Genomic DNA, 54,857 nt, shown 5'->3' with positions numbered 1-54,857 from the left:
GCAGTCGAGCAACCGCGCCCTGAACCGCGGCGCGGCACTGTACATCTGGTTCTTCCGCAGCCTGCCGCTGCTGGTGCTGCTGATCTTCGTCTACAACCTGCCCCAGGTCTTCCCGAGTACCAGCGTGTTGCTGTCCAACCCCTACGCCGCCGGCCTGATCGCCTTGGTGCTGAGCGAATCGGCCTATATCGCCGAGATTCATCGCGGCGGCCTGCTGGCAGTGGCCAAGGGGCAACTCGAGGCCGGCAAGGCGCTGGGTATCCGCTACACCGGTGTGCAGCGCCTGATCGTGATTCCACAGGCGTTGCGGGTGGCATTGCCGACCCTGGCCAACGAGTACATCACCATCGTGAAGCTGACCTCGCTGGTGTCGGTGATTTCGCTGTCGGAGATCCTGCTGGTCGGCCAGCAGCTGTACACGCAGAACTTCCTGGTAATGGAGACCATGCTCGCGGTCGCCTTCTACTATGTGCTGATCGTCACGGTGTTCAGTTACCTGCTACGTCGCCTGGAGCAGCACCTTGACGTCACCCGGCGCCAGCCCAAGGCCATTGCCGATGGCCCGGCGCAACCGGCGCCTGCCCGGCGCGAGACCGCACCCAGGCAGGGCGACTTCGCCCTGCGGGTGTTCGGCGCGCGCAAGCACTATGGTCAGCTGGAAGTACTCAAGGGCATCGACCTGGACATCCGCTTCGGCGAAGTAGTGTCGATCATCGGGCCTTCGGGGTCGGGCAAGACTACGCTGATCCGTACCCTGAACGGCCTGGAGGGCCTGGATCGTGGCCAGGTCGAGCTGTGCGGCGCGCCGTTCCTGCGCGGGCGTGAAGAAGACGGCGGCAGCCTCGGCAATCGCTTGCACATGGAGGGCATCGTCCAGGTCGGCATGGTCTTCCAGGGTTTCAACCTGTTCCCGCACAAGACGGTGCTGGAGAACGTGATACTCGCCCCACGTCACCATGGCCATGCCAGCGACACCGACCTGCGCGCCTTGGGCTTGGCGCTGCTGAGCAAGGTGGGCCTGCGCGAGCATGCCGGCAAGTACCCGCACCAGCTCTCCGGCGGCCAGCAGCAAAGGGTGGCGATCGCCCGGGCACTGGCCATGCGCCCGCAGGTGATGCTGTTCGACGAGCCGACCTCGGCGCTCGATCCGGAACTGGTCGGCGATGTGCTCAAGGTGATCGAGGACCTCGCCCGCGAGGGCATGACCATGGTCATCGTCACCCATGAAATGAAATTCGCCTTCCAGGTCTCCGACCGCGTGGTGTTCATGGAGCGCGGAGAGATCATCCAGGCCGGTGCGCCGCGCGAGTTGCTCGACAACCGCAGCGAGCGCATGGGCCGCTTCCTCAAGGACGTGCAACTGGCATGAGCAGCAAAGTCCCGGAAAAGACCGGCGAAAGCCTGCCCCTGGCCGACCAGGTGGCCCTCGAACTGCGCGAAGACATCATCGGCGGCCGCCTGGTCTCAGGCATGCCGCTGGTCGAGGCAGAGCTCACCGGCCGCTATAACGCTTCGCGCAACACCGTACGCGAGGCCCTGCACCAGTTGGGTCACGAAGGCCTGACCACCTACGTGCGCAACAAGGGTGTGATGGTGCGCAGGCTGGGTGTCGCCGAGGTGCGCGATATCTTTCTGGTGCGCCGCACACTTGAGGTGCAGGCGATCCACGGCAGCAAGCCGCTGCGCGAATACCAGTCCGACCGCATGCTCGACGCCATCGAGGCGGCCGAACTTGCCCGTGATCGTGAAGACTGGCAGGCCTTCGGCACCCACAGCCTGCGCTTTCACCAGCACATCGTCGGCCTGCTGCGCAGCCCGCTGCTGGATGCCTTCTTCACCAATATCGCTGCGCAGATGCGTCTGGTGTTCGCCGTTGCGCCCGATGAAAAGAACTTCCAGAGCCCGTGGCTGGAGCGCGACCGAGAGATCCACGACCTGCTCGCCGACGGCTTGCGTCACGATGCCGCCGAAGCCATGACCCGTTACCTGGACGACTCCGAGCACGCCCTGCTCGACCTGTTCAGCCATCCACCCCGTTCCTGAAACCGGAGACCTACCCATGTACAAGGATTATCCCGCCGCCTACCAGGTCAGCAAAGGCGCTGCCCTGCAGGTCGACAAGCCTTTCTATGACCGCGTGCGCGAGCGCCAGGATGCACGCACGCTGATCGAGCAGTTCGAAGTGCCGATCCGCACCGGTCGCGCCTGGAAGGTGCCGGCCGGCCACGTGTTCCGCGTCACCACCCCAGTCGGCCCGCAGGTCGGCGACTTCAACATCTGGAACGCCAACGACCCGCGTGAGCGCCTGTGGGCGGCCCGTACCCGCCAGTTGCAGGGTGCCCACGTCACCACCTACGACCGACTGTGGTCGAACCTGCCATTCCTGCGCCCGCTGGTAACCATCACCGACGACAGCCTGGCCGACTACGGCATCGACGAACACGGCGGACGCCTGCACGACCTGCTCGGCACCCGTTGCGACCCCTACGTGAACAAGATGCTCACCGGCGAGGACTTCCATCACCACTGCCACTCCAACCTCACCCGCGCCGTGTTGCCCCATGGGCTGACCGAGTTCGACGTGCACGATGTGCTGAACATCTTCCAGTGCACCGGCCTGAACCATGACGACATGTACTTCATGAAGGCCTGCCCGGCCAAGCAGGGTGATTACCTGGAGTTCTTCGCCGAAATCGATGTGCTGTGTGCGCTGTCGACCTGCCCGGGCGGCGACCTCTCACTGCCGATGTGGGGGCCTGAGGCACAGGACCCGCTGTCGGTCTGCCGACCGCTGGGGGTGGAAATCTACAAGCTCGACGACAGCCTGCTGGAGGGCTGGACGCAGCCCAAGCGCGCCAGCTACAACGGCATGCACGGGCTGGCGATCGGCAAGGCCGAGTGGGAATGATCGGCTGAGCTGGAGGGCGGCGGTTCGCCGCCCCGACGTGCCCGTGAAAAGAACACCGCGGTGAAAGGCACCGGCTTCGCCGGTGATCGCGGGACTAGCCCGCTCCCACAGGTAACACCGCAGTATTCAGAAGTTGCGGAGCTCTTGTAGGGGTAACTTTCTTGTTGAAAATCTAAAGGTCAGCCCAATCCCTGTGGGGGCGGCGGTTCGGCGCCCCGACTGGTCCCGCGAACACGGGCGTAGCCCGTGCCAGGCAGCGCGGTGTCTTTTTCAACGATCAGAGACCTGCTCCAGAAAGATCAAGCGCAGCGGCTCGCCCAACAGCATTTCGCTCTGCGCCGCAAACCGCTGGAAATACGGTGCGGCGAAATGCGCATCAAGCGCGGCCTGGTCGACGAACGCCTCGCGCATGTAGAACGTCCCCGGCTCATCCTTGCCCTCGAACAGCACATAGTCCAGATTGCCTGGCTCCGCGCGGGTCGGTTCAATCAGTTCCAACAACGCCTGCTTCAGTGCCAGCGCCCTGCCCTCGCGGGCCTTGAGTACTGCAATCGATACCAGCGGATTGTTCGTTACCTGCGCACCCATCGTCACATCTCCAACACGTTTGAGTTGCGCACAGTATTGCCGGGGCGATGGCCGGCAAACAGCCGCGCCGCCCGATAACACTTTCAACGCGATGCGGAAAATCGCTCAGGCCAGCGTTTGCTGCACCTGGTCAACGGTTCTCGCCAGGCTCTCCAGGTGCAGCCCCAGCACCCGCTCTACCGGTGCCTGGTCCAGTGGCCAGTGCAAGGCGATGCTCCCCGCCAGCCGTCCTTGCGTGTGGACCGGCAAGGCGATGGCGCGGATCAGGAACGGTAGCCGCACCGGATACTCCCAGTAACCTTCCGTGCGCCGGGCAAAACCTTGCTGTGTCTCGTCCTCGATGCCGCGCAGCAGTGTGTCGTCCCCCAGGTGCGCATGCTCGGCCAGGCGCTCGACCTCATGCTGCTCCAGCTCGCCCAGGCAGGCGCGCCCCATCGCCGAGTGGAACAGGCTGGCGTGGTGGCCGACGATCTGGCAGTTGTTCGGGTAGCGCTTGCGCAACACCTGGGGAATCGCGCTCTCCATCACTTCCAGGCGCTGGCCGTCGAAGCATGACAAGTCGGCCACCAACCCGGTGCGCTCGCTGAGCTCCAGCAACAGGGGCGCGGCGCTTTCGACCATCTGCCGCTTGAACCGCAACTGGCCGTCGCCGAACAGGCGCCGCGCGCGCAGACGGTAGCGGCGGTCGCTCAGGCCCCGGTAGGTCCAGCCCTGCTCCTGCAAGGTGGCGAGCATGCGCGATACTGTGGCCTTGGGTAACGCCGTCAGGTAGTGCAGCTCCTCCAGCCCAAGGGCCTGGTGCTCACCCAGCAATTCGATGATCGTCAACGCCCGCTCAACCGATCGCACGCCACCGCCGTCTCCATTGCCGCTCATGTTCGCCTCCGTGTCTGCACCAGGATCGTCACATTGCCCAGCAAGATATGCGCCTGCAAGGGCTTCAGCGCGCCAGCAGGCTCGGCGGCGGGTAGCGCTCGACCCAGCGGGTCAGTTGCTCGTGGGCATAGGCCAGGCGCAGCACCGCCTGATCGGCCTGGGCCGGGCCGATGATCTGCATCCCCATCGGCAGGCCCTGTGCATTGAAACCGACCGGAACGCTGATGCTCGGCAACCCGGCCAGGGTCGGGCCGATCACCACCTCCATCCAGCGGTGATAGGTGTCCATCGCCCGCCCGCCAACGACCTGCGGCCAAGGTTGCTGTGCGTCGAAAGGAAACACCTGGGCCGAGGGCAACAGCAGAAAGTCGTAACGCTCGAACAGCCCTGCCATCGCCCGGTACCAGTCGCTGCGCGCCAGCGACGCCTGGTAAAGTGCAGCGGCGCTCAGTTGCAGGCCGCCCTCGACCTCCCACTGCGCCTCCGGCTTGAGCAATGCGCGCCGACTCGGGTCGGCGTAGGCCGCTGCGAGGTTGCCGTGCACCAGAAAGTGGCGATGGGTCAGCCAGCATTGCCAGAGGCGCTCCAGCGGGTAGTCCGGCTGACAGGCCTCGACCTTGCACCCCAGGTTCTCGAAGTCGCTCAATGCGGTTTCGCACAGGCTCAGCACGCCATCGTCCATGGGCAGGTAACCGTTGTAGTCGCCCAACCAGCCGACCCGCACATCGGTGAAGTCCTGTCGCAGGTCCGCAGCGAAATCCTGCATGCCATCGTTGATGGACAGCGGCACCCGCGCATCGAAGCCCGCTTGTACCGACAGCAGCCGGGCCAGGTCGGTGACGCTGCGCCCCATCGGGCCCTCGGTGGCGAGTTGCTGGACGAACATCTCCGGCGCCGGACCGTGCGGCACGCGGCCCTGGGACGGGCGCAGGCCAAACACATTGTTGAACGCCGCCGGGTTGCGCAACGAGCCCATCATGTCGCTGCCATCGGCCACGGGCAGCAGGCGCATGGCCAGTGCCGCAGCGGCCCCGCCGCTGCTGCCGCCGGCTACCCGGCTGGGGTCGTAGGCGTTGGTGGTGGTGCCGAACAGCGTGTTGTAGGTCTGCGAGCCGAGGCCGAATTCCGGCACGTTGCTCTTGCCGAGGATGATCGCGCCGTTGTGCCGAACCCGCGCCACGCTGATGGCGTCCTGCTGCGGCACCTGCTCGGCGAACAGCGGCGAGCCCAAGGTGGTACGAAGGTCAGCCGTGGCGGCCAGGTCCTTGATGGCCTGGGGCATGCCATGCATCCAGCCGCGGGACTGGCCGCGGTCGAGCTCGCGGTCGCGTGCGTCGGCCTCCCTGAGCAGTTGCTGTGCCGGACGCAGCGACACCAGGGCGTTGACCTGCGGATTGACCCGCTCGATGTGCGCAAGGTAGGCCTGCATCACCTCGCGGCAGGACACCTGGCGAGCATGGATCGCCCGGGACAGGTCGCTGGCATCCAGCGCGACGACAGGGTCGAGATCTAGCGGTTTCACGGTTTTACTCCAAGTTCGAGGACGGCAGGCGCGCGTAGCCGCACGGCGTCTTTCAGACAATAGGTGCCCAGCAGTGTCAGCACGCAGGCGAACAGCACGTAGAACGACGGCGCCACGGGCGTGTTCAAGACCTTGGTCAGCCAGGTGACGATCAGCGGCGCGAAGCCGCCGAACAGCATCACTGCCACGTTATACGCCACCGACACCCCCGTTGAGCGGACTGCGATGGGGAACTGCTCGGCCAGCGCCGTGGGTGCCGGCCCATAGAAACCACCGATCATGCTGCACAGCGCCAGTTGCATCACCAGCAGGCGCTCGACCGACGGTGCTGCGGCGACCCACAGGTGCAGCGGGTAGACCATCAGGAAAAAGCCCAGGGTGAAGGCCATCAGCACCGGCCTGCGGCCGATACGGTCGGACAGCGCGCCGGAGAACGGAATCACCACCGTCATCAGGCCCACCGCGAGCATCTGCACCAGCAGCACCTGGTCCAGTGGCAGCCCCAGACTCTTGTGGGCGAAAGTCGGCATGTTCACCAGCACCACATAGAAGGAAACGGTCGCGCCGCTGGCCAGGCCCATGGACACCAACAGCGCCCGGCGATGCGTACGCAGCACCTGCCACAGGCTTGGGGCCTGGTCCTTGGCTTGTTTGCGCGCCTCGAGAAACTCCTCGGGCTCCTGCATATGCTTGCGAATCCACAGCCCCACCGGGCCGATCAGCAAGCCGAACACGAAAGGAATCCGCCAGCCCCAGGCGTCCAGCGCCTCGGCTGAACACAGGTGGGTGACCAGCGCGACCATCGACGCCCCGGTGAAAACCGCCAGGCATTGCCCGACCAGTTGCCAGGAGCCGTACAGCCCCTTGCGGTGCGCCGGCGCGCTCTCCACCAGAAATGCCGTGGCACTGGCATATTCACCGCCCGTGGCGAAGCCCTGCAGCATGCGCGCGACCACGATCAGCAAGGGCGCGCCCATGCCGATGGCCAGGTAGTTGGGGGCGAAGGCGATCATCGCGATGGACAGGGTCATCAGGCGAATGATCAGTTGCATGGCCGCCTTGCGCCCTTTGCGGTCGGCGTAGATACCCAGCAACACGCCGCCCACCGGGCGCATGAAGAATCCAACGCCGAAGGTCGCCAGGGCCATCAGCAGCGAGGCGTAGTCATCGTCGGAGGGAAAGAACTGACGAGCGACGATGCTGGCCAGAAAGCCGTACACGATGAAGTCATACCATTCCAGCGCATTGCCGATGACGGCGGCGACCACTTGCCGGGTGCGCGATGCGCCTGCATTCGTAGCGTGCATGGGAAATTCTCCAGAAACCAGATGTGAGGAACGCCCGCAGGAATGCGGGCTCCAGCGGCAGTCAATGAAGAAGCGCTCAGGCCGGGGCGAGCCAACGCTCGGTGAGCGCGCTCCAATAGGCGGCCCCGGTCAGCAGGATGTCGTCGTTGAAGTCGTAGGCGGGGTTGTGCACCATCGGCCGATCCACGCCGTTGCCGATGAACAGGTAGGCGCCGGGGCAGCGTTGCAGCATCCAGGCGAAGTCCTCGCTGCCCATCAGCTTGCGGGTATTGCCATCGACGGCGGCCTCCCCGAGCAGCTCGATGCCGACCTGGCGGGCGAAGGCGTTTTCGGCGGCATGGTTGATCAGCACCGGATAAGCCGGGCGGTGTTCGATGCTCACGCTGCAGCCAAAGCTCTTGGCCTGGGCGCGGATGATCGCCTGTACGCGCTCCAGGGTCAGGCGCCTGACCTCGGCGTCGAGCGCACGCAGGCTCAAGCGCAACAGGGCCTGCTGTGGAATGACATTGGCCGCCTCGCCAGCCTGCAGCGCACCGACGGTAACCACTGCCGCCTCCTGGGCATCGATATTGCGCGCCACCACGGTCTGCAGCGCCATCACCACACTGGCGGCAGCAACCAACGGGTCGACTGTCAGGTGCGGCATCGAACCATGACCACCGACGCCCTCCAGGATGACGGTCAGCAGGTCCTGGGAAGCCATCATCGGTCCTTCGCGAAAGCCCAGGTGCCCGGCGGCCAGCCCCGGCATATTGTGCATGCCGAACAGCGCATCACAGGGGAAACGCTCCAGCAGGCCATCGGCGAGCATCGCCTCGGCCCCGCCCTGCCCCTCCTCGGCCGGCTGAAAGATCAGTGTCAGGGTGCCGTCGAAGCGCCGGGTCGCCGCCAGGTAGCGAGCAGCGCCGAGCAGCATCACGGTATGTCCGTCGTGTCCGCAGGCATGCATGCAGCCTGGGTGTCGGCTGCTGTAGGCCGCGCCCGTGGCCTCGACGATCGGCAACGCATCCATGTCGGCGCGCAGCCCCAGGCGGCGCGTGCTGCTGCCGTTGCGCAGCACAGCGACCACGCCGGTGCGGCCGATCCCGGTGTGGACCTCGTAACCCCACTCGCGCAGGGCCTGGGCGACCAGTGCCGAGGTGCGGTTTTCCTCGAAGCCCAGTTCCGGGTGGGCGTGGATATCCTGGCGCAGTGCATGAAGTTCGCCGGCAACGTCGGCGAGCCAGGCCAGGATGTGCGGGTGCTTGGATGGGTTCATCGGCATCTCCTCGCGCGGGTTGCAGTCCCGCTTTTGTTATTCGCTCGGGGATTGCGGCACGAGAGGCAGGCCGCACGTGCTGTCAGATAAACCCGACGGCGCGACGCCGACAATCGAATGTGGTTCCGCCCTGTGGAACCCAACCTGCAGCCTGGCTGAAAGCGGCCATGAGGTGCCTGCAGGGCTGGATGGATCAAGGGCTGATCGAACGCACTGCACCGGAGCACCTGCTGCTGTTCATCTGGTCGACGATCCTGGCCCACGTGCGCTTTGCCACCGTGCCGCAGCTGGGCAAGTGAACTGGCCGGTGGAAGATGCCAAGGGGCAGGCACTGGTGCAGATGCTCACGCGCATGGTGCTCGGAAGCGTTTGCCAGCCTGCCGGAATAGAAGCGCCTTTGAACCCGAAGACGCCACTGTGGCAACCCGCAGTCGGCGAATCGTTATAACCAATAATCTATAGCGAACCACCCTGCAGTACGTTCATTTCACGCTGCCCGACCCAGTCGTAGTGACCGCCTCGCTCTCCCACAGGCTGAGCTGAAACGCAGGGTCGATGAACGCCTCGCGGCTCATGTTCGCGATGTCGTTCATCCCGCTTAGCACGTTGTCGACCCATTGCTGATTGCCTTGTGTCGAGGCGACGTTTGCCAGCAGATCCTCGCAGATCCGTTTCAGTTGCTCGTTGTCTGTCAGGTCCCGTGACATGGCTACTCTCCTGGGCGGGGCATGGGGCACGAAGGCGATGGGGGCCGATAGTAGCTCATAGCCACTCTCGCGGCATCAGGGGCGGTCTACACTTCCCAGGCTTCGTAACACTCGCCAAGTCTCTGGAGGTGTCCCATGAGCAATCCCACCCAAACCACGTCATTCAGCGGCTGGGCCGCCACCGCGCCGGGAGCGCCGCTGCAGCGGCACAGCTATGATCCCGGCCCGCTGGCCGCTGACGAGGTACAAGTCGCTGTCGAGTACTGCGGCGTCTGCCATTCCGACCAGTCGATGATCGACAACGAGTGGGGGCTGACCCAGTACCCGTTCATTCCTGGCCACGAGGTGGTCGGGCGCATCGAGCAGGTCGGCGATCGGGTGACCGGGCTGCAGGTTGGCCAGCGGGTCGGGATCGGTTGGTACAAAGGCAGTTGCATGCACTGCGCGCCGTGCATGGAGGGCTCGCACAACCTGTGTGGTTCGGCCCGACCGACGATCATCGGCAGCAACGGCGGTTTCGCCGACCGCCTGCGAGCGCACTGGGCGTGGGCCATCCCGCTGCCGGACGGCCTCGACCCTGCCCTTGTCGGTCCCCTGTTCTGTGCCGGTTCGACGGTGTTCAACCCACTGCTGTCATTCGGCGTCAAACCCACCGATCGCGTCGGGGTGGTCGGCATCGGCGGGCTGGGGCACCTGGCGCTGAAGTTTCTCAATGCATGGGGCTGCGAGGTGACCGCGTTCACCTCATCCTTGAGCAAGCAGGATGAAGCCCGGCGCCTGGGTGCGCACAAGGTGGTGGCCTCCACCGACAGCCAGGCGCTCAAAGCCATTGCTGGCACCCTCGATTTCCTCCTGGTGACTGCCAATGCCGACCTGGACTGGACCGCCATGATCGGCACCCTCGGTACCCGAGGTCGGGTGAACTTCGTCGGTGTGGTACCCGGGGCTATCCCGGTGCACGTGTTCAACCTCATGCTCCAGCAGAAGAGCCTGTCTGCCTCGCCGGTCGGTTCCCCGGCGGCGATGGCGAAAATGCTCGAGTTCTGTGCACGCCACCAGATCGTGCCCCAGGTCGAACAGTTCGCGATGAGCCAGGTCAACGCGGCGATCGACCATCTGCGCAGCGGCAAGGCGCGCTACCGGGTAGTGCTCGACGCCAGTCGCTGAAACAAAGCGGTGTCATTGACGCAGAGGATGATCGACAATGTCGCGGCCGCAGGCTCAGCCCTGCGGCCAGACAAGAACAAACGGACCGCTTGCCGTCATGACGCTCTTCTACCTCAAGCTCGTTGTCACTCCCCTTCTGATGTGGGCTGTCTCCCTGGCCTCGCGGCGCTGGGGAGGGCTGCTCGGCGGCTTGCTCTCCGGCATGCCGATCACCTCGGCGCTGGTCATGATCTTCCTGTGCTTGGAACAAGGCACCGCCTTCTCCCTGAACGCCATACCGGGCGCACTCGGCGGGCTGGCAGCGGTCCAGGCCAGCTATGCCTGCTACCTGTTCGCCAGCCGCAGGCTTGGCGTGGCGCTCACGGCATTGGTGTCGCTCGCGCTGTACGGCGTGGCAGCCTATGTACTGACCCATTGGGGCAATCTGCCGGTTTCGATCGTTGTCGCCCTGTGCCTGGTGGTGCTGCTGGTCTGGGCCACGGCCCGCGAGCCACGCCCGGCGCAGCTTGCGCAGATCAGGCCGCGCTGGTGGGAAATCCCCATGCGCATGGTCGCTGCAACTAGTCTGCTGATGCTCACCACAGGCGCGGCGAGCTGGCTGGGGCCTGCCGTCAGCGGCATGCTCGCGCCGATTCCGGTGATCGCCTGGCCACTGGTGGTGTTCTCCCATGTCCAGGGTGGGCGTTTCTCCATGGCCGGGATGATCCGCGGCAACGCCATCGGTGCCGTCGGGGTGATTGCCTTCTACCTGAGCCTCGGCGCGCTGCTGCCGCACCTGGGTATCGCTCTGACCTTCCTGCTCGCCGTGGGGCTGGCGGTGGTGCTGACCGTGGGGTTGGCGACTGTGCTGCGCTCGCGCACGGCATCAACGGGCAAGTAAGGGCGTCTGGCCATGCAATTGAACAACCTCATCCGTCGTCTTGACCTGGTGACCTTGCAGTTGTTCGTCGCCATCCACGAGGAAGGTAGCCTGACCCGTGCCGCCGCGCGCGAAGCGATCGCATTGTCGGCGGCAAGCAAGCGCCTCAACGAGCTGGAAGCAGCGCTCGGCTCGCCACTGTTCGCCCGCCAGGCCCGAGGCATGAGCCTGACCCCGGCCGGGGAAACCCTGCTGCACCACGCCCGGCGCATGCTGTTCAACCTGGAGAAGATCGGCCTGGAACTGGGCGAGCACTTGCAGGGAGTGCGCGGCTACGTGCGCATGCTCGCCAACCTGTCGGCGATCATCCAGTTTCTGCCTGAAGACCTGGCGCTGTTCGCCGCAGAACACGAACGGATCAAGGTCGACCTGGAGGAGCGCCCCAGCAATGGCGTGATCCAGGGGTTGCTCGATGGCGTGGCGGACCTGGGTATCTGCTCCAGCGACAGCGACACCCGCGACCTGCTCAAGGTGCGCTACAGACGCGACCAGTTGGTGCTGGTGGTGCGTGAAGGGCATCCGTTGGCGCACCAGGCGCAGGTGGACTTCGCCGAAACCCTGGACAACGACTTTGTCGGCCTGCACTCGGCGAGCTCCATCAACATGCGTACCCACGAGGCCGCTCGCCGCGCCGGGCGGGTTTTGCGCCTGCGTATTCATGTACCCAGCTTCGATGCGGTGTGCCGCATGGTGCAGGCTGACATGGGTGTGGGGATCCTGCCGCGCAAGGCCTTCGAGTTGTTTGGCGGTGCGCTGGGGTTGCGTGCGGTGGCGTTGAGCGACGAATGGGCCGAGCGTGAGCTGCTGCTGGTGGCGCGGGACCTTGAGTCGCTGTCGCCGGTGAGCCGCTTGCTGTTCGAGCATTTGCGCGCGGCTGAGCCGGGCGGCTGAGGGGTGTCGCCCCTACCCTTCGCATTTGGCGAACGGTTGTTGCCGACACAGGATTGGTGCGTTCCCGGCCCCAGTCGTAGCCTCTGCCTCAAAGTCCAAGAACAAAGAGGTACGCACCATGCCTGCCCCGCTACAAGGCATCAGGGTCCTGGAAATAGGCACGCTGATCGCCGCCCCCTTCGCCGCTCGCCTGCTCGGTGAGTTCGGTGCCGAAGTCATCAAGATCGAAGCCCTGGGCCAGGGCGACCCGCTTCGCAAGTGGCGAAAGCTGCACGACGGCACCTCACTGTGGTGGTACCTGCAGTCACGCAACAAGAAGTCGCTGGCCCTCGACCTGAAGGCCGCTGAAGGCCTTTCCATCGTCAAGCGCCTGCTGGCCGACACCGACGTGCTGATCGAGAACCTGCGCCCCGGCGCGCTGGAAAAGCTCGGCCTTGGCTGGGATGTGCTGCACGCGCTCAATCCACGCCTGACCCTGGTGCGTATCTCCGGCTATGGCCAGAGCGGCCCATATCGCGACCGGCCTGGCTTCGGTGCAATCGGCGAGGCCATGGGCGGTATTCGCTACACCACGGGTGAACAGGGCTCGGCACCGGCGCGGGCAGGCGTCAGCCTGGGCGACTCGCTGGCGTCGCTGCACGCGGTGATGGGCGCCTTGCTCTCGCTGTTCAATGTACGTGCCAATGGCGGTGTCGGCCAGGTGGTCGATGTATCGCTGGTGGAAAGCGTGTTCAACCTAATGGAAAGCCTGGTGCCGGAGTACGACCTGCTGGGGCATGTGCGTGAACGCAGCGGTGGTGCCCTGCCCGGCATCGCGCCGTCGAACACCTACCGCACCGCCGACGGCGCGTTCGTGGTGATCGCCGGCAACAGCGACCCGATCTTCCGCCGCCTGATGCAGGCCATCGGCCGACCAGACCTGGGCGAGGCCGAGGCGTTTGCCCATAACGATGGTCGCGCCGCGCAATCGGCTCAGCTCGACGACGCCATCGAGGGCTGGACCCGCCGCCACCCGATCGACCAGGTACTGGCCACGCTGGAAGCCGCCGAGGTCCCGGCCGGGCGCATCTATTCGGTTGCCGACATCGTCAACGACCCGCACTACCAGGCCCGCGACATGCTGCTGGACAGCCAGTTGCCCGACGGCACCCCGGTGCGCATGCCGGGTATCGTGCCGAAGCTGTCGGCCACGCCTGGCCGTGTCGACTGGCAAGGCCCGGCGCTGGGCGAGCACACCGATGCACTGCTGGCCGGGCTGGGCTTGAGCCCCGATGAAGTCATCGGCCTGCGGGCCAAGGGGGTGGTGCAATGACCGATAACCACACAGACAGGCTGGTGGTGCAGGAAGTTGCCCCGCGTGACGGCCTTCAGATCGAACCGACCTGGGTGCCGACCGAAGACAAGATCCGCCTGATCGATGGCTTGTCCAAGCTCGGATTCAGCCGCATCGAAGCAGGCTCGTTCGTTTCGCCCAAGGCCATCCCAGCGTTGCGCGATGGTGACGAGGTGTTCCGTGGCATCCAGCGTCAGCCGGGTGTGGTCTATGTCGCCTTGATCCCCAATCTCAAAGGCGCAGAACGGGCAATGGCTGCTGGGGCCGACGAGCTGAACCTGGTGCTGTCGGCCAGTCAGTCGCACAACCTGGCCAACATGCGCATGCGCCGCGAACAGTCGCTGGCGGGCTTTGGCGATATCGTCCAGGCCGTGCAAGGTCAGGCGGTCAGCCTCAACGCCAGTGTCGCCACCGCGTTTGGCTGCCCGTTCGAAGGTCGCGTCGAGGAAGACCTGGTGCTGCGCCTGCTCGACGCCTACCTGGAGCTGGGGGTACAAGGCGTGACCCTGGCCGATACCACCGGCATGGCCAATCCGCGTCAGGTCGCGCGTCTGGTGCGGCGCAGCCTTGAGCGCCTGTCGGCGTCGATGCTCACGTTGCACTTTCACAACACCCGTGGCTTGGGCCTGTGCAATGTGCTGGCGGGCTACGAGGCCGGCGCGCGGCGCTTCGATGCCGCGCTCGGCGGGCTGGGCGGCTGCCCGTTCGCGCCGGGGGCATCGGGCAACATCTGCAGCGAGGACCTGGTCAACCTGTGCATCGAGATGGGCATCCCTACCAGCATCGACCTCGACGGCCTGCTGAAGATGTCGCGCACCCTGCCTGCGTTGCTCGGCCACGAGGTGCCGGGGCAACTGGTCAAGGCAGGACGCAATTGCGACCTGCACCCGCTGCCGGCCGGTCTGCCCGGCTGACTCTTCGTCACAACCAAGGGGCCGCGGCCCCGCCAGACAACAAGAACAACAAGGCCGCCCACAGGGCGGCCCGACTGGAGAACATCAATGAGTCTTTCCGCCCTGCCGCTGGGTGCCACCGATGGCGCCGACAGCGAAACAGCCCTGGTCCGCAAGGTTGCCTGGCGCCTCATGCCGTTGATCATGGTGTGTTACCTGTTCGCCTTCTTCGACCGCATCAACATCAGTTTCGCCAAGTTCCAGCTGCAGACCGACCTTGGTTTCAGCGACACCGCCTACGGCCTGGGGGCGAGCCTGTTCGTGGTCGGCTACGTGCTGTTCGAGGTGCCGAGCAACCTGATGCTGTACAAGGTCGGCGCCCGTCGCTGGATCGCACGGATCATGATTTCGTGGGGCCTGGCCACCGCTGCCATGGTGTTCGTCACCAGCGAATGGCAGTTCTACGCCCTGCGCTTCATCATCGGCGCCATGGAAGCCGGTTTCGCCCCCGGCGTGCTGTACTACCTGACGCTGTGGTTCCCGCAGCATTTCCGTGGCCGCATCACTTCGCTGCTGTTCCTGGCATCGGCCTTCGCCGGGCTGTTCGGTGCGCCGTTCTCGGGCCTGGTACTCGGTCATCTTGACGGCGTCATGCAGATGCGCGGCTGGCACTGGCTGTTCCTGCTTGGCGGCCTGCCCTGTGTGCTGCTTGGGTTGCTGGTGCTGACCCAGCTCAAGGACCGCATCGAAGACGCCGGCTGGCTCAGCGACGGGGAAAAACAGTTGCTGCGCTCACGCATCGAGCCGGCGCAGGCCGCCCATGGGCAGGGTTCGTTGCTGCAAGCGATCCGCATTCCTGGTTTTCTGATGCTCGGATTGATCTACTTCCTGATTCAGATCGCCTCCTACGGCCTGAATTTCTGGGCACCTCAGCTGATCCGCAGTGCAGGCACGGAAAACCCATCGATGATTGGCCTGCTGACGGCAGTGCCCTATATCTGCGGGGCAATCACCATGGTGGTGTGCGGCCGGTGGTCGGATGCGACCGGCGAGCGGCGTTGGTTTACCGCCGGGTTGATCAGTCTTGGCGCCATAGGGTTCCTGTGCGCTGGGCTGTTCGATGACCACACGCCCTTGTTGATCGTCTCCCTTGGTCTGCTGGGCGCGGGTGTAGTGGCGGCCATCCCGAGCTTCTGGGCGCTGCCGCCGAAGTTGCTGGCCGGCGCAGGCGCCGGGGCTGCCGGTGGCATCGCGCTGATCAACACACTGGGGCAATTGGGTGGGATCGTCAGCCCGGTACTGGTCGGGCGTATCCGCGATCTGTCGGGCAGCACCACGCCAGCGCTTTACCTGATCGCAGCCACGAGCCTGGTGACTGCTGTGCTGTTGCTGTTTGCCCTGCCGGAAAAACTGCGTACGCGGGACTTGCCGAAAAACTGAGGGCATTCGTTTGCCAGGCCCGCGGCCATCGCGTGCCCGGCAACCGAAGAAGCAGCAAAAGCAAGGCGACCAACGGTCAAACATCTGATTGTTGTTAATCCTGAGAAAATCCTGGCCCTCCATCCTCTTTCCATCGGCCTCTCTTGCAAGGCCCGGAAAGAATCAAACTACGATGGAGAGACAAACCATGAAATCCCTGCGCTATGCCCTGGCCCTGCTGGCCGCCACCGCCGTAACCTCCGCCTTCGCCGAAGGCGGCGCCGATCGCCTGCAGGAACACCATGCCCGCTGGGCCCTGCAACAGCAGCAGAGCAAAGCCATGGTGGCCAAGCGCGAAGCCGCCAAGGCCGCCCAACAAGACGCCCAGGTCAACAGCAACAGCGGCCAGGACGCAGCAGCCAAACCTTCGTCCTGATCAGCAGAGGGTGCGGCCTCCTGTCGCACCACCAGGGCTTTGGCAAGTGATGAGGCGCGGGCGTAGAATGCCGCGCCCTTTTCGCCCAGTCGCCTCGTACGGTGGCTACCGGCAGCAATGACAACGTCCGTGCCTCAGCCACATCGCGCATGTGCAACAGGCTCAACCGACCCCGCCCGATCTCGCGCTCCGAGTCTGCGGTTGAGTCTTGCCCTGGTTGCATCCCCGCCCTGGCACTTACGTGCAGCCCCGGCCCTTCGAGGTCTGGTCAGACGCGCGTGGTCGAAGAGGCTCATTCGCTGATCGATCACTTGAGGTACGTATGTCTCCGCGTTTGCTGGCGATGGCGCTGGCACCCCTGCTCGGGCTTTTCATCATTGCCCTGGGCAATGGCCTGCTGTATTCCCTGACCACCCTGCGCCTTGGCGAAGCCGGCGAATCGGCAACCATGATCGGTATCGTCTCGTCAGGCTTCTTCATCGGCCTCACCCTCGGTGCCATCTTCAACGACCGGTTGATCCTGCGCATCGGCCACATCCGTGCCTACAGCAGTTTCGCCTCGCTGATTGCCGCGACCATTCTGTTGCAAGGCCTGTTCGTCGACACCTGGGGCTGGTTCGCCCTGCGCCTGCTCAACGGCTGGGCAACGGTCGGCGTATTCCTGGTGATCGAAAGCTGGCTGCTGCTGGCCGGCGACGCGAAGATTCGTGGGCGCCTGCTGGCCCTGTACATGATCGCGCTGTACGGCGCGGGCGTGCTGGGTCAGGCAATGCTCGGCGAGCTGGTGAGCCTGGGGACCGGTGCACCGTTCACCGTTGCGGGCATGCTGGCGGCACTGTCGGTACTGCCGATCGTGATCCTGCCGCGGGTGTCGCCGCTGCTGGAGCAGGTCGAGCCGCTCAAGCCACGGCAATTGCTGGGCGTGACGCCAAGCGGCCTGGTGGGCTGTTTCGGTTCGGGTGTGGCGATTGCTGCGGTGTATGCCCTGCTGCCGTTGTATCTGCAGCGTATCGGCCTGGATGTGGGTGAAGTCGGGCGCATGATGGCCTGGGTGATCCTGGGCGCGATGCTGCTGCAGTACCCGGTCGGGCGCTGGTCCGACCGCAAGGATCGCCAGGATGTGTTGATCGCCCTGGGCACGCTGTGCGTCGTGCTGTCGCTGGTCATCCTGCTGTTGCCCCCGACCTCGGCCTGGCTGCCAGCCGCATTGTTTCTGCTGGGTGGTGGTGTGTTCGCGGTGTATCCGGTGGCGGTCAGCCACGCCGCCGACCGCGCGCCGATGGATGCGCTGGTGCCGATGATCCAGGGCCTGCTGCTGATCAACTCGCTGGGCTCGGCGATGAGCCCGCTGGCGATCTCGCCGGTGATGACCTCCTATGGCGAGGCCGGACTGTTCTGGGCCTTCGCCGTGATCAACCTGGCCATGGTCAGCTTCTTCGTCTGGCGACGTGGCAAGCGCCCCGCCCCACAACATCCGGCCCCCTTCGCGCCCACCGCGACCTTCTCGCCGACCGGCGCCGAGCTGCGCATGACCGAAGAACTGATCCATGCCGCGCAGGATCATCCGCCGATCGTCGATGCCGTCACGGGTGAAAGCGCTCCGCTCACACGCTCCGAGCCTGCCTGATCGAAGTGCCTGATCGAAGTGCCCGCGTGGGGCTGCGCCGCATCCCCACGACCGCCCGTCGCACACCGGGCACTCAGCTTCCCTGCGCGCAGCCGAACGAAGGACGATCATCCTCGTAGGAGATTTACCATGGTTCCCATGCGCCCGCTGTTTTTCTTCCTCGCCCTGGGGCTGGCTTCCAGTGCCAGCTTCGCCGCGTCCGACACCAACCATACCGATCACAAGGCACCCGCCACGCAGGGCCAGACCGCCGGAGACGGCAGCAGCGTCAACAGCCCTGGCGGCAGCAAGGGTAACGACAGCAGTGACACCGGCAGCAACGCCGACGCAGCCGACGGCAGCACTGGTGGCTCGAGCAGCACTGGCGAAGCTACCGGCAGTGGCGCCGGGGCGTCCGGTGGCACTGCCGAGGATCAGGATAGCCAGTAAGGTCTAGCGCCAGTAGCGTGGGTCATCCACCAGCCGTTCGTGCGCCTGGAACAGCACCGGCAACTGCTCCTTGAGAAAGTCCAGCCAGGTACGCACCTTGGCATCGAGATAGTGCCGCGACGGGTAGATCGCGTAGATCTCCCGTTGCCGCAACCGATACGGGGCCAGCAGCCGGCAAAGGCGGCCGTCCTCCAAGGCCTGGCTGGCCGAGTAATACGGCAACAGGCCAATCCCCATGCCAAGCTCGGTCGCCTTGACCATCGCATCGGCCACATTGGTGAGAAAGGTGTCCTGGGGCGAGATCACGCAGCTGTCGGGCGCGTCACCGAAGGGCCAGTCCTCCTCGAACAGGGGATCGACAGTGCGCAGGCAGACATGCTCGTGCAGGTCTTCAGGGCGCTTGGGGACGCCGTGGCGGGCCAGGTAGTCGGGGGATGCACACAGCACGCTGTAGATGCTGCCCAGCGGGATGGCGATCAGTTGCGAATCTGGCAGGCCCTGGCCGATGGCAATGACCACGTCATGACCCTCGGCGAGCAGGTCGGGGTTGCGCTGGGACAGGGTAAGCTCCATCACCACTTCACGGCATGAGGCGTTGTAGCGGGCTACCAACGGCATCATCAGAAGGCCCAGGCCATGGCTGCAATGCACGCGCAGCCGTCCACGGGGTGTGAGGTGGGCGCCGCGTGCTTCGTCAAAAGCCTCTTCGGTCAGCAGCATGATCTGGCGTGAGCGCTCGAGAAACCGCTCCCCCGCCTCGCTCATGCGCAGCCGCCGGGTGGTGCGATGCAGCAGGCGAGTCTGCAACTGATTTTCCAGTTCGGCGACGATCCGCGACACCTGCGCCGCCGAAATGTCCAGCGCATTGGCGGCTGCGGCGAAGCTGCCGCATTCCACTACCCGGGCGAAAGTGCGCATTGCGTGCAGCATGTCCATGACGTGACGCTCCAGCGTGATTCATACCTTGAAGGCATGAATCTATCACGGTCTAGCCCATTTATTGTGAAACACCAATGAATGGATCATGAGGGAAACCTCATCTGGAGTTCATCATGAAACGCTCGATCGCCGTACTTGCGCTGTGTAGCGCCCTGCTCCCCATGGCTGCCTTCGCCGAGCAGCCTCGCTCGCCGTCTGCCGAGGGCCAGGTTTACGAATACGGTATGCCGCTGGATATCGCCAAGGTGGTGTCGATCACCCCGGCCAGTAACGCTGCCGACTGCCAGGTCGGCACTGCGCACATGGTCTATGTCGACCACCAGGGCCAGACACACAAGGTCGCTTACAGTGAAATGGGCGACTGCTCGCAGCAATGAGCCTCAGGCCAGCAATTGGTCGATCCAGTCGATGTGCATCGCAAAGGCCCGAGCCTTGTCCTGGGGGACTTCCCTGGCCCGTTCGAAGTTGGCCAATGCCTGCTGGCGCTGGCGTCGCATGCGCTGCCACTTGTTGATGAACGCCGAGCTTTTCTCGCGCATCAGCAAGGGGCCGAACAACAGCTCCTGCGGGCTGTAGCGCACCGAGCCGGCCTGTTCGGCGACGATGATCTCGTAGTCGAAGCGGTTTTCCCGCAACACTTCTTCGCTGACAATCCGATAGCCGTTGTCCATCAACCACTGGCGCAGCGGTTGCTCGCCGCCGTTGGGTTGCAGCACCAGGCGTTGCCCATCCTGCAATCGCGCCTTGCCTGCCTCGAGGATCTCGACGATGGTTTCCCCGCCCATGCCCGAAAGGCTGATGGTGTCGATGCGATCGTCGCTTTCGATGGCAGCCAGACCGTTGGCCAGGCGCACGCTGATGCGCGCGTCCAGCCCATTGCGGTGTACGTTGCGCCGGGCTGACTCGCAAGGCCCTGCCGCTGCCTCGCCGGCCACTGCGGCCTCGATGGCGCCGCGCAATACCAGGACCACCGGCAGGAAGCCGTGGTCGGAACCGATATCGGCCAGGCGCGCCCCCGGCGGGATATGAGCCGCCACGCGTTCCAGCCGCTGCGACAATGTCTGTTCGTTCAACGCCAACCCCTTGCATGAGAATCGGCGCGATTCTGAAGGCCGGGGCGCGCCATTTCAATGCATTTGCGACGGGGGCCGCGGCTCGCGTAGGCTTGCGCTTTTCCTTCCGAAGCAAGGCAGAGTCGTTCATGGCCCAGACAGGTATCACTTTCACCCCCGATGCGGACGCCGCGTCCATCTCCTCCGATGTCGCCGAGTACAACGGTATCCTGGTCACCACACAGGTCCCGATTCGCGCCGATGGCGAACTTGAGCTGGGCGATATCGTCACCCAGAGCGAGTGCACCCTGCAGGCGCTCAAGGATGCGCTGGAGCGTGCCGGCAGCTCGATGGACCGCGTGCTGCACCTGACCATTTACCTGACCGACATGGCTGATCGTGCGGCATTCAACGAGGTGTACCAACGCTTCTTCACCAAGCCTTGGCCGGTGCGTGCGGCGGTGGGCGTGGCCTCGCTGGCGTTCGAAGGGATGAAAGTCGAAGTGACGGCGATGGCGGCCAAGGGCTGATATCAGCTACCGGCTTTTGGGCGGGTGTAGGCTTTTTTTGCGAACCACCCGCCCCCCATTGAGCACCGAGACCAGTCCATCTGTGGCAGCGAATGCCGCAGCGCCTAGATGTCCATCGCCAACAACGCGGCCCCCAGGCACTTGCCATGGGCATCCAGCGCCAACGAGCGGGTCACGCCACCGCGCAACAACCCCGGCAGCACGAAGTTTAGCGCCTTGAGCTGCGGCAGGTCATAGCGACGGACAGGCCCTGCGCTTTCATCGCGAAGATGGGCAAACCACGCCGCTACTCGTTCCGCTGTCAGCTCGCGCTCAAGCAGCGGGTAGTCCTCCTCCCGATACGCGATCAGCGAGATGTTCGAGGTGTCGCCCTTGTCCCCCGTGCGGGTGTGGGCAAGTTCGTGCAGTTGGCGGGTCATGGGCATTGCTCCAGGTGGACTTGGGGTTGCGCGAGCTCACGCGGTAGGTAAAGGCTGGCGACGGCCAACACCTCGCGGACCTGGCGAGTGGCCCCGCCACCGCCAGCCGGGCCATTGGTGTAGAGCGTCTCGACCTCGTTGGCGACCGCTTGCGCCGCCTCGCGGTTCAGGCAACGTGCCGCAACCCGCAGGCGTACCTCCCAGGGTTCGCCGCCCATGCCGAAATGGCTGGCGTGCAGCGAATCGACCCCCATCAGCTCGCAGCGCAGCTCTTCGACGGCGACGCCGGTCAACGCCAGGCGCTCTTCGACGATCCGTCCGGCCAGACGTGCCCGCGCCACGGCATTCGGGCCGCCGTAGGAAATCTGTCCTTCGCCAATCCAGCCATCCCGATAGCCCACGGTAACCTTGAGTTGTTGCGGGCGGGCCATGCCTTCGCCACCACTGACGCGTACCTGATCCTTGCCGCAGGCGTGCAGATGCACGCCCGAGAAGTCGGCCGTGACATCCGGCGTCAGGTAGCGACGCGGATCGTGTACCTCGTAGAGCAGTTGTTCGGTGCAGGTCGCGACATCGATGCGCCCCCCACTGCCGTCGACCTTGGCGAGCGTGGCCAGGCCTTCGATGTCGATATCGGCGAAGGGGAAGCCAAGCCGCGCCAGGTCGGCAACATCCTTCAGGCCGGGATCGGCAAAGTAGCCACCACTGACCTGCCCCGCACATTCAAGCAGATGCCCGGTCAGTGTCCCTCGGCCACGGCGACACCAATCGTCGTCAGGCCAGCCAAAGTGATGCACTTGCGGTGCAAGGAACAGCGACGGGTCGGCGACACGGCCGGTAATCACCACATCGGCGTCCAGGGCCAGTGCCTGGACGATCCCTTCGACCCCCAGATAGGCGTTGGCCGACACCAGTCGCCCACCCAGCCCGGCCACCGTCAGGCCGTTGTCCAGCGCCCAGTCCGGGTGCTGGCGCAGCACGTCGAGCACATCGTCACCGTCCACTGCCGCGACCTTCAGCCCCTGCAGCCCGAGTTCAGCCGCGATGGCCGACACTTGTCGCGCCGCGCCACGCGGGTTGGCTGCGCCCATGTTGGTGATGATACGCAGACGCCGCGCGCCGCCGCGTACATAGGGCAGCACCGCCCGCATGCGCTCGGTCAGCAACGGATCGAAGCCGGCCTGTGGGTCGGCCAGTCTGGCTTGCTGGGCCAGAGCGATGGTGCGTTCGGCCAGGCATTCGAACACCAGGTAATCCAGTTGCCCATCCCGGGCCAGTTCCACCGCAGGCTCCAGGCGATCGCCGGAATAGCCGGCGCCGGCGCCGATTCGCAAAGTGTTCATGTTCAGAAGACTCCAAGTGCCAGCGCGGTCAGGGTCATCAGCACCGACGCGGCGAACAGAAATGGCAGGGTGAAACGCTGGTGATCGGCAAGGTCGAGCTTGCACAGCCCCACCAGCAGGAAGGTCGCTGGGGTCAGCGGGCTGACCGGGAAGCCGGTGGTATGTACGCCAAGCAGCGACGCCTGGGCCACCCGCACCGGGTCCACGCCCAGCGAGCGGCCGACCTCGGCAATCACCGGCATGACCCCGAAGTAGAACGAGTCCGGGTCGAACAGCAAGCTGAGCGGCATCGACACGAAGCCCACCAGTGCGGGAATCAGTCGCCCGTGGCCCGGCGGAATCTGTTGCACCGCCACCTCGGCCATGGCCTTGAGCATGCCGGTGCCTTGCATGATGCCGGTGAACACACCGGCGGCAAGCAGGATGCTGGCCATGGTCAGGGCGGTCTTGGCGTGTGCATCGATGCGTTCGCGTTGCTGATCGACACGGGGATAATTCAGGCAAAGCGCGGCGACCGTGCCGAGCATGAACATCACTACCGGGTCGACCCAGCCTGCGATCATCACCGCCATCACCAGTACGGTGAGCAGCAGGTTCGGCCAGAACATGTGCGTACGGCGCAGGGCTTGTTCATCGGCGCTCAAGATACGCTGCGGTGCCGCGCCGGCATCGGCGCCGGCCATGAGCCCCAGGCGTTTCTCTTCGCGTCGGCCCAGCCAGTAGGCGCAGCCGAAGACGAACAACAGCCCCACCACCTGTACCGGAATCAGCGGTTGGAACAGGTCAGCCACCGGCACGTGCAGCGCCGCGGACGAGCGCAGCACAGGTCCCGTCCAGGGCAGGAAATTCACCCCCGCCGCCATCGCCGCAACGCAGGCCAGCACCCGTCGGTCGATGCCCAGGCGCGTATACAGCGGCAGCATCGCGGGCACCGTGACGAGGAATGTCACCGCACCCGACCCATCCAGGTGTACCAGCAACGCCAGCAACGCGGTGCCGCAGACGATACGGGTGGGGCGGGTGCCGACGGCGCGCAGGATGCGGTCGATGATCGGGTCGAGCATGCCGGCATCGGTCATCACGCCGAAGAACAGGATGGCGAAGATGAACATGCCGACCACCGGGGCGACATTCTTGATGCCAGTGAGAATGAAACCGCTGGTCTGCAGGCCGAAACCCGCGAGCAAGGCAGCCACGATGGGAAAGGCAATCAGCGCGACCAGGGGCGAGATGCGCTTGCTCATCACCGCGATCAGCAAGGACAGAATGGTAATGACGCCGTAGAGGGCGAGCATGGGGTTACTCCGGCTTGTTTTTGTTGTTGTCCCGAGTATCGGGAGAGGTTCGGTAGCGTGTAAATTGCAATTTAAAGCCACGCACATTCGAAAAAACAAAATGAAGAATGCCCTGCAGCATATTCGCGCCTTCATCACCGTTGCCCAGCGCGGCAACTTCGCTCGCGCCGCCAACGACCTGCACTTGTCGCCCTCGGCCCTGACCGTCCAGATCCGCCAACTCGAAAGCTGGCTGGGCGTTGCCCTGCTCGAACGCAGCCCTCGGCACGTCACCCTCACTGCTGCAGGGCGCGAGGCGTTGCCGGCGATGGAGAAGCTGCTGCTCGATCTGTCCAACATCGTCAGCGCCAGCCAAGGCTTGGCGGCGGTACGCCGCGGGGTGGTCACAGTGGCTGCCCTGCCCTCGTTGTGTGCCGGGGCGCTGGCGCAGCGGCTGGCGGTGTTCCGGCAGTCGCATCCAGGTGTCGAAGTGCGCCTGCGCGACCTGGTTGCCGAGCGCATTGTCGAGCGCGTGCGCGAAGGCGATGTGGATTTCGGGGTGGGTGTGCGCAGCCAGTTCGGGCACGGGCTGGACTTCACACCGTTACTGAGTGATCGGTTATGCCTGTTTGTGCCTGTCGGACACCCGCTGGCCACGGGCCCCGTCGATCTGCAAGCCCTGGACGGCCTGCCGATGATCCTCACCGGGCGCGACAGCAGTGTGCGGGCGCAGATCGAGGAGGTGTTCCGCGCACACGGGCTGGTGTTGCAAGCCGCCATGGAAGCCAATTACATGTCGACGGTATTGGCGCTGGTGCGCAATGGGTTGGGGGTTACGCTGCTGCCGGAATCGGCGGACGACGGTACACACAGGTTGCTGCGCAGGCCCTTGGAAGCGCGAGGTCTGGAGCGTGAAATCGGCATCATCACCCGCACAGAATGCAGCCTGTCACCAGCCACTTCGGCCTTGATCGATTGCCTGGGTGATCTGTCAGGCACAGACAAATGACCTATCATTTTTGCCAGTTGTCGGCGAGCGCGTAATCCCAGTAGGTTGGATCTTAACAATGTTGTCCGAGAGGGCGATGTCGTGTGTTGCCGTTCAAGGGATCGAACCCACCAGGGAGCAAAGACGATGACAAGTCGAGAGTCGACCTCAATTAATCTATTGGCTGCATTGTTTTTATTCTTTTATGCGCTTCCTTCTGCCTGGGCCGCCGAGGCCACTGATGAAGTAAACGCAATAAACGCCCAGGAAAAAGTAGAAACATTGGGGCAGGAATTGACTAAAGATCTTACCCCTGGCGTCCTGTATCAGCTGGACTGGGGCAACCCCCAGCATTATCAACTTTATAAGGCACAACAACTCCTGACAGGGCATACAAAAGCACAGGCGCCCGAAATGTTCAGGCGCCTGGAAGCTGCGCACAAACAGCGGGTGAAAGCGCTCGCTGTTTCCGGCGCAAAGCCTGACGCAGTAAAACCAGTTGTCTTCCCTGAGACGTCCAGTGATGCCGACGCTCCTTTGCAAGACCTTCAATTCATCTCGGAGCTTTCGCGCTCCAATGCTACTGCAACTAGTTCAGCGGTCACGTACAGCTCTGAAGCCATTTCGACCGTTGCGAACGGCAGCGAGAGAAACTCTGTCACGCTCATTATGTATAACGACCTCACGGGTGATTTCATTGCCTCGAAAAACGCCACTGATCTGACGAACCTTCCTGAACTACGCGTTAACGTGAGTGCCTCGGTGGATCCAACGATTCCCGTTCGCGCTGTCGCTTTCTTCAACATGATCCCCAAGGACAGTGACGACGAGTTCCCGCCGACGCTCGTCATGAAGGCAGTCAGTTCAACGGGTATCGTTGACGCTTGTATGACAGAGCCCAGACCTTGTACAAGAGACGCCAATGGCAAATGCGTCATTTCTGCTCCTGCCGCTACGGAAGTCTGCAGCAATAAACTCCCTGACAACGATACACCCATCAAGATGTGCTGGAACCGCCACAGCCGTGAAGAGTGCGATTATTGGGCAAGCCAGAACAAGCCTGCTAACTATCTGATTCCCGTTTCTGGCTACGCTCTCGCCGAAGGAAAAACCGAATCTACGGTAACTGGCGAAACGGCGATCTATCTAGTAAACCCGAGCGGTGGGGGCTGTCGGGTACACTCCAGAGCTGAAAGTATTGCTGACGAATGGACATCTGACGGTAATGGAAAGCTGAGCTTCAATTACGAGGCCGAAAAGTTCAAGCGCAACCCGTCATGCCTGACCAACAATAAAGACTCGCTCGTCAACTTCTACATGACCAACATGCTCTACCTTCCAGGAACGCCAGAAGATCCCATGCCACGAAACGTAACGCTTGTATTTACCAGCGATAAGCGATCCGCAGGAAACCCCGGCAGGGAGATCATCCCTCAACTCCGCATCATGGAAGGTTGTGTAGCAGGGGGCACATTGATCACCCTGGCGTCGGGCGAGACAAAAAAAATCGAAGAGATCGTCTCGGGAGACAAGGTCAAGACACCGCATGGCGTGCGCGTGGTCAGTGAAAGAACCACGGGTACAGAAAATGGCTCCATGCTTGAGATACGCACTACCGGCCAGACCCTGCATGTCACACCGACCCACCCCATCATGCGAGCGATTCAAATCGGGAGTGCCGTGAGAAACATGGAGGTGCAGGCACGGGAAATCCAGGTAGGCGACAAGTTGGCCGGTGACGGACCTCCGATCACGGTGACATTCGTCGGTTATGTCGAGGCTCAGGCCACCCCGGTATACAACTTGCAATTCAAAGGTGGCGTCGAAGGCAGTTATTACGCCAACGGCATTTTGTCGGGTAACCTCGCTACGCAAAATATGCTGGCAGATCTCAAAAGCAGAGCGCCACTTCGCAGCCCTGCGCAACTGCGAGCAACCGTCCATCCTGCGTTCTTGGCTGATTACGACAACCAGCAAAAACAAAAGGCGCAGCAGTCCTCTGACGTGAGCGGCACTTCACAGGAGGTCGGCAATGCAACGCGGTAACGATGCACTCAGGCTCTCCATCGTTCAGGCCGTTTACGAGACAGACTGCCTGCGTGTGGCATGGAGCCCTCTCGAATTGGACACGCCTGCAGGTTGGGTGATCACATTGGGTCATCAGGACACAGGCGGCTGGACGCCGTTGAAACACCAATTCATTCCAGACGGTGCAGCTACCGTTGGCGTATTACCTCTGTCCGAACCCCTGAGCGCGATACGTGAATATCGCGTCACCGTGATCGCCTTGCGGGAGAGTGGGGAAACAGAGAGCAGCGCTCCACTGCCCCTGCCAACCCTCCAGCCGATCCTGCACTCGGCGATATACGATGGCGAGACCCTGCGCGTTGGTTGGCAGCCTTCCAGCCAGGCTCTTCTGGGCTATGAGATCGTCGTGTCATCGACGATCAGCGGTACGACATTCGTCATTCCAATCAGTGGAGCGGGTAGCGCCAGTGCTGTCGTGGGCAATTCGCAACTGGGCGGGGGGCTGGGCAATGACCAAGGCTGGACAGTCGGCGTGGAGGCTGTGGTTCGCGAGAATACCCGCGCTCGATCGGAGCTGATTCATTTCCCGTCATGCATGACCCCGCCGAATCTGGAGCAGAGCCCGCTCTATCGTGGTGGAAACCGCATCGCAGTCGCATGGTTTTCCCTGGACCCCAGAGAGATCGTGCAATACCAGCTGAGCCTGCACAGTGCGCTTACCGGCACGCATTACGACATGGCCCTGCCCGCGGGATACGAGCTCGCCGACTTGCCACTGTCCTCGCCACTGCCGGAGTTTGATGCGTTCAGCTTTACCCTCACGGCCCTGACTGCAAAAGGCGCAGGCATCAGCACCAAGCCTTTGCGCGTCGTAGCAGACAGGCCCGACATCACCTCAGTGGTGTTGGACAACGAGGGCGTCGATGTGGCCTGGAACATGTCGAACAGTCTGGAGATCACTCACTACATCGTGCAGGTGTTTTCGCCAGAGACCGCCATGGTCGCCGCCTCTGCGCGCGTCGATGCCCCCCGGACCCACGAGCGCTTGTCGCTGAAAGCGCCGCTTAGGACCGACAAGAAGTGGGTGTGTCAGGTCATTGCCTATCCTGGGTCTGGGGTAGGAACGGAAGGCGATTGGGTGCCGATGGTTACTGGGACTCCATTGGTTACCTTGCTCCGACCGAGAGTAGGGGTCGTGGATGTCACCTGGTCGCCTCCGGAATCGGTAGTAGCGCCTGAAGGCACATGGGTGTCGATTACTCGCGCAGGTAATGTCATCAGTCAGGATCGGGTCGCTGGCTGCAGTGCCCAGATGATGATTCCAGTGTTTGATGCGAACCTGGATCAATCGCTGAGCGTACAGCTGACGCCTATCTGTGGCAAAGCGTCCAGCAGGACGCAATGGCAAGCGGAGCAAACTGCTCCGGCTCTCTGACACGTGGGCGGATGACGGGGCTGCGTCAAGGAGAGCAGGCCCGTCGCTGCCGAGTATGCCCGCCTGGAACGTCACGGGTGCCTGCGCGGCAATTCATCGCTACAATGCCGCCCTAAACCGTGACAGCACGAACCTATAACGACATGTCCCTTCCAAAGAATCACCTGGAACTGCTCAGCCCTGCCCGCGATGTGGCCATCGCCCGCGAGGCCATTCTGCATGGCGCCGACGCCATCTATATCGGCGGACCGAGCTTCGGCGCGCGGCACAACGCGTGCAACGAGGTCAGCGATATCGCCGAGTTGGTGGAGTTCGCCCGGCGCTACCACGCGCGGGTCTTCACCACGATCAATACCATCCTCCACGACAACGAGCTGGAGCCTGCACGCAAGCTGATCCACCAGCTGTACGACGCCGGTGTCGATGCATTGATCGTCCAGGACCTGGGGGTGATGGAGCTGGACATCCCACCGATCGAGTTGCACGCCAGTACACAGACCGACATTCGCACCCTAGAGCGCGCCAGATTCCTCGACCAGGCCGGCTTCTCCCAGTTGGTGCTGGCCCGTGAACTGAACCTGCAGCAGATCCGCGCCATCGCCGCCGAGACCGATGCTGCCATCGAGTTCTTCATCCACGGCGCGTTGTGCGTGGCCTTCTCCGGCCAATGCAACATTTCCCACGCCCAGACCGGCCGCAGCGCCAACCGCGGTGATTGCTCCCAGGCCTGTCGCCTGCCCTACACCCTCAAGGACGATCAGGGCCGGGTGGTTGCCTTCGAGAAGCACCTGCTGTCGATGAAGGACAACAACCAGACCGCCAACCTGCGTGACCTGGTCGACGCCGGCGTGCGCTCATTCAAGATCGAAGGCCGCTACAAGGACATGGGCTATGTGAAGAACATCACCGCCCACTACCGCAAGGAGCTGGATGCGATTCTCGAAGATCGCCCGGACCTGGCCCGCGCATCGAGCGGTCGTACCCAGCACTTCTTCCTACCCGACCCGGACAAGACCTTCCACCGCGGCAGCACCGACTACTTCGTCAGCGACCGCAAGATCGACATCGGTGCCTTCGATTCGCCCACCTTCACCGGCTTGCCAGTGGGTGTGGTGGAAAAGGTCGGCAAGCGTGACCTGATGGTGGTCACCGAGGTACCGCTGACCAACGGTGACGGCTTGAACGTGCTGGTCAAGCGTGAAGTGGTGGGCTTCCGGGCCAACATCGCCGAGCCACGTGGCGAGTTCGAGGACGATGGCCAGACACGCTACCGTTATCGCGTCGAACCCAACGAGATGCCCGAAGGCTTGCACAAGCTGCGGCCGAATCACCCACTGTCGCGCAACCTTGACCATAACTGGCAGCAGGCGCTGCAACGCACCTCGTCCGAGCGCCGCGTCGCGGTTCAGTGGCATGTCGTGCTGACCGAGCAACGCCTGGCGCTGAGTGTCACCAGCGAGGAAGGCGTCACCGTGCAGGTTGCCCTGGACGGCCCGTTCGGCGCGGCCAACAAACCGCAGCAGGCGCTGGATCAGTTGCACGACCTGCTGGGCCAACTAGGCACCACCCAGTACCACGCCGAGGCCATCGAGCTCGATGCCCCGCAGGCGTACTTCATCCCCAACTCGCAACTCAAGGCCCTGCGTCGTGAGGCTATCGAAATGCTCACCGAGGCACGGGTCAAGGCGCACCCGCGCGGTAGCCGCAAGGCCGAGACCACGCCTCCCCCGGTCTATCCCGAAGCGCACCTGTCGTTCCTGGCCAACGTCTATAACCAGAAAGCCCGTGACTTCTATCATCGCCATGGGGTGAAGTTGATCGATGCAGCGTTCGAGGCCCACGAGGAGCACGGCGAGGTGCCGGTGATGATCACCAAGCACTGCCTGCGCTTCTCCTTCAACCTGTGTCCCAAGCAGGCCAAGGGCGTTACCGGTGTACGCACCAAGGTCGCGCCAATGCAGCTGATTCATGGCGACGAAGTGCTGACCCTGAAATTCGACTGCAAGCCGTGCGAAATGCACGTGGTCGGCCGGATGAAAGACCACATCATCGACCTGCCAACCCCAGGCAGCGCGGTGAGCCAGGTGGTTGGGCACATCAGCCCGGAAGACCTGCTCAAGACCATCGTGCGCGCGCCGCACTGAGGCCGAGCACGACTGCTGCCTCCGCCTCCCGGTGAAGTTTCGAGGCAGGCAAGGATTGCCTGCCTGCCGCGCACGAGCGCAGATTGATCCGGAAAATAACTACGGGTACAAACCCGAAATTCTTGCCTCAGCCTACTGTTGCGGTGCCGAGCTACCCCGGCACCGCGCAGCATCACTTACGAGCGGCCGCCCTTGCGGCCCATGTCGTCGTTCTGCTTGTTGCCACCGGACTGCTGGCCGCCTTTGCGACCGGCTTCGGACGCTTTTTCCCGGTCGTTGGCGAAGTTGCCAGGATTTTTGGTACCACCCTGACTGCCAGTCTTGTTCTGGTTATTGGCCATGGTCTTGCACCTCTTGTGGCTGTGGGATATGCACGGGCGTTTGCCGTACATCAGTTCGGAGCATCGCAGCAGCAGGGGATTCGGTTTATTACCGATCTGGCAGACCGGTGGCGCTAAAGGTGCAGCGGCGCTGTATTTGGCGCGAGGTCCTTTGAGTTACGGAGCGTTTTCGAGGCTACGCTGGCGACGGCCCAGCCAGGCGCCGGTAACGCCCCAGCCAAGCGCGAGGATGGCGCCGATCGACATGGCCAACTGCGGATGCTCGCCCAGCAGGTCCAGGCCGCGCTTGACCCAACCGCTCAAGGCATCGCCGCCGCGGTAGACCACGGTGTCGATAAAGTTCTTGGCTTTGTATTTCTCGTCGGCGGGCAAAACGGTGAAGAGCATCTCGCGCCCCGGGCGAACCAGGGCGTACTCACCTGCACGACGCATGACCATCACAAAGACAAACACCGCAAATACCGGCGCCAACGCCAGCCAGATGAAACCGACCGCCATCACCAGTGGCACGCCCACCAGTAACACAGCGACACCCAGGCGCCGGGCCAGGCGTCCGGTGAGAAAGACCTGGGTGAGTATCGCCAGCGTTTGCACGACTGTGTCGATCAGGCCAAAGACTTGTGTCTGCCGTGCACGGTCGCTGAACGTCTCGCTGACGATACGGGCCTGCTCGAAATACAGGAAGGTGCTGACGCTGGCCAGCAGTATGACGAACAACGCGATACTCAGCAGGTAGGGCGACTGCAGCACGGCGGTGGCGCCGGAAAACGGATTCCCGCCCAGCGGCCGAGAGCTCGGATGCGCGGTGCTGGTCGGCAGCGGATTCAGCTCACGCCAGTGTTGCAGGTACAGAGCAGCGCCTATGCTGCCAAGCAGGCAGACGCCCGCCAGCACCAACAAACCCGCGTGCCCGAGGGGAGAAACCAGCAGAGTGCCAAGAATCGGCCCGCTCAGGCCGCCAAGGCTTGCACCCGCCGCCAGCAGGCCGAACAGGCGCTTGCCCTGCTCGCTGGAAAACAGGTCTGCCAGTACGCTCCAGGCCAGGGAGATGGCCAGCAGGTTGAACACCGACAGCCAGATATAAAAAGCCCGTGCATTCCAGAGGTCATCTGGATCACGGGCAAAGAGCACAGCAAACAACAGCAGGTTGCTGGTAAAGAAGGCGTAGGTCCACGGCAGGATGCGCCGCCGCTTCACCCGTGAAGCGAGCCAGCCGAATAGCGGCAGGCAGGCCAGGGTCGCAATGAAGGTGCCGGTGAACAGCCATTGCAGATTGTCCACACCTCCTGCCACGCCCATGGTTTCGCGGACGGGGCGCAGCATGAAATACCCCGTGAACAGCAGGTAGAACAGCGCAAGGCCTGCGACCACTGCCGGGCCTTCGCCGGGCTGGATGTTGAGGCTCTGGTCCAGGCGCCGCCGCAAGTCGCTCATGGCGTCAGGCAAATTGCCTGATGAGCGCCTGGCGCTGGGCTTCGCTCAGCAACGGCCCGCTGCCAGCCTTGAGCTGGTCAAGCTGACGGTCCGGGCGGCCGGTCGCAGGAATTACCGTGGTCACCGCCGGGTGACTGATGGCGAACTTCAGGAACAGCTGCGCCCAACTGCCGATACCCGCCTCGCCCGCCCAAGATGGCAATGCCTGATCCTTGACCCGGGCGAACAGCCGGCCATCGTCGAAAGCACGGTTGACCAGCACCGCGACGCCTTTGTCCTGGCACAGCGGCAGCAGCTCGCGCGCGGCATCCGGAGCGTTCACCGAGTAGTTGATCTGGATGAAGTCCAGCGGCTCGCTGCGCACGATGCGCGCCACCTCATCCTGCCCACTGTTGAGATAGTGAGTGATGCCCACATAGCGCGTCTTGCCTTGCTGCTTCAACTCCCGGGCATAGGGTAGCTGGGTCTGCCAGTCGCGCAGGTTGTGGATCTGCAGCAAGTCGACCTTGTCGGTGCGCAGGCTGGAAAGGCTTTGCACCCATTGCCGTTCGGCCCCTTCCCGGCTGTCGGCAGCGATCTTGGTGGCGATGAAACACTGACGGTGCCAGCCGCCCTCCTCCAGCAACTGGCCGAGAATGGCGTCGGCACCGCCGTAGTTGGGCGAGGTGTCGATGACCTTGCCGCCGCCTTTGAAGAACGCCTCGAGCACAAGCTTGAGCTGTTGGTACTGGGCAGAGTCGGCCTGGACCTCGAAACTGCCGGAAGTGCCGGCACCGATGACCGGCAAGGCCTCACCGGTGGCGGGGATCTTGCGGGTCAGCAGGCCGCTGCCGGACTCGGCGCGCAGCCAAGGGCTCAGGGCCAGTGCGCCAAGCGCGGCGCTGGCACGCAGGACATCGCGACGTGCGTACATGAAGAAGGCTCCCGTTTACAGGGGGAAACCTTCAAGGCTAGTCGCTCGACCCTGCGATGCGCAGCGATTCTGTATCGGGATATTTAACCGAGCAACAGGCGCAGGTCCAGGCCTTCAGCCCCCATTGGCGGGCACCAGTAGTAGCCGCCGGTCAGTGGTCGGCTGAAGCGGTACAAGGCATCGACCACGCCATCTTCCAGGCCACTCATGCGCCGCAGCTGGACTTCGAAGGCATCGAACGAGCGGCCCAGGGCAACGAAGGCCAGCCCTGCGCCACGGTTGTCGGCCCAGGCCACCGAACGGCGCACCATGAAGGCCCCGGGGTCATAGCTTTCCTGCGCGGTACGCTTGACGTGGGCCGACTCCGGCGCGTCTTCCAGCTCCTCGTTGTCGCTCAGGCGACGGCCAATGATGTCATCCTGCTCTGGCTGAGGCAGCGACTTGAAGTAGTTGAGATCGTGTTTCCACAGCTGGAACGCAGCGAAACTGGAACCTGCCAGGCCCGCTTGCTCGCCCGCCACGATGGCTGCGTCGACAGCATCGTTGTCCCGCGGGTTTTCGGTGCCGTCTTCATAGCCGGTCAGGTCGTGTCCGCCGTGGTGCAGAAAACCATCGACACTGTCGACCAGTGTGAAAGCCGGCGCCAGGGCCTGCTCCAGGGCTTGGGCACGCAGGAACAGATCACCACGCGCGTCATCACGCAGCCAGAGCCACAGGGCATGCTGGGTGGCCGGATTTTCGACCGCTGCGTCCAGCTGCGGGAAACTGCGCAAGCCCGGGACATCGCGCCCCAGTGCCTTGGCCAGCGGCGCGCCGACGGCCAGGATCAGGCTGTGGCCGTCGACTTGCTGCAACAAGGCATCCAGAACGGCAGGCAACGCCTCCCCCGTATGCAGGGCAAAGAACAGGTGACGGGCGTGGGCCGGCACCGGAGTGGCGAGCAGACCTTGCTGGAACGACATGACGAGCTAATCCTTCGGCAAAAGCGCGAATCCTACTGTGCTCGGCAGCCCATCGCAACGCGTCAGGTCGCGGCGAGGTGTGGCTCATCCAGAAACAATCAGTTACCAAAGGCCGGCACTTTGCGATTAGCTGATCGATGGAGCCTGCCTACACTGTCCGGAATCCTTCACCCACGAGCATGCCGATGACCGCCTCCCCCTTGCTGACAGCCTTCCTGCCCATCGCCCTGGGCATCATCATGCTAGGCCTGGGGTTGTCGCTGACCCTCGCCGACTTCGCCCGAGTGGTGAAATATCCCAAGCCCGTGCTGGTCGGCCTGGCCTGTCAGATTCTGTTGCTGCCGTTCATCTGCTTCCTGATCGCCAACGGGTTTGGCCTGGAGGCCGCGCTGGCAGTGGGCCTGATGCTCTTGGCCGCATCGCCGGGCGGGACTACCGCGAACCTGTTCAGCCACCTGGCACATGGCGACGTGGCACTGAACATCACGCTGACGGCGGTCAACTCGCTGATCGCCATCCTCACCATGCCACTGCTGGTCAACCTGTCGCTGATCTACTTCATGGAGTCGGACCAGGCCATCCCGCTGCAATTTGCCAAGGTCATGCAGGTGTTTGCCATCGTCCTGCTGCCCGTGGGCCTGGGCATGCTGATCCGCCGCTACGCACCGGGCTTTGCCGCGCGGATGGAGAAACCGATGAAGCTGGTAGCGGCGTTGTTCCTGGCCTTCACCATCGTTTTGGCACTGGCCAAGGACTGGCAGACAGTGATGGAGTACGCGCCGGTGGTGGGTGTCGCCGCGCTGTTGTTCAACGTGATCAGCCTGGGGCTGGGGTATTGGGTGCCACGCCTGTTGCGCATCCCGAAACGCCAGGCGATCGCCATCGGCATGGAGATCGGCATTCACAACGGCACCTTGGCCATCGCGCTGGCGTTGAGTCCCAGCCTGCTGAACAACCCCACCATGGCCGTGCCGGCAGCGATCTACAGCCTGATCATGTTCTTCACAGCTGCAGCCTTTGGCTGGTGGGTGAGTCGAGGGCACAAAGAGGCCATTGCCGTGCAGGAAACCACGAATTGAAACCTGCGCGACTCAGTCGCCCCGCCGCGCGCGCAACTGGCGCTTGAGCTCGCGCAGCGGCGGCGCGTAGAAGAAGCCGAACGACACGCTACCTTCGCGCCCTTTCACCGCGTGATGAAGCCGATGCGCCCGGTACAGGCGTTTGAGGTAGCGCTGCATGGGTTTGGGTTTACGCGGCCAGTGCCGATGGAAGAAACCGTCGTGGGCCACCACGTACAGCACGCCATAGCCCGCGACACCTCCACCGACCCACTGCAGGGGCACGTAGCCGGCCTTGCCCAGGGCCATCAGGCCAGCGGCGATCAGGGCCAGTGCCACCAGGTAGAGGTCATTGGTCTCGAGCACACCCAGGTGCGGCTCATGGTGCGAGCGGTGCAGCCACCAGCCCCAGCCGTGCATGACGTACTTGTGGGCCAGTGTGCCGACACCCTCCATGGCCACCAGGGTGGCGAGCAGCACGGCGATGTTGAACAGCATGGGACAGTCCGGCGTGTATGGTGAAAGGCGCCAAGGTTACCACCGCTGATGAACGCACCGGAAACGGTAGGAGGTTTCGGCAATGAAGCAATTGTCATGAATTCGCCCTTGATTCTGCGCAACTGTAGGCGTAAGGTCCGCGACGCACTTATGCATCCCCTACAGGAGTCCTGCATTGGACAGTAGCCCCAGTCGATTGCGACAGGTCCACACGGCAAGCTAGTCCGGCAGCATTCCTGCCGCTGTCTTGCCGAATACGGTAGACGGCGGTCCATCTCGCCTGCGAAGGCAGATTTCCCCTCTTCTTTCCCCGCTCAGCCAGCGCTTGCCGGCGAGTGTAGTGGTCCTGCGCGCTCATTCATTTTATTGGCGTCACATTTGCCAGTGGCGCATGTGCGGGCCGTTGCCCGTGGAAAGAGGTTTGCTATGGATTGGAAAGTATTTCTGCTGCGCGTCAGCGTGGCCCTCGTACTCGGCGCCCTGATCGGTGCCGAACGTCAACTGCGCCAGCGCCTGACCGGCCTTCGCACCAATGCGCTGGTCAGCACCGGTGCCTGCCTGTTCGTGCTGATGACCCAGGCGGTACCCGGCATGGAACCCAGCGACGCCTCGCGCATCGCCGCGTATGTCGTGTCCGGCATCGGCTTTCTCGGTGGTGGCGTGATCATGCGCGATGGTTTCAACGTGCGCGGCCTGAACACCGCTGCCACGCTCTGGTGCACCGCGGCCATCGGTGTGCTGTGCAGCCTGGGGCTGTTGCTGGAGGCAACCCTGGGCAGCCTGGTGGTGCTGTGTGCCAACATCCTGCTGCGCGACATCGCCCAGCGCCTGGACCGCCAGGACGTCGTGCCCGCCAGTGAAGTCGAGCAACGCTTCGAGGTGCGCATCGTCTGCCGGGCAGAAGACGAGATCCAGGTGCGCAGCCTGATGCTGCACAGCCTCAGTGACCCGGGCCTGCGCCTGCAGTCGCTGCACAGCGAAGACCTGCACGACCCGCTGCGCCTGGAGGTGCGCGCCGAACTGCTGGGCACGCCACAGGCGCCTGCACAACTGGAGCGCCTGGTGAGCCGGGTGAGCCTGGAGAAAGGCGTCAGTTCAGTGCGCTGGCAGCTTTACGCCCAGCCCGTGGTGGTCGACTAGGCATCATCGCGCAAATGCCGTTCCCTGAGTTCCTGCCGCTCCTTGGCTTCTATGCACAGGGTCGCGGTCGGACGCAGCAGCAGGCGGCGCAGGCCGATCGGCTCGCCGGTTTCCTCACACCAGCCGTAATCCCCCTTGGCCAGGCGCTCCAACGCCTGGTCGATCTTGTCCAGCAGGCGCTTCTCTCGCTCAAGGGTGCGCAACTGCCAGTGCCGCTCCTCCTCGGCACTGCCAAGATCGGCCGGGTCGCTGTGCACTTCCTGCTCGCGCAACGCCTGGAAGTCCTGCTCTATGCGCTCCTGCAACTCCACCCGCTGCCCCAGCAACAAGTTACGAAAGTACTGGCGCTGGGGCTCGTTCATGTAGGCCTCGGCCGGCTGGCGGAGCAAGTCTTCTTCAGTCATGGGGGCACACTCGTGCAATAAAGGAGTCATCGATCGAACATCAGCGGCAGGCCCTGGCAGCGTGGCTGCACCTGGCCTTGGTGCCAGGCCAGCTGGCCGGATACCACGGTGGTACGCACCACATGCTGCAGGTGTCGATGCTGAAAAGGTGTCCAGCCGCAGTGGGCCAGGATCGGATCATCGGCGACCGGGCGCGGTTGCGCCAGGCGCTCGACCAGCGCCAGGTCCGCCCAGTAACCTTCGCGCAGAAAACCGCGCTCGCGTATGGCGAACAGGCGGGCCACTGCGTGGCTGGTCTTGTCGACCAACTGGGTCAGGCTCAGCACACCCTCGCTGACCAGCTCCAGCGCTGCCGGCAAGGCATGCTGCACCAACGGCAGTCCCGAGGGCGCACGGCCATAGACTCGCCGCTTTTCCTCGAGCGTATGCGGGGCATGATCGGTTCCGATCACGTCGATCACATCGCCGGCCAGCGCCTGGCGCAGTGCGTCACGGTCGGCACGGGTCTTGATGGCCGGATTGCATTTGATCAGATGGCCGAGCTGCGCGTAGTCACTGTCGTCGAACAGCAGGTGGTGCAGGCAGACCTCGGCGGTGATGTGCTTGTCGCGTACCGGGCCAGCGGCGAACAGCGCCAGTTCGCGCGCGGTGGTCAGGTGCAGTACGTGCAGGCGTGTACCGAAACGCCTGGCCATGTCCACGGCCATCGACGAGGAGCGATAGCAGGCTTCGGCATCGCGAATCAGCGGGTGAGCGGCCGCAGGAATGAATTCGCCATGGCGCTCACGCCACAGCGCCTCGTTGGCCAGGATGCTCGGGGTGTGCTCACAGTGGGCCAGCAGGATGGTCGGGCAGTAGATGAACAGCCGCTCGAGCACCTGCGGGTCGTCCACCAGCATGTTGCCGGTGGACGCGCCCATGAACACCTTGACCCCAGCGACTTCACGCGGATCGAGCGCGGCGATGGTGTCCAGGTTGTCGCGACTGACGCCGAAGTGAAAACCGTAGTTGGCCTGCGAGCTGGCCGCGGCGCGGCGTTTCTTGTCGGCCAGCGCCGCAGTGGTGAGGGTTGGCGGGTCGGTGTTGGGCATGTCCATGAAGCTGGTGATGCCACCCGCCACCGCAGCCCGCGACTCACTGGCAATGCTCCCTTTGTGCCCTGCCCCGGGTTCGCGAAAGTGCACCTGGTCATCGATCATGCCCGGCAGCAACCATTGCCCTTGCGCATCGATCTCGACCTTAGCGCGCACGCCTTCGATGCTCGCGGCGATCTTGTCGATGCGCCCACGGGCGACCAGCAGGTCAGCCTCGAACTCGCGCCCTTCGTTGACCAGCCGTGCGTTGCGTATCAGCAGGTCGGCCATGATCAGAACTCGTTCTGCAGGGCCTTGTAGCCCTGGACCAGGTCGATGTTGGTGCGGGCGACATCCTCGGAGAACTCCGAGGCCGACACGCTGACGGGTGGGTAGCGATCGAGATCGGTGTGCGGGCCGATATGTTCGGTGGGCGGTACGTAGAAGCGCTCTGGCAGGTCGCGACCGTCGACCACCGAGTTGTGACGCACGACGCTGCCATCACCCACGCGGCAATTGAACAGCACGCTGTTGAAGCCGATGAACACCCGATCGCCGACCACGCAGGGGCCATGCACGATGGAGCGGTGGGCGATGGAGGTGTACTCGCCGATGCTCACCGCCGCTCCGGACTTGGAGTGAATGACCACACCATCCTGAATGTTGGAGTTGGCGCCGATGACGATCGGCTCCATGTCCCCGGTGGCGTCCACCTCGTCGGCGCGGATGACCGCGTAGGGGCCGACGAACACATGGTCCTTGATGATGACCTTGCCGCAGATGATCGCGGTCTTGTCGATGTAGGCTGATTCGGCGATCTGTGGGAGGTGGCCGGAGGGGTTTCTGCGGATCACGGTAGGTTTCCTGAGACAAGCTGATTTCAGCAAATGTTACGTTATAACAGTTTACTTGCAACCCCCTCCCCTCATTCCTCTCCCGCAGAGCATGACGCCGGTGAGAAATTTCAAACTTTCGCCGCCGACCGGCGCTCAACCGTTTGCGACACCGATGTCGCGACCACGGACAAGGAGAGACACATGAATACTCTGTTCCTCAAGCGAGCCGGTCTGTGCATGGCCATGGGCCTTGTCTCGGTGCAGGTGATGGCCGCTTCCTCCGACGACTTCGTCGATGCGGCGACCGAGGCAGGTATCGCTGAAGTCGTAACCGGCAACCTGGCGCTGGAAAAGAGCAAGGACGCGGAGATCAAGACCTTTGCCCAGCAGATGGTCACCGGTCACACCCAGGCCAACCAGAAACTCGGTGATATCGCCCGCAAGCTGGATATCAGCGTGCCTGACGAGGCTGCGCTCACCGACAAGGTCAAGAAGATGATCCTGGAATGGCGCGACGAGTCGTTCGACAAGTCCTATGTCAACAATCAGGTCGATGCCCACGAGAAAGCCGTGGAGCTGTTCAAGAAGGAAGCCGCATCGTCCGACAAGCCGCAGCTCAAGGCTTTCGCCAGCGAGACCCTGCCCACCCTCGAGAAGCACCTGGAGCACGCCAAACAGCTTCAGGCCAAGCACGGCAAGTGATCCACAGGTAACCAGAGAGGCTTGATATGAGTAATGATGCTCTGCGCGCCGAAGTACTGACTCGGCTACTGCACGCCCACCCTGAAGGCCTGGGCAAGGAAGTGCTGGACAACTACCGCGGCGAAAAGGCGGTGGCCGGAATGCTCAAGACGCTTCAGGAGGCCGGCTTGATCCATGATGGCAGCGTCAATGTCGATGCCGATCACCAGATCAGCGTGCGTTATCCAATCAAGTTGTCCAGTGCCGGCGTAGACGCAGCGCGCCAGCTCGACAACTGAACCATCGGGCCTGCGGGCGCGGCACGTGCTGCCGCGTGCGCACGCCCAGAAGGTCATGACTCGATCACTTACCTTTCTTCTCGTGATCACGGGGTGGCTTTGCCGGACCTTGCGGGTCGACTTGCGGATCCTCCAGGTCGGGGGAGTCCGGATCAAAACCCAGATCCTGCTTGCTGGACGCCTTGTCGGATGAGTGAGGCCCTTGCGCGGGGTGTGGACGTTTCTGTTCGCTCATAGTGCGTTCTCCGTAACGGTGTCTACAGAAGAAAGCGCGGGCCTGGCGAAGTTTGATTCATCTACGCGCCCTTTGCCTGGACTCCAGCTGCGCACAGCGTGCCTCGCTCTGTATCAGACGATCCTGCAGACGCTCGATCAGGCGCATCTGTTCGGCGCAGATGTCACGCTGACCCACCAGCGCCTGACGCTCGCCGTCCAACTGCCGACGCACCTCCTCGCTCGCCCCCTGCGCCTGGGCCAGGATCGAGCGCAGCCCTTGAACCTGGGCATCGCGCTGCTCCAATTGTTCGTCGAGTTGTTTGTGCTGGGCGCTGGCCTGTCGGCATTCGGTCAGCAGGCGCTCATTCTCACGGTGCAGGTGTGTCAGTTGTTCCTGGCGGGCGATCGCGTCCTGCTGCAACTGACGCAACTCCCCTTGCGACTGCTGCAACTGCTCGTCCTTGTCGGCCAGCCTGAGCTGCAGTTCGCCCAGGGACTGGTTGAGGCTGGCGCTGCGCAGTTGCTCGGCCTGCAGGGTGGTCAGCGCCGTTTCGAGCCTTTCCGACTCGGCCGCAAGGGCGCTGGCCTGAATCTGTTGTTGCTGGTGAGCAGCAGCGAGCGCCTGTTGGGCGAGTTGCAACTGCGCCTGCAACTGTTCGCGCTGTTTATCGAATTCGGCCTGCGCGTCGCGAATACGCGCCTCCCCTTCCTCGCGCAACTGCTCGGCCAGTTGGCCGACGAAACGCCCCAACGTGTCGCTGAGCGCCGGTGAGTGTTTATCTGCCAGCGGTTGCAGCGCCTCGAGCTCCTTCATGTAGCGATGAATGGTGGTTTTCGAGCCGGTGTTGCCCAGCTCGATGCGTACCGCATCGATACTCGGATGCTCGCCCCGGGCGATCAGCGCCTGCCGTGCCTGCTGTACTGCCGCCTTGTCGATGCCGCCCCGGGCCATGCTTGCTCCTACGATTTCGTACCGTGGTATGTAGGCTGTAATTACATACTAGAACCTTAGATTTTCCCAGTAGATTCTTAGGCTCTGTACGAAATGTGCTGGAGAGCCGATTGAGCTCGCGTGAACCAGGAACCCGGGTTGGCCCTAGCCCTGGCGCAGCCAATCGATAAAGCGAGCGAACAGCTCAGACTGAGAGTTGATGCCCAGCTTCAGATAGAGGTTCTTGCGATGCATGCGTACGGTTTCAGGCGAAATGCCGAGGTCCTGCGCCGTGGACTTTACCGAATGCCCGCGCAGGATCATGTGCGCGACTTCCCGTTCGCGGTCCGTCAGCACCTGGCAGCCGAAGCTGTCGAACGCAGCCTGCAGACTTGCATGCTCCAGCGTCGCGACACCGGGTTCGAGGTTATGCCGTGCATAACGGCCCAGCAGGTCGCGCACCATCGGTTCGACCGCACGCAACAGGTCGATCTGTTGCGCGCTCAGTCGTGTGCCGCTGCAGCCCTGGAACAGGCTGAGGGAGAGTTTGCGGCCATCGCTGAGGTCGGCGATGTAGTAGCTGTCTTCGCTGCAGCCAGTGCCCAGGTAATAGGCCTTGTAGTAGTCACTGTCGAAGAAGTTGTCCGGCGCGATGTCCTGCAGGTGATAGAAACCTTCAGCCAGCCCGCTCTGCACCGCGAGGCAGAAAGGATCGAGCAGGTAACCGGCGGCGAAATAGCGGTTGAGCACGGCATCGCGATGGGCATCGGGAATGCCTTGCTGGTACAACAGGCGCGGCGCCTGTCCCTGGCTTTCGACGCTGATCATCATCGACTCGACCGCCACCAGCTGGCCCAGCGCCCTGGCCAGATACTGCAGGGCCTGCGGTGATTCGCTATGGGCCAACGCACTTTGCAGCGCCGCATGCCACTGCTGCAGCGCGCCGAGGGTAAGGGCAATCGGTGTGTCGGGAGAGGCCTGGGTCATGCCCGGCAGTCTAGCCTGCCGGACACGCCCACGCACAGCCCGCTGCAGGCTGCTCATCGCCCCTGGTACAACCCTTGCGCCGTGAGCTCGCGCGCGGTTTCGAGGATGCACTGGCGCAGGGTTTCGACGATCTCGTCAACCTGGGCGCGGGTGACGATCAGCGGCGGCGACATCACGTTCAAGTGCATGATCGGCCGTACCAGCAGGCCTTTGGCCTGGGCTTTGCTATGGATGCGCTCACCGATGTTGATCGCATCGTCGAACAGTGCCTTGCTTGCCTTGTCGGCGACGAATTCGACACAGGCCATCAGCTTGAGGCAGCGCACATCGCCCACCAGCGGCAGGTCACGCAAGGTTTGCAGGCGCTGCTCCAGGTAGCTGCCGACCTCGTTGACGTGGGCCAGCAGGTTTTCGCGCTCGATGATCTCGATGTTCTTCAGTGCTGCCGTGCAACACACCGGATGGCCGCTGTAGGTGAAACCGTGGGTAAAACAGCGCCCCTTGCCCGGCTCGGCGATCACCTGCCAGATGCGCTCGGAGAAGATGCACGCACCCAACGGCAGGTAGGCAGAGGTCAGACCCTTGGCTGTGGTGATGATGTCTGGGGTTACGCCGAACAGTTCTTCGCTGGCAAAGAAGGTGCCCAGGCGCCCGAACGAAGTCACTACTTCGTCGGCGACGAACAGGATGTCGTAGGTCTGGCACAGCTGCCACATGCGCGCGAAGTATCCCTTGGGTGGGATGATCACTCCGCCCGAACCCATGATCGGTTCGGCGAAGAAGGCGGCAACGTTGTCGGCGCCCAGGGAGAGAATCTTGTCTTCGAACTCGGCGACCAGAAAATCGAGGAATTCGGCCTCGTCCATGTTGTCCGGGGCGCGGTACGGGTTGGGGTTGGAGATGTGGTGGATCAGGTCGTGGGCGTAGTCGAACTCAGGCACCCGGTCGGCGGCCTTGTTGCCGATCTGCATGGTCAGGGTGGTCGAGCCATGGTAGGCATTGTAGCGGGCGATGATGTGTTTCTTGCCCGGCTTGCCGCGGCAGTTCTGGTAGTACTGGATCAGCCGGTAGGCGGTGTCCACGGCAGTAGACCCACCTGTGGTGAGGAAGACATGGTCCAGGTCGCCCGGTGCCAGTTGCGCAAGCTTGCGGCACAGCTCGATGGCCACGTCGTTGGCCATGTCCGAGAACGGGTTCGAATAGGCAAGCTTGCGCACCTGGTCGGCAATGGCCAAGGCCATTTCCTCGCGCCCCAGGCCAATGTTGGTGCACCACATGCCGCCAACGGCATCGAGGAAGCGGTTGCCTTGGGTATCGCGGATGTAGGCGCCTTCGCCTTCGATGATGTTCAGCGCGCCCTGTTGGCGATGCTCGTCGAACATATGATAACCGTGCATGTAATGGGCCTTGTCGGCTTCCACCAATGGATCGTTGGCGATAGCGAATGCGTTGCTTGAAGTGGCCATGGGCAGCTCCTTGGCGAGGATCGTTCGAAAATGTTCAGAAACCGGTCTTGACCGTGCTCCAGACCCGCGTGATCGCACGCATGTCCTTGGGTGTCTGGGTCTTTTGCGCGAACAGCCGTTCGCGGGTCTGGGCGTCCGGGTAGATCGCCGGGTCCTGGCGGATATCGGCCTGTACCAGGGCGGTGGCCGCGGCATTGCTGTTGGCGTAGTGGATGAAGTTGGTCACCTTGGCCATGGTCTGTGGCTGCAGCAGGAACTCGATGAAGCGATGGGCGTTGCTGACGTGCGGCGCATCCTTGGGGATGTAGAGGTTGTCGAACCAGATCAGCGAGCCTTCCTTGGGAATGAAGAACGCCAGCTTGATAGCCTTCTTCGCCTCCACCGCACGCGCCTGGGCGGTGGCGTAGTCACCCGACCAGGTCAGAGCCAGGCACACGTCGCCGTTGGGCAGGCTAGTCAGGTAGTTGACCGAGTCGAACTTGCGGATATAGGGGCGGATGCCCAGCAGCAGCTGTTCGGCAGCCTTGAGGTCCGCAGGTGCGGCGCTGCGCGGATCCTTGCCCAGGTACTGCAGGGCCAGTGGAATCACTTCGGTGGGGGCGTCCATCAAAGTCACCCCGCAATCGGCGAAGCGCGAAACAATGGCCGGGTCGAACAACATGGCCAGCGAGCCGATCGGTGCGTCGGGCATGCGCGCCTTGATCTTGTCGACGTTGTAGGTAACGCCGGAGCTGCCCCAGGTAAAGGGCGCCGAGTACTTCAGGCCAGGGTCGTAACCTTGCAGGTTGCTGACCACCTGCTCGTCGAGGTTGTGCCAACTGGGCAGTTGCTGTTTGTCCAGGGCCTGGAATACGCCGGCCTGGATCAGCGGCGGTACCAGCGACGCATTGAGCATGACCAGGTCGTAGCCGGAGCGGCCGGTGAGCAGTTTGGTCTGGACCGTTTCATAGCCATCGAAGGTGTCGTAAACGACTTTGATACCGGTGGCCTTTTCGAAGTCGGCCAAGGTGGTTTCACCGATGTAGTCAGTCCAGTTGTACAGCCTGAGCGTGTTGCTGCTGTCCCCCTCTGCCGCTGCCTGCACCAGTGCCGTCGAGGACACCAGCAACAGACCGCCAATCACCTTCAGTGCCTTGCGCATAGCAACTCCATCGTGTGACTGCTCCGGATTGAGCCGATGGGGTCACTATGGGAGGTCTGGCTGGCTGCAGACATACCCCGAATGTGTGGGTGGTCGTTTTTGGGAAGGTCGCAGATGTGTCACTCGTTGATCAGCGTCAGCGTGCCGATATCCAGCAGGCTGAAAAAACCGCTGCTCCAGCCACCGGTATCCAGGTGCCACACGTTGCCCAATACTTTGTGCGTGAGCACCGGGGTGTGCCCGACCAGCAGCGCACGCAGCCCTTGGATGGGTCCGCTATCGGCGCTCTTCAGGCGCCGGCGCGACCATTGGCAGACCTCGCGCACGGCAGGGTCGTCCCGAGTCTGCAGGCAGGCGCGCAGCTCAGCCCAGTCGGCGAACGGACTGTCTGCATGCAGCATGCCGACCAACCCGCAGGCAGTCTGTACTTCGAGCGCGACCGGCAGGCGTTCGAACTGCTCGACGAAGCGCGCCTGCTCAGCCTTGGGCAAGTCGAGAAACCAGCCCCCGCCCGCCGCACGGTACATGTCCAGATCAACACGGCCACCGCGATAGTGGCTGATGGCCAATGCTTCGTGATTGCCCTGCACCGCATGAAACCAGGGATGCGCCAGCCAGTTCAGGGCCTCTTCGCTGGTCGGGCCCCGGTCGACCAGGTCACCGACACTGAACAGCCGATCGACCTCGGGATCGAATGCCGCCTGCTCGAGCGCGGCCTGCAGGCGTTGGAAGTGCCCGTGGATATCGCCGACCGCCAAGTCCCGCCCTTTGTCGTTGGTAGCTAGCTGCCGAAAACGCGCCATTACATCATTCCTCTGCTGTGTCGCCGGCACCAGGCGTAGAATGGCGAGACAACGAGCCCGTCGCGGAGGTGCATCATGCGCTCTACCCTAGCCTGCGCTGCACTGCTGGTGCTGGCATACGACAGCATGGCACAAGGCATCCCGCCCGCGCAGGTCCAGGTCAGCTTCGATCACCCGGAAAAATTCCGCGATGCCAGCCTGAACAGCCCCGGCTATGAGCGCGGCGCCGACCCAGAAGTGATGAAGGCACTCACCCGGCACCTGGAAAAACTTGGCCAGCGCTACCTTCAGCCCGGCCAGCGATTACACATCGACATCCGCGACATCGATCTGGCCGGCCGTTACGAACCCTGGAACAGTCAGGCCTATAACGTACGTTTCATGCGCGAAATCACCTGGCCGACCATCGACCTGAGCTACACCCTCGTTCAACCCGGCCAGCCCGAGCGCAAGGCCGAGGAACGCGTCAGCGACAAGATGTACCTGAGCCGCCCAGGCCGCGTGGGCAGCAGCGATCGCCTGTATGCCGAGAAGGCCATGCTCGATGACTGGTTCCGCCAGCGCTTCGCTGCACGGCCGGCGTCCTGAGTTTTGCTGGTTAGTTGCGAGCGGCTGAGGGTATCCTCTCCCTTTGTATCACCCAAGGAAGGATCCCCGTGAAGTACCTGCTGCTGGCATTCGCCAGCTATGCCTCCTGCTACTACCTGGTTGGTTTGCTGATCCGCGGCAGGCTGGCAGACATCGCCGAAGGGTTGCGCCATCGCCCGGATGCGCCGACACCCGGCCAGTACCTGCGTGAGGTCGAACGCCATGCCCGACGGGCGCAGCGGCACTACAGCCTGTTCGCAGGCTCGGTGCTCGCGCTGGTGCTGTGCGCGTTGGCGTGGTGGTTGAGCTGAGCGCTCAGAACAGCGACAGGCTCTGCCTGCCCTCAAGCGCCAGCAGGTACTGCTTGGCAGGCAACCCGCCGGCAAAGCCTGTAAGGCCGCCCGAGGCACCGATCACCCGATGGCAGGGTGCGATGATCGAGATCGGGTTGCGGCCATTGGCTGCCCCTACCGCGCGTACCGCCGCGGGGTTGCCGATCTGTCGGGCGATATCGCTGTAGCTGCGGGTCTGGCCGAAAGGAATGGTCAGCAGCGCCGCCCAGACCTGGCGCTGGAATTCAGTGCCATCGAAGTCCAGGGGCAACTCGAAGCGCTGGCGTTGACCGGCAAAATACTCACCCAACTGATGGGCAGTTTCCCGCAGCACTGGCGCCTGGTCATCACGGTGCAGTTCGCCAAGGCGCACCCGGTTGGCACGCTCCTCTTCCCACAGCACGGCGGCCAGGCATTCGCCACGGGCGACCAGTGTCAGGGTGCCAACTGGCGATGGCATGAGAGTGAAGGTGCTGGACATGGCAACTCCTGATACAGGCTGACGACCCCGGCACTCTACCTATCGCCCGATGGCGCTGCATCCGCTTTCTTGACGTGTAATGCTCACGCCACGGCCGTCGCTCGGGCCGCGAGGGCACGGGCCTGCTGCAGGTCGATCCTGGGGATCAACGCCGGGGGGATGCGTGAGCGGGCCGAGAGGTTATGAACGCGGAAACGCTCGCCCATCACCTGGTGCGCCATCAGGGTCAGTGACGGCAGGATACGACTGTCCCAGTGCTGGTCGAGGCCGCAGGGCGAGCGCTTGCCACCGGACGTCTCGTAAAAGCGCCCTGCCGACTGGTCCAGATCCACGCCGACCAGTAGCACATCGTCGAAACCCAGGTGGTAAGCCAGTTGCAGGGCTACAAAAGCCACGGTCCGGGCATCGAAGAAACCGTATGAGAGGTTCCTGCTGAAACCGATCGAACGCGCCCGCTTGCTCCACAGCGTGCGGTTGCGGGCATAGCGGCCATCCCCGAGCCCCAGCCATTCACTGAACGTTGGGTCCAGGGCCTTGAGCAGCGGGTAGCGCTCGGTGTCGTCAGGCAGGTCGAACAGGTCGAACTGCTCCGGCCACAGTGCCAATCGGGGGCTGCAGTGCAACGCCATGGCAAAAAGCTCGGGTTGCTGGTTGCAGAAGTCCTTGTCGGTGCAAATGTAGAAGAATGGGCGCATATCCGTGCCCACCAGCATCGAAATCGAGCCATTCATGGCGATGATCGGGACGCTGGCAAAATCTTCGAGCGGGAAATCTTTCGCTGACGCGCCTGACGCCAGGATCACCACAGGGCCTTTCTGGGAATTGCGACACGCCTCAAAGCTGGAGAACGCCCCGCGTGCAGCCTCAGGCTGCGACGGAAGTTGGTTCATGGGTCTGGCCAATGGTGTAGGTCAATTCAGGATACAGTTGTTCACAATTCTTAAATGGTTTTTTACAAAACCCTTACATAGACACGTCGGGATAGCATTTTGCCTTCGAGCGATGCTGCGTCGCGGGGCGGCAGGTACAGCGATATGTCTCCCTGGCAACTGTCTGCTCAGCAACAGCTGGCCAACAGCTGATTGCCCAAGGGGCGACACCTCGTTCGATAAAATCCACCAAGCTACTGATTTTATTGAGATAAATTCGCTGGCACGGTTTCTGCTCCAGTGATCTGTGTACACGCACAGTATCCCGAGGAACCCATGTCCACGCCTGCCGTTTCTGCCTCCTACGACATCCGCCAGCCGGATGCCCATGTCATCCGCGACGATGCAGAAGCCATCGCCGTTGCCCATCAGGTCGCCGCGCTGCTGCGTGAAGGCGCCGCCGAGCGTGACCGGCGCCGAGAAGTCCCGGCTGATGTGGTCGATGCCTATTCCAACAGCGGTCTGTGGGGCATCACTGTGCCTCGTGCCTATGGTGGTGCCGAAGTATCCTTCGCCACCCTGGCGCGGGTGATCGCCATCGTCTCGGCTGCCGACCCGTCGCTTGGACAGATTCCGCAAAACCACTACTGCCTGCTCGAAGACATCCGCCTGCAAGGCACCGAAGAGCAGCACCGCCTCTTCTTCGACCTGGTACTCAAAGGCCATCGCTTTGCCAACGCACTGTCTGAAACCGGTGGCAAGACCGTCCAGGACATCCGTACCCGCCTGGTCGCCGAAGCTGACGGCTACCGTATCGACGGCCGCAAGGGCTACTGCACCGGCTCGCTCTATGCCCATTGGATCGGCGTACTGGCCCTGGACGAACAGGACCGGGCACAACTGGCCTTTGTGCCACGTGGCACTCCTGGGTTGGTGGTCGTCGACGACTGGAACAGCATGGGCCAGCGCACCACCTCCAGCGGCACCGTGCTGCTAGACGGATTGCGCGTGCCTGCATTCAACCTGTTCCCCAGCTACCGCTCCTACGAGCACCCTACACTCGCCGGCCCCTTCGCCCAGCTGACCACTGCGGCAATTGACGCCGGCATCGGCCGCGCGGCGCTGGACGACACCATCGCCTTTGTTCGCGAACATGCCCGTCCGTGGATCGATGCCGGTGTCGAAAAAGCCAGTGAGGATCCGCTCACCATCATCCAGATCGGCTCCCTGGAGATCCGCCAGGAAGCCGCCGAGGCCCTGCTCGAGCGTGCCGGCAAGGTGCTGGATACCGCCAAGCCCGCGCCGAACGACGACAACGTCGCCGCCGCTTCGGTGGCGGTGGCCAAGGCCAAGGTGCTGACTACCGAGGTGTCGATTGAGGCCAGCAACCGCCTGTTCGAACTGGGCGGGACCCGCTCCTCGCTGCTGCAGCACAACTTCGACCGGCACTGGCGCAATGCCCGCGTGCATACCCTGCACGACCCCGTGCGCTGGAAATATCACCTGGTCGGTAACTGGGCCCTGAACGGTGTCCGCCCCACCCGCCACGACTGGAACTGAGGCTGCGCCATGACCAAGCAGATCCGTCTCAATGCCTTTGCCATGAACACGGTCGGGCACCTGTCGCCTGGGCTGTGGCGCCATCCGCGCGACCAGGCGACGCGCTACACCGATATCCATTACTGGATCGAACTGGCCCAGACCCTCGAGCGGGGCTGCATCGACGGCCTGTTCCTCGCCGATGTGCTGGGTGTCTATGACGTCTACGCCGGCAATGCCGATGAAGCGCTGCGCAGCGGTGCCCAGGTGCCGCTGAACGACCCGCTGCAATTGGTACCGGCAATGGCCGCAGCCACCCGGCATCTGGGGTTTGGCGTGACCGCCTCGGTGTCGTTCGAACACCCCTTTCCTTTCGCCCGGCGCATGAGCACCCTCGATCACCTGACCCAGGGCCGTGCCGGCTGGAACATCGTCACTTCCTACCTGTCCAGCGGGGCACGCAACCTCGGCCAGCCCGAGCAGATGAGCCACGACCAGCGCTACGCCCTGGCCGAGGAATACCTGCAGGTCTGCTACAAGCTGTGGGAAACCAGTTGGGAGGAGGATGCCGTGCGCGCCGACCGTGCCAGCGGTGTCTACACCGACCCGGCCAAGGTCCACGGCATCGACCATGACGGCACCTACTTCAAGGTTCCAGGCTTTCACCTCAGCGCCCCGTCACCACAGCGCACACCGGTGCTCTACCAGGCCGGTGCATCCAGCCGGGGGCGGGCCTTTGCCGCAGCCAACGCCGAATGCGTGTTTGTTGCAGCACCGAGCAAGACCGTGCTGAAGAAGCAGGTTGCCGATCTGCGTGCCGCAGCGGTCGCTGCCGGGCGCAAGGGCTCCGATATCCTGATCCTTGAACAGCTCACGGTGATCGTCGCCGAAACCGACGAGGCCGCGCAGGCCCGTCTGCGCGAGTACCGTGAGTACGCCAGTGCCAGTGGTTCGCTCTCGCTGATGTCGGGTTGGACAGGCATCGACTTTGCCGCCTACAGCCCCGACCAGATCCTGCGCGAGGTGCCCAGCGAAGCCATCCAGTCGGTAGTCGAGGGCTTCACCCGCGCCGACCCGACACGGACCTGGACCGTTGCCGAGATCGCCGAATATTGCTGCCTGGGCGGCGACGGCCCGCTGTTGGTCGGGTCGCCCACGACCGTCGCCGACCAGTTGCAGGCCTGGGTCGAAGACACTGACGTGGATGGCTTCAACCTGTCCAGCGTGGTCGTACCGGAAACCTTCGTTGCCGTGGTCGATCTGTTGGTCCCCGAACTGCAGGCGCGCGGCCTGTTCAAGCGCGAGTATGCCGAAGGCAGCCTGCGCAACAAGCTGTTCGGCCAGGGTGATCGCCTGCGTGCGCCCCATCCGGTGGCTGCGCTGCGCCAGGAGCGTGGGCGATGAATGCGCTGTTGGCCAATCTGGACTGGGGTGAAATCGGCCTCGCTTGCCTCGAGACCCTGAGCATGCTCGGCACGGCGCTGGGCTTTACCGTAGCGTTGGGGCTGCCGTTGGGTGTGCTGCTGTTTCTCACCGGGCAACGCCAGTTACTGGCCAATGCGCCCGCATATCGGGCCATGTCGGTCGTGGTCAACGTGCTGCGCTCGTTGCCGTTCATCATTCTGCTGATCGTGCTGATCCCCCTGACCACATTGGTTGTCGGCACGTCACTCGGTGTGCGCGGCACCATTCCACCACTGGTGGTGGGCTGTACACCGTTCTTCGCGCGCCTGGTGGAGACTGCCCTGCGCGAAGTCGACCGAGGTGTGGTCGAGGCTACCCAGGCCATGGGCGGTAGCACCTGGCAGATCATCCGCCATACCTTGTTGCCCGAGGCCCGTACCGGGCTGATCGCCGCAGTCACCGTCACCGCCATCGTGCTGGTCGACTACACGGCGATGGCCGGTGTGATCGGTGGTGGTGGCCTCGGTGACCTGGCCATCCGTTTTGGGTACCAACGCTTCCAGACCGATGTGATGGTCGTCACGGTACTGCTGTTGATCCTGCTGGTTCAGGCCCTGCAGATGAGTGGCGATCGCCTCGTCAGACACTTCACCCGACGTTGATTCCCGACCTTTTTCGGAGCATTCCCATGAAGAAAATCCTCGCCACCCTGGCTGCCGTCATCGCCCTCAACGTTCAGGCCAACGAGCACCTGGTCGTCGGCGCCACACCCGTTCCCCACGCCGAGATCCTCGAGTTCGTCAAACCGGTCCTGGCCAAGGAAGGTGTCGACCTGGACATCAAGGTGTTCAATGACTTCATCCAGCCCAACCTGCAGCTTGCACAGAAGAACCTGGACGCCAACTACTACCAGTACCGGCCCTTCCTCGACGACTTCAACAAGACTCGACACACCGACCTGGTGCCGGTGGTCGGTGTGCACATCGAGCCATTCGGTGCCTATTCGGCCAAGTACAAGAGCCTCGCGGAACTGCCAGACGGTGCCAGCGTGGCCATTCCCAATGATCCGGTGAACACGGGCCGTGCCCTGGTGCTGTTGGCCGAGGCCGGATTGATTGAACTCAAGGCCCCCAGCAACCCACAGTCGACCCAGCGCGACATCGTCGCCAACCCGCACAAGCTGAGGATCCGCGAGCTGGAAGGCGCAATGCTGGCGCGTTCGGTGAACCAGGTGGACCTGGCATTCGTATTCGCCAACTACGCGCTGGAGGCAGGGATCGATACCCGCAGCGCGCTGATTGTCGAAAAAGGCAAGGATCTGTACGTGGAATACCTGGTGGCGCGCCCGGACAACCTGCAGGATCCCGGCATCCAGAAGCTGGCCAAGGCGCTGAACTCCCCTGAAGTGCGTCAATTCATCCTGACCCGCTACAAAGGGCAGATCGCACCTGGCTTCTGACAGCGCAATGTGGGTGCAGGGCATGCCGCCTTCTCTGCACCCCGTCCAACCGCCCCTTATTGAAGGGAAACAAGCTGGGCGCGCTGCGCGGGATCAAGGTCATTGATCGAGACGATCCGAAGCGCGCCCTGCGCCGCCTCCGCCACCGGCTGCCCCAGATCAGCCGAGACCCCGTCCGGCAACTTGTACATCGCACCGGTCAGCGGATCGACGATCAGCATGCCGATAGCACCGCCAAACAAGATGTTCGCCCAGTACCAACCGTCCACACTCGAGTCGAGTTCGACCTGTCGATCTGGGTACCCCTCTTTCATGAAACGCAACGTGTAGGTTTGGCCACGAAAATAACCCTCCCCCGACATCAGCGTCACCACCGCAGGCGTGCTGCCGCGATGAACGACCATCCCTGATTTGTTGATCACCTCGAAATTAGCACCCGCCGGGCTGCTCGTGACACTCACCGGATACTTGGAGTCACTGATGATACTGGCGCAACCCTGCAGCGCCAGGAGCGCCAGAAGCACCCCCATGGTTCTGGTTTTTTGAAAGCACACGGAATCGTTCCTCTAGACGCTGATCGACATTGACCAAGAAGGGATTCTCTAGGTGCGCTTTAGCGATGCATGTCATCTAAATAGCCATTGGCAGTAGGTGCTTTCCCAAAACTGGTTTCCTGCCCGTTGTAGGTATTTTTTTGACACCCCCTTCACGACATTTTCACGTCGCGGCTGGCACAGTTGCTCCACATCCGTGAAATACTTCGCCCGCCCTCCCCAGCGGGCTTTTCTTTGCCTGCAGCATCCCTGGCGGTTATCACCACGCTCGCTTTTGATAGAAACGGGCAAGGTTTCAAGAGCCCCCGGCATAGGGACGATCAGCCAATCCACCTAGCATGCTCGCGTACTCCCTACCCAGGATCGCGATCATGAGCGACAGCAAGACTCTCTTCATTACCGGCGTCAGCAGTGGTTTCGGCAGTGCCCTGGCCGAGGCGGCGCTCGCTGCCCGACATCGCGTCATCGGCACCGTACGCAACGACAGCGCGTTGACAGCGTTTCAGGCCCTGAACAGCGAACGCGCCCACGGGGTGATCCTCGATGTCACCGACTTCGCCCGCATAGACGCTGTGGTTGCACAGGTGCAGGCGCTTCACGGCCCCGTCGATGTGCTGGTGAACAACGCCGGCTACGGCCATGAAGGGATTTTCGAGGAATCCCCGCTGGAAGAGATGCGCCGGCAGTTCGAGGTCAATGTGTTCGGCGCCGTTGCCGTCACCAAGGCATTCGTCCCCTACTTTCGCCAGCGCCGGGCCGGCCACATCATCAACATCACCTCCATGGGCGGCACCCTCACGATGCCGGGCATTGCCTACTACTGCTCGAGCAAGTTCGCACTGGAGGGCATTTCCGATACCCTGAGCCAGGAACTGCGCCCGTTCGGCATCGCCGTTACTGCGGTGGCGCCGGGTTCGTTCCGTACCGACTGGGCCGGTCGTTCCATGCAGCGTTCGCCACGCAGCATCGCCGACTACGACCAGCGCTTCGACCCCATCCGCAAGGCACGCCAGGACAAGAGCGGCAAGCAGCTGGGCGACCCGCGCAAGGCAGCCCAGGCGATCCTGCAGGTCATCGCCAGCCCCAGTCCGCCCGACCACCTGCTACTGGGCAGTGACGCACTGGGCCTGGTGCGCGACAAGCTGCAGCGCATGAGCCAGGAGATCGATCAATGGCAAGACCTGACCTGCTCGACCGATGGTTGAGCGCCAGGCAGAGGACCGGGCAGTGACACAGACCGATACCCGCTGTGCGCGCATGGTGCAGTTGCTCACGCAGCTCGCGCCGATGGAAGGCTATAACCTCAGCGCGCTGCAAGACGTACGCTTCCTGCGCTCGAACCGGCCGCTGAGCCATGTGCCGGTGCTTTACGAGCCCGGCATCGTTATCCTCTGCCAAGGCTGCAAGCGCGGCTACCTGGGTGACGAGGTGTATGTGTACGACGCTCGGCACTACCTGGTGGTGTCGGTTCCTGTGCCCTTCACCATGGAAACCGATGCCAGCGAAGACGAGCCGATGCTGGCCATCTATATACGCCTGGACCTGCAACTGGCCAGCGAGCTGACCTTGCAGGTGGACGAACTGCTGGGCAGCAGCAGCGAACCGCCGCGGGGCATGTACGCCTCGCCCATGGACGATGCGCTGCAGACCACGACACTGCGCTTTCTTGAAGCCATGACCATCGCGAGCGACGCGCAGATCCTCGGCCCGGCGCTGGTGCGTGAAATCTACTACCGCATCCTCTCTGGCGCCCAGGGCGGCTCGCTGCGTGCAGCCTTGAGTCGGCACGGCCATTTCGCCAAGGTGACCCGCGCACTGCGCACCATTCACAGCCGCTACCGGGAGCATCTGGACGTCGAGTCGCTGGCCCGCGAGGCCAGCATGAGCGTGCCCAGTTTCCATCGACACTTTCGCAGCGTGACCAACACCTCGCCCATGCAGTACCTGAAGTCGGCCCGTCTGCACCAGGCCCGGCTGCTGATGCTGCACGACGCCTTGAGCGCATCGGCAGCCGCC

At 63.3% G+C, this 54,857-nt stretch carries 59 protein-coding genes (1 of these 59 running past the window's edge); 31 read left to right on the top strand and 28 right to left on the bottom strand.

Going from position 1 to position 54,857, the window contains the following annotated elements; translation table 11 throughout:
* The 3 genes in view from HU729_RS25950 to HU729_RS06530 are tightly spaced (at most 16 nt apart) and all read left to right on the top strand, a layout consistent with a single transcriptional unit that may run on beyond the window.
* Window positions 1-1,369, top strand: the 3' portion of a protein-coding gene (locus HU729_RS25950) for an amino acid ABC transporter permease/ATP-binding protein (RefSeq protein WP_186709202.1). The gene continues 137 nt to the left of window position 1, outside the view; only the last 1,369 of its 1,506 coding nucleotides appear in the window; its start codon lies beyond the left edge, outside the window; the stop codon is at window positions 1,367-1,369.
* Entirely contained in the window at window positions 1,366-2,043 is a 678-nt protein-coding gene (locus tag HU729_RS06535; protein WP_186709200.1) for a GntR family transcriptional regulator, read from the top strand. The genes HU729_RS25950 and HU729_RS06535 overlap by 4 nt, the downstream gene beginning before the upstream one ends.
* A 16-nt stretch (window positions 2,044-2,059) precedes the next feature.
* Window positions 2,060-2,908 carry a DUF1989 domain-containing protein gene (locus tag HU729_RS06530; protein ID WP_186709193.1) on the top strand — a complete coding sequence of 283 codons (849 nt, stop codon included), beginning with the start codon at window positions 2,060-2,062 and terminating at the stop codon, window positions 2,906-2,908.
* Window positions 2,909-3,178: 270 nt separating this feature from the next.
* On the opposite strand, the gene HU729_RS06525 is transcribed toward HU729_RS06530, so the two are convergent.
* The 5 genes from HU729_RS06525 to HU729_RS06505 form a co-directional block, all read right to left on the bottom strand.
* Window positions 3,179-3,496, bottom strand: coding sequence for a putative quinol monooxygenase (locus tag HU729_RS06525; RefSeq protein WP_054891418.1), 318 nt, complete (start codon window positions 3,494-3,496; stop codon window positions 3,179-3,181).
* A 105-nt stretch (window positions 3,497-3,601) separates the two neighbouring features.
* Complete coding sequence (locus tag HU729_RS06520; RefSeq protein ID WP_186709191.1) at window positions 3,602-4,372, bottom strand: helix-turn-helix domain-containing protein; 771 nt, start codon at window positions 4,370-4,372, stop codon at window positions 3,602-3,604.
* 64 nt (window positions 4,373-4,436) lie between these two features.
* On the bottom strand, window positions 4,437-5,894 hold the full coding sequence (locus tag HU729_RS06515) for an amidase (protein ID WP_186709189.1): 1,458 nt from the start codon (window positions 5,892-5,894) through the stop codon (window positions 4,437-4,439).
* Window positions 5,891-7,201 carry a citrate-proton symporter gene (locus HU729_RS06510; RefSeq protein ID WP_186709188.1) on the bottom strand — a complete coding sequence of 437 codons (1,311 nt, stop codon included), beginning with the start codon at window positions 7,199-7,201 and terminating at the stop codon, window positions 5,891-5,893. The genes HU729_RS06515 and HU729_RS06510 overlap by 4 nt, the downstream gene beginning before the upstream one ends.
* A gap of 76 nt (window positions 7,202-7,277) precedes the next feature.
* A complete protein-coding gene (locus tag HU729_RS06505; RefSeq protein ID WP_238348320.1) occupies window positions 7,278-8,459 on the bottom strand; it encodes a M20 aminoacylase family protein in 1,182 nt (393 codons plus the stop codon).
* A 167-nt stretch (window positions 8,460-8,626) separates the two neighbouring features.
* Here HU729_RS06505 and HU729_RS06500 point away from each other — a divergent pair, with 167 nt between their 5' ends.
* Complete coding sequence (locus HU729_RS06500; protein ID WP_186664640.1) at window positions 8,627-8,758, top strand: TetR family transcriptional regulator C-terminal domain-containing protein; 132 nt, start codon at window positions 8,627-8,629, stop codon at window positions 8,756-8,758.
* Between the two features lie 183 nt (window positions 8,759-8,941).
* Here the strand turns inward: HU729_RS06500 and HU729_RS06495 are convergent, their stop codons facing one another.
* Complete coding sequence (locus HU729_RS06495) at window positions 8,942-9,166, bottom strand: hypothetical protein (protein WP_186709187.1); 225 nt, start codon at window positions 9,164-9,166, stop codon at window positions 8,942-8,944.
* Window positions 9,167-9,301: 135 nt separating this feature from the next.
* On the opposite strand from HU729_RS06495, the gene HU729_RS06490 reads away from it, so the two are divergent.
* From HU729_RS06490 to HU729_RS06450, 9 genes are all read left to right on the top strand, one after another.
* The gene (locus HU729_RS06490) at window positions 9,302-10,333 is read left to right on the top strand and encodes an NAD(P)-dependent alcohol dehydrogenase (RefSeq protein ID WP_186709186.1); all 1,032 of its coding nucleotides are present in this window, start codon (window positions 9,302-9,304) and stop codon (window positions 10,331-10,333) included.
* Between the two features lie 97 nt (window positions 10,334-10,430).
* On the top strand, window positions 10,431-11,213 hold the full coding sequence (locus HU729_RS06485; protein ID WP_186709185.1) for a hypothetical protein: 783 nt from the start codon (window positions 10,431-10,433) through the stop codon (window positions 11,211-11,213).
* Window positions 11,214-11,225: 12 nt separating this feature from the next.
* Window positions 11,226-12,143 carry a LysR family transcriptional regulator gene (locus HU729_RS06480; RefSeq protein ID WP_186709180.1) on the top strand — a complete coding sequence of 306 codons (918 nt, stop codon included), beginning with the start codon at window positions 11,226-11,228 and terminating at the stop codon, window positions 12,141-12,143.
* 118 nt (window positions 12,144-12,261) lie between these two features.
* Complete coding sequence (locus HU729_RS06475; protein ID WP_186664630.1) at window positions 12,262-13,455, top strand: CaiB/BaiF CoA-transferase family protein; 1,194 nt, start codon at window positions 12,262-12,264, stop codon at window positions 13,453-13,455.
* Window positions 13,452-14,390, top strand: a complete 939-nt coding sequence (locus tag HU729_RS06470; protein WP_186709179.1) for a hydroxymethylglutaryl-CoA lyase — start codon at window positions 13,452-13,454, stop codon at window positions 14,388-14,390. Before HU729_RS06475 ends, HU729_RS06470 begins: the two co-directional genes overlap by 4 nt.
* A gap of 87 nt (window positions 14,391-14,477) precedes the next feature.
* Complete coding sequence (locus HU729_RS06465) at window positions 14,478-15,809, top strand: MFS transporter (RefSeq protein WP_186709178.1); 1,332 nt, start codon at window positions 14,478-14,480, stop codon at window positions 15,807-15,809.
* Window positions 15,810-15,996: 187 nt separating this feature from the next.
* Window positions 15,997-16,224, top strand: coding sequence for a hypothetical protein (locus HU729_RS06460; protein WP_186664627.1), 228 nt, complete (start codon window positions 15,997-15,999; stop codon window positions 16,222-16,224).
* Window positions 16,225-16,546: 322 nt separating this feature from the next.
* The gene (locus HU729_RS06455; protein ID WP_186709177.1) at window positions 16,547-17,851 is read left to right on the top strand and encodes an MFS transporter; all 1,305 of its coding nucleotides are present in this window, start codon (window positions 16,547-16,549) and stop codon (window positions 17,849-17,851) included.
* A 129-nt stretch (window positions 17,852-17,980) separates the two neighbouring features.
* On the top strand, window positions 17,981-18,280 hold the full coding sequence (locus HU729_RS06450; protein WP_186709176.1) for a hypothetical protein: 300 nt from the start codon (window positions 17,981-17,983) through the stop codon (window positions 18,278-18,280).
* 3 nt (window positions 18,281-18,283) lie between these two features.
* On the opposite strand, the gene HU729_RS06445 is transcribed toward HU729_RS06450, so the two are convergent.
* A complete protein-coding gene (locus HU729_RS06445; protein WP_186709175.1) occupies window positions 18,284-19,216 on the bottom strand; it encodes a LysR family transcriptional regulator in 933 nt (310 codons plus the stop codon).
* A 116-nt stretch (window positions 19,217-19,332) separates the two neighbouring features.
* On the opposite strand from HU729_RS06445, the gene HU729_RS06440 reads away from it, so the two are divergent.
* Complete coding sequence (locus tag HU729_RS06440; RefSeq protein ID WP_186664621.1) at window positions 19,333-19,596, top strand: DUF2790 domain-containing protein; 264 nt, start codon at window positions 19,333-19,335, stop codon at window positions 19,594-19,596.
* A gap of 3 nt (window positions 19,597-19,599) precedes the next feature.
* Here HU729_RS06440 and HU729_RS06435 read toward each other — a convergent pair whose 3' ends face one another.
* Window positions 19,600-20,292, bottom strand: coding sequence for a class I SAM-dependent methyltransferase (locus HU729_RS06435; RefSeq protein WP_186664620.1), 693 nt, complete (start codon window positions 20,290-20,292; stop codon window positions 19,600-19,602).
* Between the two features lie 128 nt (window positions 20,293-20,420).
* Here HU729_RS06435 and HU729_RS06430 point away from each other — a divergent pair, with 128 nt between their 5' ends.
* Entirely contained in the window at window positions 20,421-20,801 is a 381-nt protein-coding gene (locus HU729_RS06430) for a RidA family protein (RefSeq protein WP_186709174.1), read from the top strand.
* Between the two features lie 104 nt (window positions 20,802-20,905).
* Here HU729_RS06430 and HU729_RS06425 read toward each other — a convergent pair whose 3' ends face one another.
* The 3 genes from HU729_RS06425 to HU729_RS06415 are packed head-to-tail and all read right to left on the bottom strand — an operon-like array spanning window position 20,906 to window position 23,858.
* Entirely contained in the window at window positions 20,906-21,220 is a 315-nt protein-coding gene (locus tag HU729_RS06425; protein ID WP_186664616.1) for a hypothetical protein, read from the bottom strand.
* A complete protein-coding gene (locus HU729_RS06420) occupies window positions 21,217-22,563 on the bottom strand; it encodes an acyclic terpene utilization AtuA family protein (protein ID WP_186709172.1) in 1,347 nt (448 codons plus the stop codon). Before HU729_RS06420 ends, HU729_RS06425 begins: the two co-directional genes overlap by 4 nt.
* A 2-nt stretch (window positions 22,564-22,565) precedes the next feature.
* Window positions 22,566-23,858 carry a citrate:proton symporter gene (locus HU729_RS06415; RefSeq protein ID WP_186709170.1) on the bottom strand — a complete coding sequence of 431 codons (1,293 nt, stop codon included), beginning with the start codon at window positions 23,856-23,858 and terminating at the stop codon, window positions 22,566-22,568.
* Between the two features lie 100 nt (window positions 23,859-23,958).
* Here HU729_RS06415 and HU729_RS06410 point away from each other — a divergent pair, with 100 nt between their 5' ends.
* The 4 genes from HU729_RS06410 (at window position 23,959) to HU729_RS06395 (ending at window position 30,432) form a co-directional block, all read left to right on the top strand.
* Entirely contained in the window at window positions 23,959-24,846 is an 888-nt protein-coding gene (locus tag HU729_RS06410; RefSeq protein WP_186664613.1) for a LysR family transcriptional regulator, read from the top strand.
* Window positions 24,847-24,972: 126 nt separating this feature from the next.
* The gene (locus tag HU729_RS06405; RefSeq protein WP_186709168.1) at window positions 24,973-26,871 is read left to right on the top strand and encodes a Hint domain-containing protein; all 1,899 of its coding nucleotides are present in this window, start codon (window positions 24,973-24,975) and stop codon (window positions 26,869-26,871) included.
* On the top strand, window positions 26,858-28,288 hold the full coding sequence (locus tag HU729_RS06400) for a hypothetical protein (RefSeq protein WP_186709166.1): 1,431 nt from the start codon (window positions 26,858-26,860) through the stop codon (window positions 28,286-28,288). The genes HU729_RS06405 and HU729_RS06400 overlap by 14 nt, the downstream gene beginning before the upstream one ends.
* A gap of 143 nt (window positions 28,289-28,431) precedes the next feature.
* Window positions 28,432-30,432 (top strand): U32 family peptidase, encoded by a 2,001-nt coding sequence (locus tag HU729_RS06395; protein WP_186709164.1) that lies wholly within the window; start codon window positions 28,432-28,434, stop codon window positions 30,430-30,432.
* A gap of 176 nt (window positions 30,433-30,608) precedes the next feature.
* Here the strand turns inward: HU729_RS06395 and HU729_RS06390 are convergent, their stop codons facing one another.
* The 4 genes from HU729_RS06390 to HU729_RS06375 form a co-directional block, all read right to left on the bottom strand.
* Window positions 30,609-30,773, bottom strand: a complete 165-nt coding sequence (locus HU729_RS06390; protein WP_186664609.1) for a KGG domain-containing protein — start codon at window positions 30,771-30,773, stop codon at window positions 30,609-30,611.
* Between the two features lie 156 nt (window positions 30,774-30,929).
* Entirely contained in the window at window positions 30,930-32,207 is a 1,278-nt protein-coding gene (locus HU729_RS06385; RefSeq protein WP_186709162.1) for an MFS transporter, read from the bottom strand.
* A gap of 4 nt (window positions 32,208-32,211) precedes the next feature.
* Window positions 32,212-33,120 carry an aldo/keto reductase gene (locus HU729_RS06380; RefSeq protein WP_186709160.1) on the bottom strand — a complete coding sequence of 303 codons (909 nt, stop codon included), beginning with the start codon at window positions 33,118-33,120 and terminating at the stop codon, window positions 32,212-32,214.
* 83 nt (window positions 33,121-33,203) lie between these two features.
* Window positions 33,204-34,082 (bottom strand): Dyp-type peroxidase, encoded by an 879-nt coding sequence (locus HU729_RS06375; RefSeq protein WP_186664605.1) that lies wholly within the window; start codon window positions 34,080-34,082, stop codon window positions 33,204-33,206.
* Between the two features lie 185 nt (window positions 34,083-34,267).
* Between HU729_RS06375 and HU729_RS06370 the strand changes: the two genes are divergently transcribed.
* Window positions 34,268-35,161, top strand: a complete 894-nt coding sequence (locus HU729_RS06370) for a bile acid:sodium symporter family protein (protein ID WP_186709158.1) — start codon at window positions 34,268-34,270, stop codon at window positions 35,159-35,161.
* 12 nt (window positions 35,162-35,173) lie between these two features.
* On the opposite strand, the gene HU729_RS06365 is transcribed toward HU729_RS06370, so the two are convergent.
* Window positions 35,174-35,638: a sterol desaturase family protein gene (locus HU729_RS06365; RefSeq protein ID WP_186709156.1), complete on the bottom strand. Its 465-nt coding sequence runs from the start codon at window positions 35,636-35,638 to the stop codon at window positions 35,174-35,176.
* 426 nt (window positions 35,639-36,064) lie between these two features.
* Between HU729_RS06365 and HU729_RS06360 the strand changes: the two genes are divergently transcribed.
* Complete coding sequence (locus HU729_RS06360; RefSeq protein WP_186664602.1) at window positions 36,065-36,778, top strand: MgtC/SapB family protein; 714 nt, start codon at window positions 36,065-36,067, stop codon at window positions 36,776-36,778.
* On the opposite strand, the gene dksA is transcribed toward HU729_RS06360, so the two are convergent.
* Genes dksA through HU729_RS06345 form a run of 3 tightly spaced genes read right to left on the bottom strand, consistent with a single transcriptional unit; the run spans window position 36,775 to window position 39,109 of the window.
* Window positions 36,775-37,182: an RNA polymerase-binding protein DksA gene (gene dksA, locus HU729_RS06355; RefSeq protein ID WP_186709155.1), complete on the bottom strand. Its 408-nt coding sequence runs from the start codon at window positions 37,180-37,182 to the stop codon at window positions 36,775-36,777. The genes HU729_RS06360 and dksA overlap by 4 nt on opposite strands.
* A 26-nt stretch (window positions 37,183-37,208) precedes the next feature.
* Window positions 37,209-38,546 carry a dihydroorotase gene (locus HU729_RS06350; RefSeq protein ID WP_186709151.1) on the bottom strand — a complete coding sequence of 446 codons (1,338 nt, stop codon included), beginning with the start codon at window positions 38,544-38,546 and terminating at the stop codon, window positions 37,209-37,211.
* Window positions 38,547-38,548: 2 nt separating this feature from the next.
* On the bottom strand, window positions 38,549-39,109 hold the full coding sequence (locus HU729_RS06345; RefSeq protein ID WP_186664598.1) for a carbonate dehydratase: 561 nt from the start codon (window positions 39,107-39,109) through the stop codon (window positions 38,549-38,551).
* A 183-nt stretch (window positions 39,110-39,292) separates the two neighbouring features.
* Here HU729_RS06345 and HU729_RS06340 point away from each other — a divergent pair, with 183 nt between their 5' ends.
* Together HU729_RS06340 and HU729_RS06335 are read left to right on the top strand one after the other, a co-directional pair.
* Window positions 39,293-39,793, top strand: a complete 501-nt coding sequence (locus tag HU729_RS06340) for a DUF4142 domain-containing protein (RefSeq protein ID WP_186664597.1) — start codon at window positions 39,293-39,295, stop codon at window positions 39,791-39,793.
* Window positions 39,794-39,819: 26 nt separating this feature from the next.
* Complete coding sequence (locus tag HU729_RS06335) at window positions 39,820-40,071, top strand: hypothetical protein (protein ID WP_186664596.1); 252 nt, start codon at window positions 39,820-39,822, stop codon at window positions 40,069-40,071.
* A gap of 64 nt (window positions 40,072-40,135) precedes the next feature.
* Here HU729_RS06335 and HU729_RS06330 read toward each other — a convergent pair whose 3' ends face one another.
* From HU729_RS06330 to HU729_RS06305, 6 genes are all read right to left on the bottom strand, one after another.
* On the bottom strand, window positions 40,136-40,306 hold the full coding sequence (locus tag HU729_RS06330; RefSeq protein ID WP_177339335.1) for a DUF6021 family protein: 171 nt from the start codon (window positions 40,304-40,306) through the stop codon (window positions 40,136-40,138).
* A gap of 57 nt (window positions 40,307-40,363) precedes the next feature.
* Window positions 40,364-41,239, bottom strand: a complete 876-nt coding sequence (locus HU729_RS06325; protein WP_186709150.1) for a DNA-binding protein — start codon at window positions 41,237-41,239, stop codon at window positions 40,364-40,366.
* A gap of 144 nt (window positions 41,240-41,383) precedes the next feature.
* The gene (locus HU729_RS06320; RefSeq protein ID WP_186709147.1) at window positions 41,384-42,262 is read right to left on the bottom strand and encodes a LuxR C-terminal-related transcriptional regulator; all 879 of its coding nucleotides are present in this window, start codon (window positions 42,260-42,262) and stop codon (window positions 41,384-41,386) included.
* Window positions 42,259-43,671 (bottom strand): aminotransferase, encoded by a 1,413-nt coding sequence (locus HU729_RS06315; RefSeq protein WP_186664592.1) that lies wholly within the window; start codon window positions 43,669-43,671, stop codon window positions 42,259-42,261. The genes HU729_RS06320 and HU729_RS06315 overlap by 4 nt, the downstream gene beginning before the upstream one ends.
* Before the next feature lie 34 nt (window positions 43,672-43,705).
* Window positions 43,706-44,812, bottom strand: coding sequence for a polyamine ABC transporter substrate-binding protein (locus tag HU729_RS06310; RefSeq protein WP_186709146.1), 1,107 nt, complete (start codon window positions 44,810-44,812; stop codon window positions 43,706-43,708).
* 119 nt (window positions 44,813-44,931) lie between these two features.
* A complete protein-coding gene (locus tag HU729_RS06305; RefSeq protein ID WP_186709144.1) occupies window positions 44,932-45,615 on the bottom strand; it encodes a metallophosphoesterase in 684 nt (227 codons plus the stop codon).
* A 75-nt stretch (window positions 45,616-45,690) separates the two neighbouring features.
* Here HU729_RS06305 and HU729_RS06300 point away from each other — a divergent pair, with 75 nt between their 5' ends.
* Together HU729_RS06300 and HU729_RS06295 are read left to right on the top strand one after the other, a co-directional pair.
* Window positions 45,691-46,203, top strand: a complete 513-nt coding sequence (locus HU729_RS06300) for a DUF3016 domain-containing protein (protein ID WP_186709142.1) — start codon at window positions 45,691-45,693, stop codon at window positions 46,201-46,203.
* A 68-nt stretch (window positions 46,204-46,271) separates the two neighbouring features.
* A complete protein-coding gene (locus HU729_RS06295) occupies window positions 46,272-46,514 on the top strand; it encodes a hypothetical protein (protein WP_063544858.1) in 243 nt (80 codons plus the stop codon).
* Window positions 46,515-46,518: 4 nt separating this feature from the next.
* On the opposite strand, the gene HU729_RS06290 is transcribed toward HU729_RS06295, so the two are convergent.
* Together HU729_RS06290 and HU729_RS06285 are read right to left on the bottom strand one after the other, a co-directional pair.
* On the bottom strand, window positions 46,519-47,016 hold the full coding sequence (locus HU729_RS06290) for a methylated-DNA--[protein]-cysteine S-methyltransferase (RefSeq protein ID WP_186664586.1): 498 nt from the start codon (window positions 47,014-47,016) through the stop codon (window positions 46,519-46,521).
* A gap of 83 nt (window positions 47,017-47,099) precedes the next feature.
* A complete protein-coding gene (locus tag HU729_RS06285; RefSeq protein WP_186709140.1) occupies window positions 47,100-47,906 on the bottom strand; it encodes a lipopolysaccharide biosynthesis protein in 807 nt (268 codons plus the stop codon).
* Window positions 47,907-48,221: 315 nt separating this feature from the next.
* Here HU729_RS06285 and HU729_RS06280 point away from each other — a divergent pair, with 315 nt between their 5' ends.
* From HU729_RS06280 to HU729_RS06265, 4 genes are read left to right on the top strand one after another with little or no spacing between them, the layout of a single operon-like run.
* Window positions 48,222-49,445: an SfnB family sulfur acquisition oxidoreductase gene (locus tag HU729_RS06280; protein ID WP_186709134.1), complete on the top strand. Its 1,224-nt coding sequence runs from the start codon at window positions 48,222-48,224 to the stop codon at window positions 49,443-49,445.
* Window positions 49,446-49,454: 9 nt separating this feature from the next.
* A complete protein-coding gene (locus tag HU729_RS06275) occupies window positions 49,455-50,828 on the top strand; it encodes an LLM class flavin-dependent oxidoreductase (protein ID WP_186709125.1) in 1,374 nt (457 codons plus the stop codon).
* Window positions 50,825-51,490 (top strand): methionine ABC transporter permease, encoded by a 666-nt coding sequence (locus tag HU729_RS06270; protein ID WP_186709122.1) that lies wholly within the window; start codon window positions 50,825-50,827, stop codon window positions 51,488-51,490. The genes HU729_RS06275 and HU729_RS06270 overlap by 4 nt, the downstream gene beginning before the upstream one ends.
* A 26-nt stretch (window positions 51,491-51,516) precedes the next feature.
* On the top strand, window positions 51,517-52,287 hold the full coding sequence (locus HU729_RS06265) for a MetQ/NlpA family ABC transporter substrate-binding protein (RefSeq protein ID WP_186709119.1): 771 nt from the start codon (window positions 51,517-51,519) through the stop codon (window positions 52,285-52,287).
* 56 nt (window positions 52,288-52,343) lie between these two features.
* Here HU729_RS06265 and HU729_RS06260 read toward each other — a convergent pair whose 3' ends face one another.
* Window positions 52,344-52,841 carry a hypothetical protein gene (locus HU729_RS06260; RefSeq protein ID WP_346655289.1) on the bottom strand — a complete coding sequence of 166 codons (498 nt, stop codon included), beginning with the start codon at window positions 52,839-52,841 and terminating at the stop codon, window positions 52,344-52,346.
* Between the two features lie 371 nt (window positions 52,842-53,212).
* Here HU729_RS06260 and HU729_RS06255 point away from each other — a divergent pair, with 371 nt between their 5' ends.
* Together HU729_RS06255 and HU729_RS06250 are read left to right on the top strand one after the other, a co-directional pair.
* Complete coding sequence (locus HU729_RS06255; RefSeq protein WP_186709116.1) at window positions 53,213-54,046, top strand: oxidoreductase; 834 nt, start codon at window positions 53,213-53,215, stop codon at window positions 54,044-54,046.
* 52 nt (window positions 54,047-54,098) lie between these two features.
* A partial coding sequence (locus HU729_RS06250; protein WP_186709210.1) for an AraC family transcriptional regulator occupies window positions 54,099-54,857 on the top strand: 759 nt, incomplete at its 3' end.

The organism is Pseudomonas sp. RW10S2 (assembly GCF_014268985.1).
Classification (GTDB): Bacteria; Pseudomonadota; Gammaproteobacteria; order Pseudomonadales; family Pseudomonadaceae; genus Aquipseudomonas; species Aquipseudomonas wayambapalatensis.
The sequence above is the reverse complement of the archived record's forward strand: the minus strand, read 5'-3'. Positions and strand labels throughout refer to the sequence as shown.

Coding starts and splice junctions, on each gene's coding strand:
- HU729_RS06440 (WP_186664621.1), top strand. CDS start 19,333: ATGAAACGCTCGATCGCCGTACTTGCGCTGTGTAGCGCCCTGCTCCCC.
- HU729_RS06290 (WP_186664586.1), bottom strand. CDS start 47,016: ATGTCCAGCACCTTCACTCTCATGCCATCGCCAGTTGGCACCCTGACA.
- HU729_RS06415 (WP_186709170.1), bottom strand. CDS start 23,858: ATGCTCGCCCTCTACGGCGTCATTACCATTCTGTCCTTGCTGATCGCG.
- HU729_RS06495 (WP_186709187.1), bottom strand. CDS start 9,166: ATGTCACGGGACCTGACAGACAACGAGCAACTGAAACGGATCTGCGAG.
- HU729_RS06530 (WP_186709193.1), top strand. CDS start 2,060: ATGTACAAGGATTATCCCGCCGCCTACCAGGTCAGCAAAGGCGCTGCC.
- HU729_RS06270 (WP_186709122.1), top strand. CDS start 50,825: ATGAATGCGCTGTTGGCCAATCTGGACTGGGGTGAAATCGGCCTCGCT.
- HU729_RS06280 (WP_186709134.1), top strand. CDS start 48,222: ATGTCCACGCCTGCCGTTTCTGCCTCCTACGACATCCGCCAGCCGGAT.
- HU729_RS06315 (WP_186664592.1), bottom strand. CDS start 43,671: ATGGCCACTTCAAGCAACGCATTCGCTATCGCCAACGATCCATTGGTG.
- HU729_RS06525 (WP_054891418.1), bottom strand. CDS start 3,496: ATGGGTGCGCAGGTAACGAACAATCCGCTGGTATCGATTGCAGTACTC.
- HU729_RS06465 (WP_186709178.1), top strand. CDS start 14,478: ATGAGTCTTTCCGCCCTGCCGCTGGGTGCCACCGATGGCGCCGACAGC.
- HU729_RS06455 (WP_186709177.1), top strand. CDS start 16,547: ATGTCTCCGCGTTTGCTGGCGATGGCGCTGGCACCCCTGCTCGGGCTT.
- HU729_RS06300 (WP_186709142.1), top strand. CDS start 45,691: ATGCGCTCTACCCTAGCCTGCGCTGCACTGCTGGTGCTGGCATACGAC.
- HU729_RS06360 (WP_186664602.1), top strand. CDS start 36,065: ATGGATTGGAAAGTATTTCTGCTGCGCGTCAGCGTGGCCCTCGTACTC.
- HU729_RS06480 (WP_186709180.1), top strand. CDS start 11,226: ATGCAATTGAACAACCTCATCCGTCGTCTTGACCTGGTGACCTTGCAG.
- HU729_RS06390 (WP_186664609.1), bottom strand. CDS start 30,773: ATGGCCAATAACCAGAACAAGACTGGCAGTCAGGGTGGTACCAAAAAT.
- HU729_RS06445 (WP_186709175.1), bottom strand. CDS start 19,216: ATGGACATGCTGCACGCAATGCGCACTTTCGCCCGGGTAGTGGAATGC.
- HU729_RS06265 (WP_186709119.1), top strand. CDS start 51,517: ATGAAGAAAATCCTCGCCACCCTGGCTGCCGTCATCGCCCTCAACGTT.
- HU729_RS06330 (WP_177339335.1), bottom strand. CDS start 40,306: ATGAGCGAACAGAAACGTCCACACCCCGCGCAAGGGCCTCACTCATCC.
- HU729_RS06510 (WP_186709188.1), bottom strand. CDS start 7,201: ATGCACGCTACGAATGCAGGCGCATCGCGCACCCGGCAAGTGGTCGCC.
- HU729_RS06460 (WP_186664627.1), top strand. CDS start 15,997: ATGAAATCCCTGCGCTATGCCCTGGCCCTGCTGGCCGCCACCGCCGTA.
- HU729_RS06255 (WP_186709116.1), top strand. CDS start 53,213: ATGAGCGACAGCAAGACTCTCTTCATTACCGGCGTCAGCAGTGGTTTC.
- HU729_RS06275 (WP_186709125.1), top strand. CDS start 49,455: ATGACCAAGCAGATCCGTCTCAATGCCTTTGCCATGAACACGGTCGGG.
- dksA (WP_186709155.1), bottom strand. CDS start 37,182: ATGACTGAAGAAGACTTGCTCCGCCAGCCGGCCGAGGCCTACATGAAC.
- HU729_RS06375 (WP_186664605.1), bottom strand. CDS start 34,082: ATGTCGTTCCAGCAAGGTCTGCTCGCCACTCCGGTGCCGGCCCACGCC.
- HU729_RS06325 (WP_186709150.1), bottom strand. CDS start 41,239: ATGGCCCGGGGCGGCATCGACAAGGCGGCAGTACAGCAGGCACGGCAG.
- HU729_RS06385 (WP_186709162.1), bottom strand. CDS start 32,207: ATGAGCGACTTGCGGCGGCGCCTGGACCAGAGCCTCAACATCCAGCCC.
- HU729_RS06490 (WP_186709186.1), top strand. CDS start 9,302: ATGAGCAATCCCACCCAAACCACGTCATTCAGCGGCTGGGCCGCCACC.
- HU729_RS06450 (WP_186709176.1), top strand. CDS start 17,981: ATGGTTCCCATGCGCCCGCTGTTTTTCTTCCTCGCCCTGGGGCTGGCT.
- HU729_RS06350 (WP_186709151.1), bottom strand. CDS start 38,546: ATGGCCGACCTGCTGATACGCAACGCACGGCTGGTCAACGAAGGGCGC.
- HU729_RS06320 (WP_186709147.1), bottom strand. CDS start 42,262: ATGAGCAGCCTGCAGCGGGCTGTGCGTGGGCGTGTCCGGCAGGCTAGA.
- HU729_RS06395 (WP_186709164.1), top strand. CDS start 28,432: ATGTCCCTTCCAAAGAATCACCTGGAACTGCTCAGCCCTGCCCGCGAT.
- HU729_RS06470 (WP_186709179.1), top strand. CDS start 13,452: ATGACCGATAACCACACAGACAGGCTGGTGGTGCAGGAAGTTGCCCCG.
- HU729_RS06365 (WP_186709156.1), bottom strand. CDS start 35,638: ATGCTGTTCAACATCGCCGTGCTGCTCGCCACCCTGGTGGCCATGGAG.
- HU729_RS06370 (WP_186709158.1), top strand. CDS start 34,268: ATGACCGCCTCCCCCTTGCTGACAGCCTTCCTGCCCATCGCCCTGGGC.
- HU729_RS06405 (WP_186709168.1), top strand. CDS start 24,973: ATGACAAGTCGAGAGTCGACCTCAATTAATCTATTGGCTGCATTGTTT.
- HU729_RS06485 (WP_186709185.1), top strand. CDS start 10,431: ATGACGCTCTTCTACCTCAAGCTCGTTGTCACTCCCCTTCTGATGTGG.
- HU729_RS06475 (WP_186664630.1), top strand. CDS start 12,262: ATGCCTGCCCCGCTACAAGGCATCAGGGTCCTGGAAATAGGCACGCTG.
- HU729_RS06535 (WP_186709200.1), top strand. CDS start 1,366: ATGAGCAGCAAAGTCCCGGAAAAGACCGGCGAAAGCCTGCCCCTGGCC.
- HU729_RS06310 (WP_186709146.1), bottom strand. CDS start 44,812: ATGCGCAAGGCACTGAAGGTGATTGGCGGTCTGTTGCTGGTGTCCTCG.
- HU729_RS06285 (WP_186709140.1), bottom strand. CDS start 47,906: ATGAACCAACTTCCGTCGCAGCCTGAGGCTGCACGCGGGGCGTTCTCC.
- HU729_RS06425 (WP_186664616.1), bottom strand. CDS start 21,220: ATGACCCGCCAACTGCACGAACTTGCCCACACCCGCACGGGGGACAAG.
- HU729_RS06380 (WP_186709160.1), bottom strand. CDS start 33,120: ATGTACGCACGTCGCGATGTCCTGCGTGCCAGCGCCGCGCTTGGCGCA.
- HU729_RS06420 (WP_186709172.1), bottom strand. CDS start 22,563: ATGAACACTTTGCGAATCGGCGCCGGCGCCGGCTATTCCGGCGATCGC.
- HU729_RS06430 (WP_186709174.1), top strand. CDS start 20,421: ATGGCCCAGACAGGTATCACTTTCACCCCCGATGCGGACGCCGCGTCC.
- HU729_RS06410 (WP_186664613.1), top strand. CDS start 23,959: ATGAAGAATGCCCTGCAGCATATTCGCGCCTTCATCACCGTTGCCCAG.
- HU729_RS06340 (WP_186664597.1), top strand. CDS start 39,293: ATGAATACTCTGTTCCTCAAGCGAGCCGGTCTGTGCATGGCCATGGGC.
- HU729_RS06335 (WP_186664596.1), top strand. CDS start 39,820: ATGAGTAATGATGCTCTGCGCGCCGAAGTACTGACTCGGCTACTGCAC.
- HU729_RS06520 (WP_186709191.1), bottom strand. CDS start 4,372: ATGAGCGGCAATGGAGACGGCGGTGGCGTGCGATCGGTTGAGCGGGCG.
- HU729_RS06400 (WP_186709166.1), top strand. CDS start 26,858: ATGCAACGCGGTAACGATGCACTCAGGCTCTCCATCGTTCAGGCCGTT.
- HU729_RS06305 (WP_186709144.1), bottom strand. CDS start 45,615: ATGGCGCGTTTTCGGCAGCTAGCTACCAACGACAAAGGGCGGGACTTG.
- HU729_RS06500 (WP_186664640.1), top strand. CDS start 8,627: ATGAGGTGCCTGCAGGGCTGGATGGATCAAGGGCTGATCGAACGCACT.
- HU729_RS06505 (WP_238348320.1), bottom strand. CDS start 8,459: ATGAACCCATCCAAGCACCCGCACATCCTGGCCTGGCTCGCCGACGTT.